The following is a 57,189-nucleotide window of genomic DNA, read 5'->3' as shown; positions in this document are numbered from 1 at the left end:
CTTCGCCGTCGGCCTGGCCTGCCGTGTCGGAACCGGCAACGTCGTTGGCGTCGCGCTCGCCCTCGTCCTGGGTGGGCCGGGCGCCGTGTTCTGGATGTGGGTCGTCGCGCTGGTCGGCATGGCGACCGCCTTCTGCGAGGCCACCCTGGGACAGGTCTTCAAGGTGCGCCGCGGTGACGGCACCTTCCGCGGCGGTCCCGCCTACTACCTCGCGCGCGGCCTGCACTGGCCGGCCGTCGGCGGCGTCTTCGCCGTCGTGTTCATGGTAGCCAACGGGCTGGCGATGCCCATGGTCCAGGCCAACGCCATGACCGCGGCCCTGGCCTCCTCCGCCGGGCTCAGCCCGTGGTGGGGCGCCGCGATCGTCGCCGCGATCGTCGCTCCGGTGCTCCTCGGCGGACTGCGCTCCATCGCGAGCGTCACCGAGTGGATGGCTCCGATCATGGCGATCGCCTACCTCGCCCTCGTCCTCCTCATCATCGTCACTCACCCGGCCCAGGCGGGCACCGCGCTCGGCCAGATCGTCGCCGGTGCCTTCGGCCTGCGGGCGGGGCTGGCGGGCGCAGCCGGGGGAGTCGCGGCCGCCGTCCTCAACGGCGTGCGTCGCGGGCTCTTCTCGAACGAGGCCGGCCTCGGCGGCGCTGCCTGCGCCTCCGGCTCGGCGACCGTCGCCCACCCGGCGCAGCAGGGCTTCATCCAGGCCTTCGGGGTCTTCGTCGACACCATGCTCGTGTGCACCGCGACGGCGCTGTCCATCCTCATCGCCGGCGCTGACGACGGCAGTGTCTACACGCCGGGCGTCACGGGCGCCGACGTCTCCGGCACCCTCACGCAGCAGGCCATCGCGCACCTGCTCGGGAGCTGGACGAGCTGGCCCATGACGATCCTCATCCTCGTGCTGGCCTACTCGACGATCCTCGGCGCCTTCTCCTACGCCGAGGTCTGCCTCGACTACCTCACGAGGTGCTCGTGGGCGCCGACGGCGCTGCGCGCGGCCGCCGTCGTCTGCGCCTTCGTCGGTGGCGGGGCCGCCCTCACGACGGTGTGGACCCTGGCCGACGTGCTCCTCGGCACCGGCGCGATCCTCAACCTCATCGCCATCGTCGCCCTGTCGCGGTGGGTGGCGGGGGCGCTGCGGGACTGGGAGGCCCAGCGTGCCGCTGGCGTCGAGGCGCCGCGCTTCGTCGCCACCGGCAACCGCTTCCTGCCCCGTGAGCTCGACGGGGACGTGTGGGCGGGGGACGCCGCCTCGCGCTGACCGCGGCGGAAGGTCATGGGGAGCCCTGCGCTCACGGGACCGGCCGGCCACCGGGTGCGACGCGCCGGTCCACGCCGCCAGCAGAGGAGGGCCGGTGCGCGCCCCCAGCGGAGGGTCGTCGGACTGTGACCAGCATCGCCACCCGTGTCACACGTCGGAAACATAGGCAGTACCTCTCCGGCATGTTCGCTCCTTACTGTGCAGCGTTACCACGGCGCGGCCCTTGCCCGAGCAGACCCCGCTCGCACCCCGGTCGACCGCGTCCCGATCCGGCGGCTCGACGACGGCGCACGCCCTCGCCACCGCCACGGCCTGGAGGTCGACATGCCCACTCCTCTCAGCGCGTCCGCGCTCGCCGCGGCCGCGGCCCCGAGCTCGGTCCTCGACTCGGCGGCGGACTCGCTCGCCAACGTCTCGGACCACCTCTACGGCCAGTTCCTCGCCTGGGTGCTCATCGCCGCCGGCCTCTACTTCACCATCCGCTCGCGCGGCGTCCAGTTCCGGCACTTCGGCGACATGGTCAAGGAGATCACCGGCTCGCGCTCCAGCGCCGACGACCACGAGGGCGGCATCTCCTCCTTCCAGGCCTTCGCCATCGGCCTCGCCTCCCGCGTCGGCACCGGCAACATCGTCGGCGTCGCCATCGCCATCACCATGGGCGGGCCCGGCGCCGTGTTCTGGATGTGGGTCGTGGCCCTGGTCGGCATGGCCACCGGCTTCATCGAGTCCACGCTCGCCCAGATCTTCAAGGTCCGCCACCACGACGGCACCTTCCGCGGAGGCCCCGCCTACTACATCACCCGCGGCCTCGGCTCGCGGACCTGGGGCTCCGTCTTCGCCCTCGTCATTACCTTCGTCTTCGGCTTCGCCTACGAGGCCACCCAGGCCAACACCATCGCCGCCACCGCCCACGACACCTTCGGCGTCGAGCCGTGGGTGACCGCGATCGTCCTCGTCGTCATCACCGCGCCCATCATCTTCAAGGGCATCAAGCGCGTCGCCGGCGTCGCCGAGTGGATGGCCCCCCTCATGGCCCTGCTCTACGCGCTCATCGCGATCGTCATCCTCGTCATGAACCTCGGCGCCATCCCGACGGCCATCAAGGAGATCATCGAGGGCGCCTTCGGTCTCAACCAGGCCTTCGCCGGCCTGTCCGGCGGCCTCTACGCCGCCGCCATCAACGGCATCAAGCGAGGTCTGTTCTCCAACGAGGCCGGTGAGGGATCCGTCCCGAACGCCGCCGCCACCGCGACCACCTCGCACCCGGTCAACCAGGGCTTCATCCAGTCCATGGGCGTCTTCGTCGACACCATCGTCGTGTGCACCGCGACCGCGCTCATCGTCCTGCTCTCGGGCGTCTACACCCCGGCCGGCGCGGACGCGGACACCGCCGGCGTCCTCACGACCGCCTCCGTCACCTCGCAGCTCGGCTCGTGGTCGCAGTACCTCATGGCCTTCATCCTCTTCGTCTTCGCCTACTCCTCGCTGCTCGGCAACTTCACGTACGCCGAGGTCAACATGGACTTCATCCGCAAGGGCCAGTCGAAGCACTACCTGCTGCGCACGATGATCCTCGTCGCCATCTTCATCGGCTCGGTCGCCTCGCTGACCTTCGTCTGGAACCTCTCCGACGTCGCGATGGGCTGCATGGCGACGATCAACATCGTCTCCATCACGCTGCTCGGCAAGTGGGCCTTCGGCGCCCTGCGCGACTGGGAGCAGCAGCGCGAGGCGCAGAAGCGCGGTGGGATCGACGTCATCCGCTTCGTCGGCACCGGCAACCCGAACCTGCCCGGCGACGTCCCCGGCGACGTCTGGGACGGTTCCGCCTCCGCCACGAACGGCGGCGTCACCGTCGAGCAGGGCTGAGCACTCAGGACAGGGCGCCCCTGCCTCCCCAGGGGGAGCACGACGGCACCACGGGCGCGGGCCGGGGCCGGAGACGGTCCCGGCCCGCGCCGTCGTCGAGCTGGAGCGTTCCCGGCGCAGACGGCGCCGCGACGCCCTGAGCGAGTGGCTAGGCTCAGGGCATGAAGATCGCACGCTTCTCCACGGGGGACGAGCCCCGTTACGGCATCGTCGAGGGTCTTCCGGAGGGCGAGGCCGCCCCGTCCGGCGAGTCCTCTGGCCACATCCTGGTCCTCAAGGGCGACCCCCTGTACTCCGTCCCCGAGGCCACCGGAGAGGTCGTCGACCTGGCCGACGCCCGCCTCCTCTCGCCGGTCATCCCGCGCTCCAAGGTCATCGGCGTCGGCAAGAACTACGGCGCCCACGCCCGCGAGATGGGCGGGGAGCCGCCGGCGGAGCCGATCATCTTCCTCAAGCCCAACACGGCCGTCATCGGCCCGGACGCCCCGATCGTCCTGCCCGAGTGGACGCAGGAGGTCCACTACGAGGGCGAGCTCGCCGTGGTCATCAAGACCCTCGCCAAGGACGTGCCGACCGAGGAGGCCAAGTCCGTCATCTTCGGCTACACGGTCGCCAACGACGTCTCCGCCCGCGACGCCCAGCGCAGCGACGTCGGCTGGGTCCGAGCCAAGGCCTTCGACACCTCCTGCCCGATCGGCCCGTGGATCGAGGTCCCCGAGCCTGGCAAGGAGGGCTCCTTCGACCACTCCGACGCGGTCGTGCGCACCCACCTGGACGGTGTCATCGTCCAGGAGGGCACGACGGCGGACATGATCCGCGGCGTCCCCGAGATCATCGCCTACGTCTCCCGGATCTTCACGCTCCTGCCCGGCGACGTCATCCTCACCGGCACCCCGGCCGGCGTCGGCGAGATCAAGGCCGGCCAACGCGTCGAGGTCGAGGTCGAGGGCATCGGCTCCTTCGGCAACCCCGTCGTGCGCCGCTGAGCGCAGCCACTCGAGCACCACAGCGGGCCCGCTGTGCGTGGTCAGTTCTCGTCACTTCTGGCACCCGCCTCGTTCCCCGGGCACGTGGATCGGCGAAATGACGCGGTTGCTCGCTCTCGCAGCGCGCAGAAGTCACGAGATGTGACCACGTGGCGCGTCGTGGGCGGCCCGACCAGGCCGACTCAGACGTCCGCGGGGACCTCGGGCACCTCACCCAGGTCACCGGCCAGCGGGATCGAGGCGATGGGACGGCTGAGCACCGTCCACACGGCGCCCAGGACCAGGATGACGGCGAAGGCGGCCATCGCGGGACGGGCACCGAGGTGCTCGAGGAGCAGCCCGGCGCCCGCGGTACCCAGCGGTATCATCGCGAGGGAGACGAAGGCGGAGGCCGAGCCGGAGCGCCCCTGCATCTCGTCGGGCGTGATCCGCATCGTGTAGGCGCCCATCCCGGCATTGACCGGAGCGACGCAGAGAACCGCCAGGCACATCATCGCGCCGATCCACCAGATCGAGATCCTCACGGCGAGCAGGCAGCCGACGAGGCCCACGGCCGCGAAGCCGGCTCGGGTGATCGTCCCGATCCGCGCCCGCTGCAGGACCGCGGGCGCGGCGAGGGCCGCCACGATGCCGGTGGCGCCGATGACGGACTCCATGAGCCCGAGCGCCGTCGGGCTCGTGCCGCCGAGCTGGAGCGCGAGGATCCCGACGGTCATGGCGCCGTTGATCCCGACGTTGAGGATCATCCCGCCGATGGCGACGTCGCGGACCCCGCGGGCGCGCCACAGCCAGCGCAGGCCGGAGACGACCTCGGAGCCGAGTGCCCTGAGGGGCCGTCTCTCGCCGGCTGGAGCGGGCAGCGGCGTGCGCACGAGCCCGGCGCAGACGGCGGCGACGACGTAGGTGAGCGCGTCGATGAGCATCGGCAGCGTGTGGTGGATCGTGAACAGGAGCCCGGCGAGGGGACTGCCGACGAGGTTCGCGGCGGATCCCCGTGCCTGGTTGATGGACAGGGCGGTCCCGGTCTGTGACGCGGGCACGACGCGCTTGAGAGCGGCGCGCTCGGCGGGCGAGTAGAAGCATCCGAGGACGCCGACCGCCGCCGCGACCGCCATGAGGTGCGGCATCGTGACGCGGCCGAGCTGCTCAGCGAGCGGGACGGTGCCCATGGCGACGGCGCCGACGGCCGTCGTGGCGACCATGGTCCGCTGGCGGTCCCAGCGGTCGACGAGGGCGCCCGCGGGCAGCATGGCGACCCACTGGCCGACGCCGTACATAGCGGTGATGATCCCTGCACGGCCGGCCGAGCCGGTGATCTGAACGGCGAGGAGGGTGATGGCCAGGGAGGTCATCGCCGAGCCGAGGAGGTCGAGGGTCGAGCCGGTGAGCAGCAACCAGTAGTCCCGGTTGGCGCGCAGGGGTGGGTTGCTCATGACCGCGAGACTACTTAGCCAATGAATCTTGGTCAAGGATTCTTGGACGAGGTGTCCTGGTCTGTGGCGCCCGCGGACGCTAGCCTCGCCGCATGCCCTCACGCGAGACGAGCAGGGTCGGCCGCCCGGTCGACGCGGAGACCGGGACGCGCAGCGTCGACGCCGCGGCCCTCAAGGCCCTCAGCCACCCGCTGCGCCTGCGCATCCTCACTCAGCTCGGTTCCGCGGGGCGGGCCAACGTCAAGAGCCTCGCCGCCGCGCTCGAGGAGCCCACCAACTCCGTCTCCTACCACCTCGCCCAGCTGGCGCAGCACGGCCTCGTCGTGCCCGCGGAGCGGCCCGAGGGTGCGGCGCGGCGCGAGAAGTGGTGGGCGCTCGCCGAGGCTGAGGGCCTCTCGTACCGCTCCGAGAGCGCCGGCGGCCCTGAGGAGCGAGCGGCCCTGTCGGGCTGGTTCTCCCAGCGCGCTGCGGACAACGTCGGCCGCGCCCTTGAGGTCGAGGACGAGTCCCTCGCGCAGGAGCGCCCCTTCGGCATCTCCGACGTCGGTGCCTGGCTCAGTCCCGCCGAGGCGGCACACGTGGCGGACCTCCTCGACGAGGCTCTCGACGTCCTGCTGGCGGCGCTGGAGGCCCACGACGTCCGTGAGCCGGCTCCGGAGGGTCACGAGTACTACCAGGTCATGACGATGCTCTTCGCCTCGAACGGTGACGTTCGCTCGAGCTCCCGCACCGGCTTCTTCTCGGCCGAGCGCCGTCGCGCGGACGACGAGGCCGCGGCCTCCAGTGAGGACGAGGGTGTTCAGCCTGCCGACTGAGAACGCTCAGCGCAGCGGCAGCGCCTCGAGCGCCGTCGCGATCCGCGCGACGGTCTCGTTCTCGACAGTCCGGCCGGTCGCCAGGTTGAGGCGCACGAAGTCCCCGTAGCCGACTCCGAAGGTCGCGCCCGCGTTGGTCGCGACGCCGGCCTCGCGCAGGAGGTGCTTCATGGGCGAGACACCCTCGGGGAAGGCGCGGCCTGAGCAGTCCAGCCACGACAGGTAGGTGCCCCTCGGCGCCGTGAAGCGCACGCCCTCGACGCCGTCGAGGCGCTCGGCGACGAGGTCGCGGTTGCCGCGCAGGTAGGCGCGCACGCCCTCGTTCCAGGCGCGCCCCTCCGGGCTGAGCGCCGCGGCGGTGGCCAGCGCGCCGATGCCGGCGGCCTCGAAGGCGAGGTGCTGGCACAGGGGCTGCGCCTCCCAGGCCTCGCGGGCCGGGCCGGACGCGATGAGCTGGGCGCAGCGCAGGCCGGGCAGGTTCCAGCCCTTCGAGGCAGCGGTCGCCGTCCAGGTGAGGGCCGGGTCCGCGCCGGGGCGCGAGGCGTAGGGGACGTGCGTGAGTCCCTCCTCGAGGACGAGGCAGGAGTGGATCTCATCGGCGAAGACCGGGACCCCGTACCGGGTGGAGAGCGCGGCGACGGCGTCGAGCTCCTCGGTGGTGAGGACGCGGCCGACCGGGTTCCACGGGTTGCACAGGACGAGCAGACCGGCCCCGTCGGCCATGGCGGCCTCGATGGCGTCGAGGTCGAGGGACCACTCGGGCTCGCCCGCCGCGACGGCGTCGGCCTCCGCGCGCACCGCGGGCACCTCGAGGAGCTCGCGCCCGTACTCGCCGGGGATCGAGAGGAAGGGCATGTAGGCGGGCGTCGGCACGATGACCGTGCTGCCGGGCTCCGTGACGTGCTGGACGACGGCGCGCAGAGATGACAGGACGTCCGGCAGGAGGGAGACGTCCTCGAGCGGGACCTCCCAGCCGAAGGAGTCGGCCTGGTAGGCGGCGGTGGCCTCCCGGGCCGCCTGCGCGAAGGCGGGCGGCATGTAGCCGAAGGCGGCGTCGTTGACGGCGCGGCGCAGCGCCTGCGTCACGGCGGGCGCGGTCCCGAGATCCATCTCCGCCACCCAGGCGCCGATCGCGTCCCCGTACCGCGACCACTTGAGGGAGCCTCGAGCGCGGAGAGCCTCGGGCGTGAGCGCGTCGTAGGCGGCCCGGAGGTCGTCGGGCAGGGGAGCGAGGGAGTACGCGCAGGTGGTCATGGGCACACTCTACGGAGGCCCTCGACGCCGCGGCGGCGCCCGAAGGACCGGGCGCTACGCTTGCCCCATCATGACTGAGAACGCCTCGACCCCCGCGTCGGCCCTGCCCGCCGTCGGCTCCTCCGACGTCCGCGTCCGCTTCTGCCCCTCGCCGACCGGCACCCCCCACGTCGGCATGGTCCGCACCTGCCTGTTCAACTACGCCTACGCGCGCCACACCGGCGGCACCTTCGTGTTCCGCATCGAGGACACCGACGCCACCCGCGACTCCGAGGAGTCCTTCAACGACATCCTCGACTCCCTGCGCTGGCTCGGCCTCGACTGGGACGAGGGCGTCGGCAAGGGCGGCCCGCACGAGCCCTACCGCCAGTCGCAGCGCACGGACCTGTACAAGCAGGTCGCCGCCGAGCTCCTCGACGCCGGCTACCTCTACGAGTCCTTCTCCACCCCGGAGGAGGTCGAGGAGCGCCACCGCGCCAAGGGCGAGGACCCCAAGCTCGGCTACGACGGCTACGACCGCGACCTCACCGACGAGCAGAAGGCCGCCTACCGGGCCGAGGGCCGTCAGCCCGTCCTCCGCCTGCGCATGCCCGACGAGGACGTCACCTTCGACGACCTCGTGCGCGGCCCCATCACCTTCAAGGCCGGCAGCGTCCCCGACTACGTCGTCGTGCGCGCCAACGGCGACCCGCTCTACCCGCTCGTCAACCCCGTTGACGACGCCGCCATGGGCATCACGCACGTCCTGCGCGGTGAGGACCTCCTGTCCTCCACCCCGCGCCAGGTCGTCCTCTACCGCGCCCTCATGGCCGTCGGTCGCGCCGAGGTCATGCCGCAGTTCGGCCACCTCCCGTACGTCATGGGCGAGGGCAACAAGAAGCTCTCCAAGCGCGACCCCGAGTCCAACCTCCTCATCCACCGCTACCGCGGCATGATCCCGGAGGGCCTCCTCAACTACCTCGCGCTGCTCGGCTGGTCCCTGTCCAAGGATCAGGACGTCTTCTCCGCCGCCCAGATGCTCGCCGCCTTCGACGTCCACGACGTCAACCCGAACCCGGCCCGCTTCGACCCCAAGAAGTGCGAGGCCATCAACGCCGAGCACGTCCGCCTCCTCGCGGCCGAGGACTTCCGCGACCGCCTCGTGCCCTACCTCGCCGACGCCTTCGCCGACCCGGCCGACCCGGAGTGGACCGCTCAGCCCCTCGTCTCGGCCGACACCTTCGCCGAGCTCACCCAGCGCGAGCAGGAGGTGCTCACCGTCGCCGCCCCGCTCATCCAGACCCGCGTCCAGCTCCTGCGGGAGTCGCGCGACATGCTCGGCTTCCTCTTCGTCTCCGACGACGAGCTCGTCCTCGACGAGAAGGCCGTCGCCAAGCTCAAGGACTCCGCCCCGCAGGTCCTCGACGCCGCCATCGAGTCCCTCGCCGCCCTCGGCGAGGGGGAGTGGCAGCACGAGCGCCTCGAGGAGCTCCTCCGTGAGGCCATCGTCGACGGGCTCGGCATCAAGCCTCGCCTCGCCTTCGGCCCGCTGCGCGTGGCCGTGACCGGCCGCCAGGTCTCCCCGCCGCTCTTCGAGTCGATGGAGATCCTCGGCGCCGAGTCCTCCCTGGTCCGCCTGCGCTCCCTGCGCGCGCGCCTGGCCTGAGCGTCGGCTCCGAGCGAGCCGGGAAGGTGCCCGGTGCCGATGCCCTCAGGGGCGTCGGCTCCGGGCGCCGTCCTGCGGTGCTGGCTGTGGCCGGAGACCTCCCGCCGAGGAGGGCGAGCCGACCGGCGACGGGGCCGACGGCGCGCTGTGGTCGCACTCACGGCCTCAGGATTTGGCAGGGCGGGTGGGGGCGTGTAAGTTACTACCCGCTGCTCCGGACGGCACTGCTGACCGGGGACGCACCATTCATTTGGGGTATGGTGTAATTGGCAACACAGGTGATTCTGGTTCATCCATTCTAGGTTCGAGTCCTGGTACCCCAGCGGAGAGCGAAGGAATTCGGTCGACATTCTCCCGAATTCGATCTGCATGATTTCTTTGCCTCACCACAAGTGAATCCACTTGGGAGCCCCGTTCGTCTAGCGGCCCAGGACACCGCCCTCTCACGGCGGCAGCGCCGGTTCAAATCCGGCACGGGGTACGAGCAGCACCGTCGTCAGGCGGATGCTGGTTCAAGGCCCCGTTCGTCTAGCGGCCCAGGACACCGCCCTCTCACGGCGGCAGCGCCGGTTCAAATCCGGCACGGGGTACGGTTCCGGCTCGTCCGGTCCAGGATCAACTGAATACCGCCTCTGATCACTCAGAGGATACGAGCCCCGTTCGTCTAGCGGCCCAGGACACCGCCCTCTCACGGCGGCAGCGCCGGTTCAAATCCGGCACGGGGTACCACCAGCAGGAGCCCGATCGCGTCAGCGGTCGGGCTCCTGCGCGTTCACGGCCTCCGGGCGGCCACGGCCCGGAGGCGTCCCGCTCGCGCCAAGCGGAGCGGCGGGGCCGCCGTCGGCCCCACTGGCTACACTGCCCGCGTGACGAACTTCCCCACGCTCAAGGCCCCCGGTCCGATCCCCGACGGCGCGATGCGCATCACCCCGCTGGGTGGTCTCGGCGAGGTCGGGCGCAACATGACCGTCTTCGAGGTCGCCGGCAAGCTCCTCGTCGTCGACTGCGGCGTCCTCTTCCCCGAGGAGGACCAGCCGGGCGTCGACCTCATCCTCCCCGACTTCAGCTCCATCGAGGACCGCATCGACGACGTCGTCGCCATCGTCCTCACCCACGGCCACGAGGACCACATCGGCGGCGTGCCGTACCTCCTGCGCCTGCGCGACGACATCCCCGTCGTCGGCTCCGAGCTCACCCTCGCCTTCGTCGAGGCCAAGCTCAAGGAGCACCGGATCCGTCCGAACCTGCGCGTCGTCCACGAGCACGAGCGCGTCGCCTACGGGCCCTTCGACCTCGAGTTCGTTGCCGTCAACCACTCCATCCCGGACGCGATGGCGTGCTTCATCCGCACCGAGGCGGGCAAGGCGCTCATCACGGGCGACTTCAAGATCGACTCCCTGCCGATCGACGGCCGCATCACCGACCTGCGCTCCTTCGCCCGCTTCGCCGACGAGGGCGTGGACCTCTTTCTCGTCGACTCAACCAACGCCGAGGTGCCCGGCATGATCGGCCACGAGGCCCAGATCGGCCCCGTGCTCGACAACGTCTTCGCCGAGTCGGACCAGCAGATCATCGTCGCGTCCTTCTCCAGCCACGTGCACCGCGTCCAGCAGGTCCTCGACGCCGCCGCCCTCCACGGCCGCAAGGTCGCCCTCGTCGGCCGCTCCATGGTGCGCAACATGGGCATCGCCGCCGAGCGCGGCTACCTCAAGGTCCCCGACGGCGTCCTCATCGACGCCCGGGACGTCAGCTCCGTCCCCGAGGACCGACGCGTCCTCATGGTGACCGGCTCCCAGGGCGAGCCCATGGCCGCCCTGTCCCGCATGGCCCACGGCGAGCACCGCTCCGTCACGGTGGAGCCCGGGGACACCGTCATCTTCGCCTCGTCCCTCATCCCGGGCAACGAGAACAGCGTCTACCGCGTCATCAACCAGCTCATGCGCCTCGGCGCCCGGGTCGTCCACCAGGGCAACGCCAAGGTTCACGTCTCCGGCCACGCCTCCTCCGAGGAGCTGCTCCACGTCTACAACATCGTGGCGCCCGAGAACGTCATGCCCATCCACGGCGAGATCCGCCACCTCGTCGCCAACGGGGCGCTCGCCGTCAAGACGGGCGTCAACCCGAAGAACGTCGTGCTCGCCGAGGACGGCGTCGTCGTCGACCTCGTCGACGGCCGTGCGCGCATCGCGGGCGCCGTGCCCTGCGGGTACGTCTACGTCGACGGCTCCTCCGTCGGCGAGATCGACGAGACCGAGCTCAAGGACCGCCGCATCCTCGCCGAGGAGGGCTTCATCTCGATCTACGCGGTCGTCGAGACCAAGACCGGCACGATCCTCGCCGGCCCCGACATCCAGGCGCGCGGCGTCGCCGAGGACGACGAGGTGCTGGGCGAGATCCTCCCCGACGTCACCAAGGCGCTCCAGGAGGCCCTGGACAAGGGCAACCAGGACGCCCACTCGCTCCAGCAGGTCATGCGCCGCACCGTCGGTCGCTTCGTCGGCCGCCGCCTCAAGCGGCGCCCGATGATCGTGCCGGTCGTCATCGAGGCCTGAGGGGCCGCGCCGTGACTCGCCGCCCGGCCTGCTTCATCTCCACGGGCTCCGTCCTCATCGACCTGCCGCTGCGCGTGGACCGCGTGCCCCAGCCCGGTGGCGCGGCCACGGCCGTCTCCTCCGGTCCGACCGTCGGCGGCGGCTACACGGTGGTCTCGGCGGTGGCCCGTCAGGGGCAGGCCGCGGCCCTCGCGGCAACCCTCGGCACCGGCCCGAACTCGCGGCAGGTCCGCGACCAGATGGCGCTCGACGGCGTCCAGGTCCTCGTGGAGGAGCTCGTCGGCGACATCGGCACCTGCACGACCCTCATCGAGCCCTCGGGCCGGCGCACCTTCATCACCACCCAGGGCGTCGAGGCCGAGCCCCAGCTCGAGGACCTCGAGCGACTCGACCTCCAGACGGGGGACTGGGTCTACGCCACCGGCTACGACCTCGTCCACCCGGCGAGCCGCGCCATCATCCCGGACTGGCTCCTGGCCCTCCCGGACGGTGTGGGCCTCGTCATCGACCTCGGCCCTGTGCAGACTGAGGTGGAGGACGAGGTTCTCGCGGCGGTCCTGCGCCGCACGACCCTGCTCACGGGGAACCACCTCGAGATCACCCAGCTCCACGCGCGGCTCGGGAGCCCCGGTGCCCTGCGCGACGCCTGCCCGGACGCGCTCATCGTGCGGCGCACCGGTGTCCACGGCTGCGTGCTCTGGCTCGCGACCGGGGAGCGGATCGAGGTGCCCGGGTACGCCCGAGGCGTCGTCGACACGACCGGGGCGGGGGACACCCACACGGGAGTCCTCGTCGCCGGCCTCATGGAGGGGCTCGACCCCGTGACGGCGGCCCGCCGCGCCAACGCCGCGGCCGCCGAGGCCGTCTCCCGGCTCGGACCGGCGCGCGCTCCGCGCCGCGACGAGATCGACGCCCTCCTCGCACAGGACTCGCGCTCCCGCGACTGAGCGCGCAGCGCCTCGTGGGCGGCAACTGACGCGCACGAGGCGTTGCGGGAGCGGTGGAGGCGGGCGCCACCTCCCCGCCCCGAGGGCCAGTCGGGGCGAGGGGGAGCTCCTCCCCGGCTCCCGGACCACCGCCCGCACCCCTCGGCGTGGTCCACGCCGCCCCGCCTTTGCGGCGTGGCGCCGCGGGTTCGGGCCGGTGGGGCCGGTAGCGTCGAAGGCATCATGGCCAACCGTCGCACCTCCACCACCCCTCGCACCCCGGGCTCCTCCCGGTCACGATCCGGCGGGTCCCAGGGCGGCCGCGCCCCGCGCGGCGCCGACGTCGTCGAGACGCCCCGCGGCGGTCGCTACCGGCGCACCGGCTGGGCCTTCGTCCTCCTCGCCCTCGCCGTCGTCACGGGCCTGCGCGAGTGGTTCGGCGTCTCCGGCGCCGCCGGCGCCCTCCTCCACCACCTCGCCGCCGGCCCGGTCGGCGTCCTCGGCGTCCTCGTGCCCCTGCTCCTCGCTGCGGCGGGTGTCCTCATGCTGCGCGTCCACGAGGCGGACGGCGTCCACGCCCGCATCACGGTGGGCAGCCTCGGCGTCCTCGCCGGGGTCACGGGCATCATCCAGGTCGCCAAGGGCAATCCCGCCTTCGGCGACGGCATCGACGCGCTCGAGCGCGCCGGCGGGCTGCTCGGCTGGATCATCGGCTACCCGCTTGCCGCGCTGTTCAGCCCGGTCGGCGCCGTCATCCTCTTCGTCCTCCTCATCATCTTCTCTGTCATCGTCGTCTCCGGCCGCACCGTCGCGGACATGCGCGACTCGCTCGCCGAGCGGCGCGAGCGCGCGGACGCCGAGGCCGGACGCGAGCCCGGCGAACCGGGCGACACCCTCGCCACGCGTCTGCTTGGCCGTGCCCGCCAGATCGGCAGCGGACGGGACGACTGGGACGACGAGCCCGGCATCGACTCGTACGACGGGGACGAGGCCTTCCGCTCCGCCATCGAGACGGACGAGCGTCCGCGCGGCAACGGCCGTCGCCGTCGCTCGACCACTCCCTCCTACGAGACCTCGGACATGGCGGCCGTCGACGCCGAGCTCGCCGTCGAGGGCGACGACTCCGCCACCACCGTCCTCGAGCCCGCCGCCTCTCGGCGTCGGAAGGGACGCGGCTCGCACCGCCTGAGTCCCGACGAGGTCGACATCCCGATCGGCCCCGACGGCAACGAGCTCGCCACCGAGCAGCTGGCCCTCGACGACCCGATGGCCGTCGACGAGCCGCTGTCCTCCTCCGCGCCCGAGGAGGAGCTCGAGCCGCCCGCCGTGCGACCGCGCAAGACCTCCAAGCAGGGCAGGCGAGGCGCCACGACCTCGCTCGCCGAGGACGAGCGCCCGGTCCCGCCCGCCGAGCCCGACGCCGTCACCGAGGAGACCCCGTCCCTCGACGCCGAGACCGACCTCGCCGACGAGATCGCCATGAGCGCCATGGAGCTGCCCGACGGCTCCAGCTACTCCCTGCCGCCCGAGGCGCTCCTCGAGCCCGGCCCGGGGCACGCGACGCGCACCGAGGCCAACGACGCCATCGTCGAGAAGCTGCAGGACGTCTTCACCGAGTTCAACGTCGACGCCACCGTCACCGGCTACACGCGCGGCCCCCAGGTCACGCGCTACGAGGTCCACCTCGGGCGCGGCGTCAATGTCTCGCGCGTGACGAGCCAGGAGAAGAACATCGCCTACGCGGTGGGCTCCGACGAGATCCGCCTGCTCACCCCGATCCCCGGGAAGAGCGCCATCGGTGTCGAGATCCCCAACTCCGACCGCGAGATGGTCAAGCTCGGCGACGTCCTGCGCTCCGGCGCGGCCAAGAAGCAGACCCACCCGCTCGTCGTGGGCCTCGGCAAGAACGTCGAGGGCGACTACGTCGTCACCAACCTCGCCAAGACGCCCCACATGCTCGTCGCCGGTCAGACCGGTTCCGGTAAGTCCTCCTTCGTGAACTCCATGATCACGTCGATCATGATGCGGGCGACGCCGGAGGAGGTCCGGATGGTCCTCGTGGACCCCAAGCGAGTCGAGCTCACCATCTACGAGGGCATCCCGCACCTCATCACGCCGATCATCACGAGCCCCAAGAAGGCCGCCGAGGCGCTCGAGTGGGTCGTGCGCGAGATGGACGCCCGCTACGACGACCTCGCCTCCTTCGGCTTCAAGCACATCGACGACTTCAACAAGGCCGTGCGAGCCGGCGAGGTCCAGCCCCTCGAGGGCTCCCAGCGGGTCCTCGCCCCCTACCCCTACCTGCTCGTCGTCGTCGACGAGCTCGCCGACCTCATGATGACGGCCCCCAAGGACGTCGAGGCCTCCATCCAGCGCATCACGCAGCTCGCGCGCGCCGCCGGCATCCACCTGGTCCTGGCGACCCAGCGACCCGTCGCGCAGGTCGTCACGGGACTCATCAAGTCCAACGTGCCCTCGCGCCTCGCCTTCGCCACCGCCTCCCAGCTCGACTCGCGCGTCATCCTCGACCAGAACGGCGCCGAGACGCTGACCGGTCAGGGTGACGCCCTCTACCTGGGCCCCGGCGCCTCCGCGCCGGTCCGCGTCCAGGGCTCCTGGGTGACGGAGTCGGAGATCCGCGCCGTGGTCTCCCACGTCAAGGGGCAGCTCGAGCCGGAGTACCGCGAGGACGTCATCGTCCCCGAGGTCAAGAAGCAGATCGACGAGGAGATCGGCGACGACATGGACCTGCTCCTGCAGGCCGCCGAGCTCATCATCTCCAGCCAGTTCGGCTCGACCTCGATGCTCCAGCGCAAGCTGCGAGTCGGCTTCGCCAAGGCCGGGCGCCTCATGGACCTGCTCGAGACCCGCGAGGTCGTCGGCCCCTCCGAGGGCTCCAAGGCCCGCGAGGTCCTGGTCCAGCCGGAGCAGCTGGAGGAGACCCTCGCCTGGATCAAGGGCGACGGCGCCGCACCCGGCTCCGCCGCCTCGGCCGGCACGCCGGAGGACGTTGCCGCGCCCGCTGCGGCCACGGACCGCTACGCGACCGACCCGCTCGAGGCCGACCGCGGGATCCCGGAGTCGGAGTCCTGGGAGGACCTCGACGCCGAGGAGGACTCCGAGGACGCCTGGAGCCTCACGGGCCGCGGCGCCTCGTGGTGAGCGCCGGCCGCTGAGCCCCGGTGCTCAGTGGCTGGACGGGCTCGTCGTCGACGTGGTCGCCATGGCGGACGCCGTACTGCCCGACGTCGCTGAGGTCTCCGCCTCGGGTCGAGCGGACTGCGTCGCGTAGGCGCCGTTCTCAGGGTCCTCGTAGGCGACCGCCTTGGGAGCGTCACCGGTGGCCTTGGGGGCGTCGGCGTCGTAGGTGCTCTGGTCCATGACGCTCATGAGCTTGTCCCAGCGGCGCTTGATCGTTGCGTCGGTGAGCGTGAGGCCGTCGGGCTCGTCGCCGTCGTGGAGCGCCGTGAGGTCGCGCACGACGCTCCCGGCCTTGGTGTCCATCGTGAAGGGGTGCCAGTGCAGGCCCGTCACGGAGACGGCGCCCTGGGCGTCGACGGCGACGTCGGCCCACACGAAGGTGCCGACGGTCGCGAGCGTCCCCTGGGTGCCCTCGGACTGGGCGGAGACGTAGTTGCCGGCGCAGTGGGAGACCCACATGCCCTTCCCGCTGGGGCCCCCGTCGAGGTGCTGGTCCTTCTGGGGGACGTGGGGGTGGCCGTCGAGGAGGAGGTCGACCTGGCCGCCGTCGGCGATCTCCTGGGCGAAGGCCTCCTGCGCGCTCGTGGGCTCGTCGGTGTACTCGGTGCCCAGGTGGGCCTGGACGACGACGACGTCGGCGCCCGCCTTCCGGGCGGCCCTCGCCTGCTCGGTGATGCGCACGGCGTCGTTGATCTCGACGTTGTCGCCTGTGTAGGGCTGCGAGTCGGTGAAGCCGTTGAGGTTGTATGTCGAGGCGATCTGGGCGACGGTGATGGTGCGTCCGGAGCGCTCGAGGTCGTAGAGCTGGTAGCCCTGCTCGGCGCCCTCCTTGGAGCGGTAGGTGCCCGCGTGGCCGAGGCCGACGGCGTCGAAGGCGTCCAGCGTCGTGTCGAGCCCCGCCAGGCCACGGTCGAGAGAGTGGTTCGAGGCCGTCGAGCAGCCGTCCCAGCCCACCTTCTTGAGGGCGGGGACGACGCCGGCGGGGGAGCCGAAGACCGGGTAGGAGGAGTAGACGCCGTCGGGCGAGACGGGCACCTCCATCCCGCACAGGGCCAGGTCCACTCCCTGCACCCAGGGATCCTCGGCCGCGACCATCGAGGAGATGTCCCCGTCGCCACCGGGTGTCTTCCTGTAGACGGTGTCGTGCATGAGGACGTCGCCGGCGTACCCGATCGTGAGGGTGACGGGGTCGCCCGGGTCCACGCTGGTCTCCGCGGGGCCGGCGGCGGTGGCGCTCGGGGAGGGCGTGGCCGTGGCAGCCTCGGAGCGCGCCGCGGTGGCGGCGGGCGTCCCGGAGCCGGTGGCGACGGCGGCCGTCTCGCCCCCGTCGTCGCGCAGCATCGCGGCCACCCCTGTTCCCACGCCCACGGTGAGCACGAAGGCCGTGCCGAGGGCGATGAAGCGGGTGCAGCGCCGTCGTGCCGCGCGTCGGCGGAGCTCGACGCGGCTCGCGGCCTGGCGGTGGGAGGCGGGGCGCCGCGCTGACGGATGGCCCGTCCCGGCCACGCCGGTGTCCTCCGGGCGCGGTGCCGCGGACGACCGCCCCGTGCCCCGGGCTCTGGTCGTGCCGGTACGGGTCGAGCCGACCGATCCGGTGGCGCTGTGGCGTCCGGTTCCCTCCGGCGTCCCGGTCCGGCCCAGGGAGCCTTCGCCCGCCGGTCGACGGTGCCTCGAGTCGTGCGGGGGACGGGGGGAACCGGCGTTCATGATGGGCAATCTAGCGCGGAGGCGGTTCCGTGGAGTCCGAGGCGCCGCTCGCGCGCGTCACCGTGACGGCACCGTTAGGCTTGCTGGGATGAACGCAGCGCCCGACTCCCGCCCCGACCCGGCCCCCGACGGCGGGAGCGCCCCCGGGGCCCCCGAGCCCTCGGCGCCGCTGCTCAACATCGCGAACGCCCTCACGGTCCTGCGACTGGTCCTCGTACCGGTCTTCATCTGGCTCATGCTGCGCGACGGCGACCCGGCGCGTCTGGCCGCCGCGATCGTCTTCATCGTCGCCGCAGTCACGGACCGGCTCGACGGCCAGCTCGCCCGCTCGCGGAACCTCATCACGAGCTTCGGCAAGATCGCCGACCCGATCGCGGACAAGGCGCTCACGCTGTCGGCCTTCATCCTGCTGTCGGTCGCCGGACGGCTGTGGTGGTGGGTCACGGTCGTCATCCTCGTGCGCGAGCTCGGCATCACGCTCCTGCGCCTCGTCATGCTGCGGCGCGCGGTCATGGCCGCCTCGCGCGGCGGCAAGCTCAAGACCGTGCTCCAGATCGCCGGCCTCACCCTCATGCTCATCCCGTGGACGATGTTCCTGCCCGGTGCCGTCGGTACCGCGCTGACCTGGCTCGGTTCGGCCGTCATCGGCGCCGCCCTCGTCGTCACGGTCGTCACCGGCGTCGACTACTGCCTGCAGGCGCGGCGCATCACGCGCGAGAACCGCTGAGGAGCCACCATGAGCGAGCAGGTCCCGCAGTCCGAGCCCCAGGAGGCTCCTGCCGCCTCGACGCAGGTCGACGCCGCCCGCTTCCTGCTGTCCGCCGCCGAGGAGCGCCGCCTCACCCTGGCTGTCGCCGAGTCGCTCACCGGGGGAGAGGTCTGCTCCACGCTCGTGAGCGTGCCCGGCGCCTCGGCCGTCGTGGTCGGGGGAGTCGTCGCCTACGCGACCCGTGTCAAGGCCCAGGTCCTCGGCGTCGACGCGGCTCGCCTCGCCCGCACCGGGCCCGTCGACGGCGAGGTCGCGCGCGAGATGGCCCAGGGCGTCGCCCAGCTGCTCGGGGCCGACCTCGGGCTCGCGACCACCGGGGTGGCCGGGCCGGGTACCGCGGACGGACAACCCGCGGGGACCGTCCACGTCGCCGTCTCCTCGCCGTGGGGCACCGTCGAGCGCGAGCTGCACCTCGAGGGTGACCGACAGGCGGTCCGGGAGGCCACGACGACGGCGGTCGTCGCGCTCGCCGTCGCGGTCCTCGACGCCGCCCCGGCGCGCTGACCCGGCTCCGCGTCCCGAGGCTCGACCGTCCGAACCGGAGGACGTCGCGGCGCCCACCTCACGATCCGGCCACGAGCGACGGACTCAGCGCCGCTGATAAGGTGGCTTCAAGGTTTCTCTCAGGATGCCGGGTAAGGATCACGTCACGTGATCGGACGGCGACGATCGATCACGGGAATGAATCCTCGTAGTGAATGGTTGTGGCGAACGATGAACAACGCGACTCACCCCCGCACCACCCGCCCCGCACGTCCGGCGAACCGGACCCCGATGCGCCAGGCATCCGCGGCGGGGTACCGTGCGACCGTGGACACCACGACCAAGCCCGAGAACGTCCTCCTCCGCCGCGAGATCGGCGAGGTGCTCCGTTCCGTCCGTCAGCACCAGGGCCGGACCCTGCGCGAGGTCTCCTCGCAGGCCCGCGTCTCCCTCGGCTACCTCTCCGAGGTCGAGCGGGGTCAGAAGGAGGCCTCCTCCGAGCTCCTCGCCTCGATCTGCCAGGCCCTCGACGCCCCGCTGTCGGCCGTCCTGCGCGAGGTCTCCGACCGCATCGCCCTCACCGAGGGCGTCGCCGTCCCGGACACCGTCCCGGACGAGCTGGTCCGTCAGCAGCGAATGCCGCAGCGCTGACCCTCGCCAGTCACCAGGCTTCGGCCCCGGCACCGCCTCGCGCGGGCCGGGGCCTTTGCTCTCCCTCGCGCATCGAGGCACGCTCGCCCTGAGGGCGCCGTCCGCGCCCGAGCGGTCGGGAGCCCGGCCGCGCGAGCGTGAGCAGGAGGAGCGGCGTCATGAAGCACTCGGAGTTCTGGAGCGCCGTCGACACCGTCTTCGGCTCCGGTTACGGCCGCTCCCTCGCGCAGGACCTCGTCCTGCCGGGCGTCGGGATGACGAGCGTCGAGGCGCTCGACGCCGGCGTCGCGCCCCGCGAGGTCTGGGCCGCCCTGTGCGACGAGACCGACCGCTCGGACGGGGACCGCTGGGTCTTCCGGGACGACACCCGCCGTCGCCGCTGAGCCGCGCGGCGGTCGTCGGGGACACGCCGAGCCCCGCTTGGGCGTCGAACAGGTGTTCGGATACAGTGCTCCACGGACGACGCTCCTGCGCCCCTTCTCCACAGCGGTGCAAGGGACTCGAGTTCGTGTCGGTGGTCCGGCATAGCGTCGTCCGCGAGCCCCGGAGAGGGGACCTCGCCGACAGGACCAGCCCATCCGTCGCGGCCGAGAGCCGCCCGAGCACCGAGGTAGACACATGCCCGCAGCCAGCCAGACCCAGGACCGCTCCAAGGCCCTGGCCACCGCCCTCGCCCAGATCGACAAGTCCTTCGGCAAGGGCTCCGTCATGCGCCTCGGGGACGACACCCGTCCGCCGGTGGCCGTCATCCCGACCGGCTCGACGGCGCTCGACGTCGCCCTCGGCATCGGTGGACTTCCCCGCGGCCGCGTCGTGGAGGTCTACGGGCCCGAGTCCTCCGGTAAGACCACCGTCGCCCTGCACGCCGTCGCCAACGCGCAGAAGGCGGGCGGCAACGCGGCCTTCATCGACGCCGAGCACGCCCTGGACCCGGTCTACGCCAAGGCCCTCGGCGTGGACACGGACAACCTTCTCGTCTCCCAGCCGGACACCGGTGAGCAGGCCCTCGAGATCGCGGACATGCTCATCCGCTCGGGCGGCCTCGACATCATCGTCATCGACTCCGTGGCCGCCCTCGTGCCCAAGGCGGAGATCGAGGGCGAGATGGGCGACTCCCACGTCGGCCTCCAGGCGCGCCTCATGAGCCAGGCGCTGCGCAAGATCACCGGCGCCCTGTCCGCGACCGGCACCACCGCCATCTTCATCAACCAGCTGCGCGAGAAGATCGGCGTCTTCTTCGGCAGCCCGGAGACCACCACCGGCGGCAAGGCCCTCAAGTTCTACGCCTCGGTGCGCATCGACGTCCGCCGTATCCAGACCCTCAAGGACGGGGACCAGCCCGTCGGCAACCGCACCCGCGCCAAGGTCGTGAAGAACAAGATGGCCCCGCCCTTCAAACAGGCCGAGTTCGACATCCTCTACGGCCAGGGCATCTCACGTGAGGGCGGCCTGCTCGACCTCGGCGTCGAGAACGGCATCGTCCGCAAGTCCGGCGCCTGGTTCACCTACGGCACGGACCAGCTCGGTCAGGGCAAGGAGAACTCCCGCCAGTTCCTCAAGGACAACCCCGAGCTCGCCGACGAGATCGAGGACAAGATCCTCGCCGCCCTGGGCATCGGCGAGCCCGGTCGCAAGGCGCGCGAGGAGGCAGAGGCCGCGGAGGCCGAGGCCGCCGCGAAGGCGAGCAAGGCCGCCTCCGACGACGCTGCGACGAGTGCGGTCAAGGCCGCCAAGGGCCGGAAGAAGACCAGTGACGAGGAGATCGACGCCGCCTTCGGCGAGGAGGCCGGCGGCTTCTGATGCCCTGGCTCACGCCCGACGAGCACCAGGCCGAGGTCGAGGCGGCGAGGGACGTCGTCCTGCGCCGCCTCGACCGGTCCGCGGCGCCGCGAGCTGCTCTCGCCGAGCTGCTCGCCCGCAAGGAGGTCGATCCGCGCGTCGCCGAGGAGGTCCTCGACCGCCTCGAGGCCGCGGGCCTCGTCGACGACGCCGCCTACGCGGCTGTCCTCGCCCGGACGCGCTTCGCCGAGAAGGGGGCCGCTCGCCGTGCCATCGCCGACGAGCTTCGACGCAAGGGACTGGGGGAGGCGGCCATCGCTGCCGCCCTCGCCCAGATCGACCCCGAGGACGAGGACGCCGCGGCCCTCGCCCTCGCACGGAAGAAGCTCGCCGCGACGCGAGGGCTCGAGCCTGTGGTGCGCAAGCGGCGAACGGCTGCGATGCTCGGTCGGAAGGGCTACTCCAGCGGCGTCGCCATGCGAGCCATCGAGCGGGCGCTCGCCGACGAGCATGACGAGGGCTGACGGCCTTCAGCGCCTCACGGCGGCTGTTCGCCAGGAGTCACCGGCTCGTGTGAGCCGCACCGCGCTGGCAACCTCGGACTCAGTATGACCTGGGACTGAGGTCCCAATACGATGCGGCCATGACTCGCAAGAACGCCATCGCCCTCACGACCGCCGGCCTGGGCGCCGTCGGTGCCGCGCTCGCACTGGCTGCGCGCCCCGTCCACCGTCACGTGCCCGCCGTCCCCTCCGAGCTCGGCGGCACCCGGCCCCCGCGCGTCGTCATCGTCGGCGGCGGGTACGTCGGCTTCTGCACGGCTCGCGCCCTGCGCGCCCGGCTCGACATCGACGAGGTTGAGATCGCCGTCATCGATCCCCGGCCCTACATGACCTACCAGCCCTTCCTGCCCGAGGTCGCCGCCGGCTCCATCGACCCGCGTCACGTCATCGCCTCGCACCGCCGCAACCTCGAGGGCATCACCGTCCTCACCGGCTCCGTCACCGGCATCGACCACGCCGGCCGGTCCGTCACCATCACGCCTCCCGTGCCCGAGTCCGCCCACGTGGCGCCCGAGGCCTACGAGCTCAGCTACGACCACCTCGTCCTCGCGCTCGGCGCCGAGGCGCGCACCCTGCCCATTCCCGGCCTGGCGGAGCAGGCGATGGGCTTCAAGAACGTCGAGGAGGCCCTCGCCCTGCGCAACCGCGTCCTCACCCGTATCGAGGACGCCGCCTCCACCTGGGACGTCGAGCGACGCCGTCGTCTGCTCACCTTCGTCTTCGTCGGCGGCGGCTTCGCCGGTGTCGAGGCGATCGCTGAGCTCGAGGACATGGCACGCGCCGAGGTCGCCAGGATTCCCTCGGTCGACCAGCAGGACGTCCGCTTCGTCCTCGTCGAGGGCTCGCGCCGCATCCTCCCCGAGCTCACCGAGGAGCTCTCCGGCTACGGCCTCGAGCAGCTGCGCGAGCGCGGCATCGACGTCCGCCTCAACACGTTCCTCAACAGCTGCGTCGACGGGCACGTCGTCCTCTCCGACGGCGCCGAGCTCGACGCCGACACCATCGTCTGGACCGCCGGCGTCAAGGCCGCCCCCGTCCTCGCCGACTCCGACCTCCCCATCGAGGGGCGCGGCCGCGTGACGACGCTCGCGACGCTCCAGGTCGCCCGCGACGGCCAGGTCGTCGAGAACGCCTGGGCCGCCGGCGACAACGCCGCCGTCCCGGACCTCACCAGCGAGGACGCCGGCGCCACCTGCGCGCCGACCGCCCAGCACGCCGTGCGCCAGGCCAAGGTCCTCGCCGACAACCTCGCAGCCGTGCTCACGGCGGCCGACGGCGCCGCCCCCGAGCTGGCGCGCTACGAGCACGAGAACATGGGGACGGTCGCCTCCCTCGGGATCTCCAAGGGCGTCGCCCGGATCATGGGCGTGAACCTGCGAGGGTTCGCCGCCTGGACCGCCCACCGCGGCTACCACGTGTACGCGATGCCGACCCTCGAGCGGAAGACCCGCATCATGATGGACTGGTTCGCCGCCGTCGTCTTCGGGCGCGACCTCGCCTCCTTCGGCTCGGTCGCCGAGCCGGGCGCCGCCTTCGCCAAGGCCGCGAGCAACGACGCCCGTCTGGCCGAGCGCCGTCGCGCTGCCCGGCAGGGCTGAGCGCACCGGACCCGGCACGGGCGGGGCTCCCACGGCGTTGCCGCGGGGCCCCGCCTCGTCGCTCCGGCGGCCGCCGGTGGGGCGGTCGTGCGTGACGCCGAGATATCCGTGAGGCTGCCGCGACGGAATCCCGGTCCTCGCGAGCCCGGCACGGGCACGAGGTACGACGGAGCAGCGGTGCACGAGTGCGCTTCGAGGCTCTTCGTCGCTGGTCCTGCGCCGGTCTCGTGCCGTCCTCGGGCCGCCCGCACCTCGTCGCTGGTGCCTCCTCGACTTGCCGGGACCATGGTCCTTCGCCTTCGGGTCGAGGACCCGGAGGATGGGCACCAGAACTTTCACGGACCAGACCGTGACAAGACGTCGCAGCAGCGGAGGAACGATGCCACTCACGATGCCCGTCCGAACCCGGGAGGACCTGGCAGGGCAGCACGTCGTCGTCGTCGGCGGAGGCATGACGGGACACCGGTTCGCCTCCCGGCTCATCGAGCAGGACCCCGAGGGCACCTGGTCGATGACCGTCATCGGGGACGAGCCCGAGCGCCCCTACGACCGTGTCCACCTCTCCGAGTGGTTCGAGCACCGGGACCCGGTCGCCCTCGAGATGGACCCCACCGTCTGGGACGACCGTCGTCTGACCCTCATCACCGGCGACGCCGCCGAGACCCTCGACCGCGAGAACCGGCAGGTCACCCTCGCCTCGGGCCGCCAGGTCCACTACGACCGCCTCATCCTGGCGACCGGTTCCTGGGCCTGGGCCCCGCGCGCCGAGGGCAAGGACCTGCCGGGCTCGTTCTCCTACCGCACCCTCGCCGACGTCGAGGCCATCGCTGAGTGGGTCGAGCTGCGAGGTAAGGCCCTCGGCCGACCCGTCCGCGGCATGGTCGTCGGCGGCGGCGTCCTCGGCCTCGAGGCCGCGGCGGCCCTGAGGAACCTCGGCGCCGAGACCACGGTCGTCGAGTTCGCCGACCGGCTCATGAGCGTCCAGCTCGACCAGGGGGGCGGTGAGGTGCTGCGCCGTCTCATCGAGGGCATGGGCATCGAGGTGCGCACCGGCGTCGGCGCCACACGCTTCACGCCCGCGGGCGACGGCGCCATCGGCCGCGCCTACCTCTCCGACGACTCCGAGCTGCCGATCGACGTCGTCATCTTCTCCACCGGCATCCGCCCCCGCGACCGCCTCGCGCGTGAGGCCGGCCTCGCCATCGCCGAGCGCGGCGGCGTCGTCGTCGGCGACACCTGCCACACCTCCGACCCGCTCGTCTGGGCCATCGGCGAGTGCGCGTCCTACGAGGGCCGCTGCGCCGGCCTCATCGCCCCCGGCAACGACATGGCGGACACCGTCGTCGCCCGCTGGCTCGGCTCCTCCCGCGTCCACAAGCCCTCCGACGCCTCCACCAAGCTCAAGGGCGTGGGCGTGGACGCCGCGGCCTTCGGCGACGTCAACGCCGTCGCGCCCGGCGCCCTCGAGGTCACCTTCATCGACCCGGTCCACAACCTCTACCGCAAGCTCGTCGTGTCGGACGACGCCAAGACCCTCCTGGGCGGAGTCTTCGTCGGCGACATCGAGCTCTACCCCCAGCTGCGCCCCCTCCTGGGCCGCCCGCTCGGCGCCGACCCCTCCGCCCTCATCGCCCCCGAGGGCGCCGGCGCCGTGGACCTCGAGGCCCCCGACGACGCCGTCATCTGCTCGTGCAACAACGTCACCGCCGGCACCATCCGCGAGGCCATCGCCGGCGGCGCCCACACGGTCGGCGACATCAAGGCGACGACGAAGGCCGGCACCGTCTGCGGCTCCTGCGTCACCAGCGTCACGAAGATCCTCAACACCGAGCTCGCCAAGGCCGGCATCGAGGTCTCCTCCGCCCTGTGCGAGCACTTCGAGATGAGCCGCTCGGAGCTCTACAAGACGATCCGCGACGAGGGCCTCACCACCTTCTCCGAGATCATCGCGAAGCACGGCAAGGGCCGCGGCTGCGCCATCTGCCGCCCGACCATCGCCTCCGTGCTCGCCACCCTCGGCCGCGGTCACGTCCTCGACGGCGAGACCGGCTCCCTGCAGGACACCAACGACCACGTCATGGCGAACCTGCAGAAGAACGGCACCTACTCCGTCATCCCGCGCATGCCCGGCGGCGAGGTCCTGCCCGAGCAGCTCATCGAGATCGGCCGGGTCGCCCAGGAGTACGGCCTGTACCTGCGCGTCACCGGCGGGCAGCGCCTCGCGCTCTTCGGAGCCCGCCTCGACCAGCTCCCCGAGATCTGGAAGCGGCTCATCGCCGTCGGCCTCGAGTCCGGCCAGGGCTACGGCAAGTCCCTGCGCACGGTCAAGACCTGCGTCGGGCGCACCTGGTGCCGCTACGGCGTCCAGGACTCCACCTCGATGGCCGTGCGCCTCGAGATGCGCTACCGCGGCCTGCGCAGCCCCCACAAGTTCAAGGTCGGCGTCTCCGGCTGCGCCCGCGAGTGCGCCGAGGCCCAGGGCAAGGACATCGGCGTCATCGCGACGAACAACGGCTGGAACCTCTACGTCGGCGGCAACGGCGGCATGACCCCGGCCCACGCCCAGCTCCTCGCCTCCGACCTCGACGACGAGACCCTCGTGCGCTACGTCGACCGCTTCGTCATGTACTACATCCAGGAGGCCGACCGCCTGCAGCGCACGGCCCGCTGGGTCGAGGAGTACCCCGGCGGCATGGATGCCCTGCGCGAGGTCATCGTCAACGACTCCCTGGGCCTGGCCGAGGGCTTCGAGAAGCAGATGGACGAGCACGTCGCCAACTACTCCGACGAGTGGGCCGACACCCTCGCCGACCCGGAGAAGCTCTCCCGCTTCGTCGCCTACGTCAACGCCCCCGGCCTGGCCGACCCCGACCTCGCCTTCGCCCCCGAGCGCGGCCAGGTCCGCCCCGCCCAGGACGGCGACGCCGCGGTCGAGCACGACCTGCGCCGCGCCCGCGCCCTCGGCATGACCGACGGCTCCTACCCCGCCCCCGGACGCCCCGACGTGCGCGTCCCCGCCCCCGCGCTCGCCGGCGCGAAGGAGGACTGAGACATGACCGCCCCCACGACGACCTACACCTACGCCACCCCGAAGGCCGACGGCCTCGTCGACGTCTGCGCCCTGACCGACCTCGGCGTCGAGCGCGGCGCCGGGGCCCTCGTCGGCCCCCACCAGGTGGCCGTCTTCCGCCTCTCGGACGACTCCGTCCGCGTCATCCAGCTCCACGACCCCTACGCGGGCGCCAACGTGCTCTCGCGTGGCATCGTCGGCAGCCACTGGCTGCCCGGCGAGACCGAGGGCGAGGGCACCGAGGTCCTCATCCTCACCTCGCCGATCTACAAGCAGGTCTGGAACCTCGACACGGGCGACGTCATCGACGCCGCCGGCAGGGGCGAGCACCCCATCGCCGTCTTCACGGCGCAGGTGCGCGACGGACGGGTCCTCGTCGACCCCGGGCCCTCCATCGAGCCGGACCTCGGCTCGGACCACTGAGCGCCGTCCGGGGCGCCCGGGACGGTACGACGACGCGGCGGGCCCGCACGGAGCGATCCGTGCGGGCCCGCCGCGTCGTGCGCGGGAGCCCGGCCGGCGCAGGCGCCGACCGGGCTCCCGACGAGGGGGTCAGCCCTCGACGACCTCCGCGTCGAAGGTCGCGGCGTAGTCCTGGGGGGAGAGGAGCTCGCCCTCGGACGCGACCTCGACGGTGAAGAGCCAGCCGGCGCCGTAGGGGTCGGCGTTGATGGTGCCGGGCTCGTCGACGACGGCCTCGTTGACCGCGACGACCGTGCCCGTCACCGGTGAGACGAGGTCGGAGACGGACTTCGTGGACTCGAGCTCGCCGCAGGGCTCGCCGGCCTCGACCTCGGCGCCGACCTCGGGCAGGTCGACGAAGACGATCTCGCCGAGCGCGTCGGAGGCGACGGCGGTGATGCCGACGCGCGGCGGCTCCTCGGCGGAGATCCACTCGTGGTCGGAGGAGTAGCGCAGGTCGGGGCGGATGGGCTGTGCCATGGGAGGTGTCCTTCTTCTCTGGTCGGTCCGGTGAGGTGGGAGCGGGACGGCGCGCTCAGCGCGCCCGCTTGTAGAACGGGGTGGCGACGACGGTCATGAGCAGCCGTTTGCCGCGCACGTCCGCGGCGAGGACCGTACCGACCGGCCAGGCCGGCTCGTCGGCCGAGAACGGCGCGAGGAGAGCCAGGGCGACCGGGTGTCCAAGCGTCGGCGACAGGAGGCCGGAGGTGACGGTGCCGAGCTCGTGGGGCTCGCCGTCGCCGTCGTCGAGGAGGATCGTCGATCCGGCTCGCGCGGCCCTGCGACCGTCGCCGGCCAGGGCGACGAGCACGTGCGTGCCCTCCTGCCCCTCGCGCGCGGCGCGCGCCGCCAGGGCCTCGCGGCCGACGAACTCGGGCTTGTCGAGCTTGACGACGGCCCCCAGTGACGCGTCGAAGGGGGTGATGTCCTCGGTGAGCTCGTGACCGTAGAGCGGCATCCCCGCCTCGAGGCGCAGGGAGTCGCGGGATGCGAGACCGCACGGCGTGAGCGCGGGCAGCTCGGCGGCGTCCGGTCCGGCGCCCTCCTCGCCCGGCGTCGGGAGGAGCGTCCCGGCGTGCCCGGTGATGACGCGCCACAGGTCCTCGGCGTCCTCGGAGCCGCAGAAGAGCTCGAAGCCGTCCTCACCCGTGTAGCCGGTGCGGGCGAGGAGGATCGCGTGACCGGCGGCGGTGGCGCGCACGGCGGCGTAGTAGCGCAGACGGGCGAGGATGCCGGCCCCGCACAGGACGTCGGGGCCGCAGCCCTCGTCCGCGCTCTCGTCCTCGACGGGACGCAGGGCGGCCGGGATGGCGGCGCCGGACTCGACGACGCCGCGCAGGATCTCCTCGGCTCGCGGTCCCTGGACGGCGATGAGACTCGTGCGCAGGGAGATCTCCTCGACGACGCAGTCGAAGTCGGCGCAGCGCTCGGCGAGGGCCGCCGCGACGCGCTCGCGGTTCCCGGCGTTGGGGACGACGAGGTACTCCTCGTCGCCGACGTGGTAGGCGATGAGGTCGTCGAGGATGCTGCCGTCCTCGGCGACGATCATCGTGTAGCGGGCGCGGCCGAGGGCCACCGTCGAGATCGTGCCGATGAGGGCGTGGTCGAGCGCCGCGGCGGCGCCCGGGCCGGTCACCTTGACCTCGCCCATGTGGGAGAGGTCGAAGATGCCGGCGGAGCGGCGCACGGCGCGGTGCTCGGCGAGGTCGGAGGCGTAGCGCAGTGGCATGTCCCAGCCACTGAAGTCCGTGAAGGAGGCTCCGAGGGCCTCGTGGACGCCGTGGAGGGCCGTACGGCGAGGCGCCTGCGGCTCGGTGTACGTGGCGGTCGTGTCTGCGGGGGCCATCTCAGCTCTCCTTCGCGCTGGTGGTGATCGTTGCCTCGGCGTCCTTGAAGGCGCTCGGGTCGGGGCAGGTGCACATGAGGTTGCGGTCGCCCCAGGCGTTGTCGATGCGGCCGACCGGGGCGAAGTACTTGTCGCGATCCATCCCCGGCAACGGGAAGGTCGCCTTGGAGCGCGGGTAGACGCGGTCCCACTCGTCGCCTGCGACCTGCGCGAGCGTGTGCGGGGCGCGGCGCAGCACGGACTGCTCGAGGTCGAGGCCGTCCGCGACCTCGTCGATCTCGGCGCGGATGGCGCGCATGGCGGCGATGAAGCGGTCGAGCTCCTCGAGGGGCTCGGACTCGGTGGGCTCCACCATGAGGGTGCCGGGCACCGGGAATGAGAGCGTCGGGGCGTGGAAGCCGTAGTCGATGAGCCTCTTGGCGACGTCCTCGGCGGTCACCCCGGTGGCGGCGGTGAGCTCGCGCAGGTCGAGGATGCACTCGTGGGCGACGAAGCCGCCCGGACCCGTGTAGAGGGTCGGGAAGGCCTCCGCCAGCTCGCGCGAGACGTAGTTCGCGTTGGCGATCGCGGACAGGGAGACCTCGCGCAGGTCGGCGTCGTCGAGCAGGGCCAGGTAGGTCCAGGACAGGGGCATGACGCCGGCCGACCCGAAGCGGGTGCCCATGACGGGGGCGCCGCCGAAGCCGGCGTCGGGGTCGTCCTCGTCGGGGAGGGCCGAGCCCTCGGGGCCGGCGGGCAGGTAGGGGGCCAGGTGCTCCTTGACTGCGACCGGGCCGACGCCGGGGCCACCTCCGCCGTGCGGGACGGCGAAGGTCTTGTGCAGGTTGAGGTGGGAGCAGTCGCCGCCGAGGTCGCCCGGGCGCAGCAGCCCGGTCAGCGCGTTGAGGTTGGCGCCGTCGATGTAGACCTGGCCGCCGGCCTCGTGGACGAGGCGCGTGACCTCGGTGACCTGAGGCTCGAAGACGCCGTGGGTCGAGGGGTAGGTGAGCATGATGGCGGCGACGCGGTCCCCGAGCTCGGCCAGCTTGGCGTTGAGGTCCTCGACGTCGATGGAGCCGTCCTCGGCGGTGGCGACGACCTTGACGGCGAGGCCCGCGCCGGCGGCGGAGGCGGCGTTGGTGCCGTGCGCGCTCGCGGGCACGAGGCAGACGTCGCGCTGGTCCTGCCCGTTCTCGTGCAGGTAGTGCGTGATGGCGAGCAGGCCCGTGAGCTCGCCCTGGGCGCCCGAGGCCGGCTGCAGGGTGACTCGGTCGTAGCCGGCGAGCTGCGCGAGGCGCTCGGAGAGCTGGGTGAGGATGATCCGCCAGCCGACCGTCTGCTTCGCGGGGGCGTAGGGGTGGATCCCGGCGAGCGCCGGCTCGAGCCAGACGGCGGACTGGGCTGCCGCGTTGAGCTTGAGGGTGCACGAGCCCAGCGGGATCATCGTGCGGTCCAGGGCGAGGTCGCGGTCCCCGAGGCGCCGGATGTAGCGCACGAGCGCGGGCTCAGAGCGGTAGGTGTGGAAGGACGGATGGGTGAGGAACTCGGTCCGGCGGGCGAGCTCCGCCGGAACCGGGAGGTTGCCGGCCTGCTCGTCGGTCGGCAGCCACTCCAGCTGACCGGGGCGCACGTCCGCGAGCGCCTCGATGACGGCGCAGACGTGCTCGTCCGTCGTCGTCTCGTTCGTGGACAGGCCGACGTGGTCGGCGTCGAGGAGGCGCAGGTTGACGCCGCGCTCGGCGGCCCGGGCGACGGCGGCCTCGGCGCCGCCCGGGATGGTAACGCTGAGGGTGTCGAAGAAGAACCGGTGCTCGAGGTCGAGTCCGGCGTCCTGCACGCCGACGGCGATCCGCGCGGCCTGGCGGTGCACGTGCTCGGCGATGGCGGTGAGTCCCTCGGGGCCGTGGTGAACGGCGTAGAACGCGGCGACGACGGCGAGGAGCGCCTGCGCGGTGCAGATGTTGGAGGTGGCCTTCTCTCGGCGGATGTGCTGCTCGCGGGTCTGGAGGGCGAGGCGGTAGGCCTCGTGGCCCTCGGCGTCGTGGGAGACGCCGACGATTCGCCCGGGGACCTGCCGCTGGAGCTTTTCCGTCACCGCCATGAAGCCGGGGTGGGGGCCGCCGAAGAACAGGGGGACGCCGAGGCGCTGGGCGGAGCCGATGGCGATGTCGGCGCCGATGGCGCCCGGTTCGGTGAGGAGCGTGAGGGCGAGCGGGTCGGCGTCGACGGCGACGAGCCCGCCGGCCTCGTGGACGGCGTCGACGGCGGCGGCGAGGTCCTGGACCGCGCCGCGGGTGGTGGTGTGGGCGAGGACGGCGCCCAGGATCGGGGCGGAGCCCTCGGGCAGGGCGGTGCCGGCGGCGACGGCGTCGACGCTCGCGCGCACCGTCGGCAGGCCGAGGCTCTGGCAACGGGCCTCCGCGACCTGGAGGCACTGGGGATGGAGGCCCTCGTCGAGGACGATGGTGCGGCCCTCGGACTTGCGCACGCCGCGGTGGATGAGCAGGACGGCCTCGGCGACGGCGGTGGCCTCGTCGAGCAGGGACGTGCAGGCGACCGGCAGGCCGGTGAGGTCGGAGACGACGGTCTGGAAGAGGAGCTGGGCCTCGAGGCGCCCCTGGCTGATCTCGGGCTGGTAGGGCGTATAGGCGGTGGTCCAGGCGGGGTTGGACAGGACGTCGCGGACGATGACGGCCGGGGTGACGGTCGCGTGGTAGCCGCGGCCGATCATCTCGGTGTGGGGGTCGTTGAGGGCGGCGAGGCGGCGCAGCGTCTCGATGGCATCCGCCTCGGAGAGCCCGCCGGTGGAGGCGCGGCGCTCCCCGGGCGCCTCGTGCTCGGCGGTCTCCACACGGGGCAGTCCGGCCGGGACGACGGCGTCGGCGAGCTCGTCGAGGGAGTCGACGCCGAGGACGCCGAGGATCGGCGAGGCTGAACCGGTGGCGGTGCCGGTACCGGACGCGCCGTGGAGGGCCTGGTGGGCTCCGACGTGCCGGCTGGAGAACGGGGCGTGCGGGGTGGCGGGGTGTGCCATCGTGACCTCCGGTCGGGGATGAACCGGGTCACATCCTAAGGTCGGACATGTCGTCCGTGTGACACGTGGCGCACCTGGGAAACGCTGCGACGGCGCGCATAACGATACGTACCCTGGTGGCGCCCCCGGTTGGTCGCGTTCTGCGCCGCTCCGGCTGTGGCCGGTGTCCCGGGTGGGGTCCTGCCCCGCACGGTGGACTCAGACCGCGGTCGCTCGGACGAGCACGAGGTGGTCCGGGTGCAGCCCGGGCAGGCCGATCCCGACCGTGGAGAGGTAGGCGCCTGGCAGCGTCACGCCGCCGGCCATCCAGCCCGCGGGACGGTTCAGCTCCGGGTAGGCCGGGGTCGCGAGCTCGATACGGTAGCTGCGCGAGGGGTCGAGGCCCGGAAGCGGCTGCGGTGCGGCCGGCCAGGCCACGGTCTGGCCGATGGCGGCGAGCTCGTAGAGCGCCTCCGAACCGTCGGCGGCGACGACGCCCTCGATCCTCAGCGCGTCGTCGACGGCGGTGTCCGCGTGGACGGTCCGTCCGGAGTGCAGCAGGTCCCGGTGCTCCTTGTGGAGGGCGATGATCGAGGCGAGAAGGTCCAGGGTCGCGTCGTCGGCGCTCGTGAGGTCCCACTCGACGCCCATGTGGCCCCAGATCGCGGTGCCGGCGCGGAAGCTGACGTCGAGGTCGCGCAGCGTCGTGTGGGCGCGGGCCGTGCCGACGTGCGTGCCCATGACCTCCGGCGGAATGAGGAGGACGGTGCCCCGCTGGATGTCCTGACGGTCGTGGGCGTCGATGGAGTCCGAGGTCCACACGCGCTGCGTGTGCTCGAGGACACCCATGTCGATGCGTCCGCCGCCGCCCGCGCAGGACTCGATCTCGAGGCCGGGGTGGCGCTCGCGCAGGGCGTCCATGAGCTCGTAGAGCGCGAGGGTCTGCTCGTGGACGGCCGAGGCGCCGCGGCGGCCGCGCCGTCGCGGGTCCGGCTCGACCATGTGGGAGACGCCGACGGCGGGGGAGTTGTGGTCCCACTTGATGTAGTCGATGCCGACGCGCTCGACGAGGCCGGAGATCTCCTCGAGCAGGTAGTCGAGGGCGCCAGGGGCGTTGAGGTCGAGGACGCGCTGCTGGCGGTGCTCGGGGGTGCCCGTGCCGCCGTCGGAGAGGACCCACTCGGGGTGGTGGCGGGCGAGCTCGGAGTCGAGGTTGAGCATCTCGGGCTCGAACCAGAGACCGAACTCCATGCCGAGTCCGCGGACGTAGGAGGCGATCGGCTCCAGGCCGTCGGGCCACATCTCCTTCGAGACCTGCCAGTCGCCCAGGCCCGAGGTGTCGTCGCGGCGCGAGCCGAACCAGCCGTCGTCGAGCACGAAGCGCTCGATGCCCACCCGGGCGGCGGCGTCGGCGAGGGCCTTGAGCTTGTCGAGGTCGTGGTTGAAGTAGACGGCCTCCCAGGTGTTGAGGATGACGGGCCGCGGGGTGCTCGGGTGCGCCGGGAGGCTGCGGAGGTAGTCGTGCGAGCGGTGCGAGACGGCGTCGAGGCCCTCGCCCCAGGAGAAGGCGATCCATGGGGTCTCGTAGCTCTCGCCCGGGCCGAGGACGACCTCGCCGGGCAGGAGGGCCTCCCCGGCGCCCAGGAGCCGGCGGCCCTGCATGGGGTTGAGGGCGGCGTGCCGGGTGTTGCCGCTCCAGGCGGGGTGGACGGCGTGGACGGTGCCCGTGCGGAAGCCGAAGCCGGTGCGGCCCGCGGCGAGCCAGGTTGCGGCGTCGTGCCCGGGACGCCCCTCCCAGGACTCGCGCAGGTGGGTGCCCGCGGTGAAGGCGGAGCGCACGAGCTGGCGCTCGTAGACGTGGTGCCCGGCCATGTCGAGGAGCTCGTCGGCGGCGTCCGGGACGGGCAGGTAGGGGGTGAGCTCGGTGACGAGGAGGTTGCCGTGGCCGCCGAATGGCGTTGCGGCGTCGGAGCTGGGGCGCTCGTCGGTCACGGTGGCGCGCACCCGGACGAGGCCGCCCGGCTCGAGGCGGATCTCGGTGGCGAGGGTGATCGCGTCGGCCTCGTCCGTCCCGGAGGAGCGGACCACCTGGACGGAGCCGGCGGGGCCCTCCTCGGCGGTGACCTCGTGCGTGACACGGCTGAGGTGAGGGGACGTTCCAGAGCCGTCCTCGCGGACGACGGCGACGGCGGGTCGCGCGGACCAGCCGAGCGAGGTGAGGGGGAGGATCGGCAGGTCGTTGGCCATCCACTGCGCGTTCCCGTCCAGGGCGGTGCGCGAGGCGGTGGTGACGTCCGTGAGCGCCTCGCCGCTGAGGTCCCCGAGGTCGGCGCCCCAGTGGCGCACGACGGGGAGCCGGTCCTCGAGGAGGTCGAGGACGAGGGAGGTGCCTGCGGCGCGCAGGTGGGTGAGGGGCATCGGGGTTCCTCCGTGAGGTGTCGGCGGCCGTCGCCGAGTTCTTTCCGGAGCAAAACTAATGCGTGGTGCGACTCCGTGCAAGACGCGCCGCCGGGCTCGGTGCCGACGTCGTCGCCGGCGCCGCAGCGTCAGGACCGGCGCGCCGCGAGGTCCGCGTTCAGCCCCGCCGTGAGCGCGTCGTCGACGGCGAGCTCACGTCCGTCGAGGTGGCGCACGGGCACGGCGTAGATCCCCGAGCCCGTCATCCACGCCGAGGTCGCGCGCTCGAGCTCCTCGACGCGCACGTCCCGCACCTCGGTGCGCACGCCGCGCGCCTCGAGGCCCCGGAACACGTCGTGCTGCGTCGTGCCGGGAAGGAGGCCCCCGTCGGGCCTGGGCGTGACGGCGACGCCGTCGATGAAAAGGACGACGTTCCAGGTCGGCCCCTCGAGGACGTAGCCGTCGGAGGTGGTGAGGAGGGCGTCGTCGGCGCCCCGGCGGCGGGCCTCGCGCGTGACCGCCTGGTTGACGGCGTAGGAGAGCGTCTTCGCGCCGACGAGCAGCCACGGGGCGGACTCGCCGACGCCGAGCGGGAGGCCCCGGTTGAGCGTCACGAGGTCGCGTCCGCTCACACGTGGTCCCTCGAGCCCCTCGGGGACCCACGCGAGCACCCAGCCGACGGGCTCCGGGGACGGAGCCCCGGGTTCGAGGGCCTCCCGCCCGCGGGTCATGACGACCTTGGCGAGGATCTGCGTGCTCGAGCTGACCTGCTCCAGGTCCTCCGCGGCGGTGAGGATCGCGCCCCGGAACGCCTCGACGTCAGGCTCGGGGAGGTCGAGCATGCGGGCGGAGCGCAGGAAGCGCGCCTGATGGGCGTCGGCGGCCTGGATGGCCCCGTCGACGACGCTCACGGTCTCGAAGATGCCGTCGCCGCGGACGAGGCCTAGGTTGAGGACGGTGAGGGCGGGCTCGGTGTAGGGCATGGGGCGAAGGCGGCGGCCCTCCGGGCCGCGCGCGCCCTCGCCGTCGACGTGCCGCACCGGGTCGTCGATGAGGATGAGGGAAGCGTCTTTGCTCATGTTCCGATCTTATGGCGGAGCGCCCGTGCTTGCTCGACGCTTGTCGGACGATCACGGGCGCTCCGCGGAGCGGGCGATGACCTCAGCGCCGGCGGCGCGCCCCGCGCGCCTGGTCGAGGCGGATCGCCTGGTGGGAGTGGAGCGGCAGGGTCGGGCCGGCCGGGGCGTCGGGGGCGTCCGACGCGGTGGCGATGCCGGTCACCGTCGTCATCGGCTCAGCGGTCCGACGGCGCAGCCGGTCCGCGGCCCACTGCGCCAGCCAGGACATCCCGAAGTTGAGCGCCACGAAGATGACCGCCGTGACGAGGAGGGCCGGGATGAGGTTGGCCTTGGCCGAGCCGAGCAGGGAGCCTGCGGCGAGCAGCTCGGAGTAGGTGATGATGTAGCCCAGCGCCGTGTCCTTGAGAGCGACGATGAGCTGACTGACCATCGCCGGCATCATGGCGACGAGCGCCTGCGGCAGCTCGATGAGGCGGCGGGAGCGAGCCGGCGTCAGGCCGATGGCGAGGGACGCCTCGCGCTGTCCCTTGGGCAGGGAGTGGATACCGGAGCGCACGAGCTCGGCGACGACCGAGCCGTTGTAGAGCGTGAGCGCGACGACGACGCCCCAGAAGGCCGCCGAGCTCGCCGGCACGAAGGAGAGCCGGGAGAGCATGAAGTAGAAGAAGAGCATGAGCACCAGGACCGGGACCGCGCGGAAGAGCTCCACGACGGCGGTGCAGAACCAGCGCACGGGCCGGACCTCGTTGAGACGGCCGAGCCCGAAGACGACGCCGAAGGTGAAGGCGGCCACGACCGCGACGAGGGCGGCGCGCACCGTGGCCCACAGGCCGGGCAGGAGGTAGTCGGTCCAGGCTGAGGCGGTGAGGAAGGGTGACCAGCGCACCGCGGTGAGCTGCCCCTTGGCGGCGAGGGCGGCGATGATCCACACGGTGATCGCCGCCAGGACGACGATGCCGACGACGTTGCCGATCCTCTCGCGACGCAGGGCGCGCGGGCCGGGCAGGTCGAACAGGAGGGACTGGTCGTTCATCGTGCCACCGCCAGCTTTCGGGAGAGGGAGGTCGTGATCAGCCCGATCGGCAGGACGATGATCGTCCAGCCGATCGCGAAGATGGCGAAGATCGCCAGGAGGTGCTGCGGGTCGAACTCGAACATGTCGGACATGACCGAGGCGGCCTGGGCGACGCCGGCCGCGGAGGCGACCGTCGTGTTCTTCGCCAGGGCGATGAGGGTGTTGCCCAGCGGCGCGACGGCGCCGCGCAGGGTCTGGGGGAGGATGACGGAGCGCATCGTCTGGCCGAAGGAGAGACCGATGGCGCGGGCGGCCTCCGCCTGGCCCGGGGGAACGGTGTTGAGGCCGGAGCGCAGGGCCTCGCACACGAAGGTCGAGGTGTAGACGCTCAGGCCGATGACGGTGAGCCAGAAGGAGTTGCGCGCCAGCCACTGGTCGCCCGAGCGGCCCGAGACGACGACGCCGAGCTCGCCGTACACGCCCAGTGAGCACGCCAGGATGATGAGCGTGAGCGGGACGTTCATGACGATGTTGACGAAGGCGGCGGCGAAGGAGCGCAGCGAGCTGATCGGGCTCACCCTCATGACCATGAGGACGACGCCGAGGACGGCGGAGCCGATCGCCGCCCAGAGGGTCAGCTCGATGTTGACGAGGAACGCGCCGAGGACGTCGTACTGCGAGAGGAGCTCGCCCATGGACTCTTCCTTTCGGGATCGGGGTCGGGGCCGGTCACTCGCACAGCGAGTCGTCGACCTTCGGCGGGTTGAGCTTCTCGTCCGGGGTGAACGAGGAGCCGACGTTCTTGGCGAGGAGCCTGCGCCAGGTGCCGTCCGCGATGAGATCCGTGATCGCGGCGTTGACGGCCCTGCACCGGCCTCGGTCCCCCTTGGGCAGGCCGACGCCGTAGTCCTCCTCGGAGAAGGTGCTGCCGACGACCTTGACCTTGCCCCGGTAGGCGTCCTGGGCGGCGAAGCCCGCGAGGATGATGTTGTCCGTGGTGACGGCGTCGACGGTGCCGGCGGCGAGGAACTCGACGCACTGGGAGTAGGCGCGCACCGGGAAGAGCTGGAGCGAGCCGGACGAGTAGTCGTCGCGGATCTTCTGGGCCGAGGTCGATCCCTCGACGGAGCACAGGATCTTGCCGTCCACGTCGTCGGGGCCGGAGATCGTCGAGCCGGTGCGGACGAGCAGGTCCTGGCCGGCGATGAAGTACGGGCCGGCGAAGGTGATCTTCTCGCGGCGCGCGTCCGTGATGGAGTAGGTGCCGATGACCATGTCGACCTGGCCGTTCTGGAGCATGGTCTCGCGCTGGGCGGAGACCGCCTCGATGAAGGTGATCCGGTCCTCGGAGTAGCCGAGGCGCTTGGCGATCTCGCGGCCCATGTCGACGTCGAAGCCCGTGAAGCTCGAGCCGTCCTTGAGACCGAGGCCGGGCTGGTCGAACTTGATGCCGATGCGGATCGTGTCGCCGGAGGCCGAGGAGTCCGAGGAGCCGCAGGCGGCCAGGCCGGTGGTGGCGAGGCTGAGGCCTACGACGAGCGCGAGGAGGGTGCGGGCCCGACGACTGAGGACGTGCAGGGCGTGCCGTGCGTGTCGCAGGGTGCGGGGGAGGGGGGTCATGCCGGTCTCCTTCAGTGGGTGAGGAGCTTGGACAGGAAGTCCTTGGCGCGGTCGGAGCGCGGGCTCGTGAAGAACTCCTCGGGGAGGCCTCCTCGACGATGGCGCCGTCGGCCATGAAGATGACGCGGTCGGCCACCGAGCGGGCGAAGCCCATCTCGTGGGTCACGCAGATCATCGTCATGCCCTCCTGCGCGAGCTCGGTCATGACGTCGAGGACCTCCTTGACCATCTCGGGGTCGAGGGCGGAGGTCGGCTCGTCGAAGAGGAGCACCTTGGGTCTCATGGCCAGGGCGCGGGCGATGGCGACGCGCTGCTGCTGGCCGCCGGAGAGCTGAGCCGGGTACTTCGAGGCCTGGGAGTCGACGCCCACGCGCTCGAGGAGACGGTGGGCCTCGGCCTCGGCGTCGACCTTGGAGGTGCCACGGACCTTGATCGGGCCGAGCGTGACGTTCTCGAGGATCGTCTTGTTGGCGAAGAGGTTGAAGGACTGGAAGACCATGCCGACGTCGGCGCGCAGGCGGGCGAGCTCCTTGCCCTCCTCGGGCAGCTTGCGACCGTCGATCATGATGGTGCCGTCGTCGATGGCCTCAAGGCGGTTGATGGCGCGGCACAGGGTCGACTTTCCGGAGCCCGACGGCCCGAGGATGACGACGACCTCCTGCCGCCTGACCGTGAGGTTGACGTCCTTGAGGACGTGGAGGTCGCCGAAGTGCTTGTTGACGTGGATGAGGTCGACGAGCGCCTCCCGCTGGTCGGGAGCACCGTCGGCGGTGGGGGACTCGGTGGGGACGGAAGTGCTCATGGCACGTATGGAACCCCTGCGTGATGTCGGCGGCGCATCGGTTAGGTTTCGGTCTCGTGGCGCAGGCTGGTGAGCCGCGTGGGCCAGGTCTCGCGCTCGGGGCTTCGGGGCGCGGGGCCGCGAACCCTAGACTGCCCAGCGATGACGACGACTGACACGCTGCCTGCCACGAGCCCCGTGACCGCCGACGGGACGGCCCCCGGGGCCGCCGGCGCCCTGCCCCGCACGTACCACGTGCGCACGCTGGGCTGCCAGATGAACGTCCACGACTCCGAGCACATGGCCGGTCTCCTCGAGGGTGCCGGCTACAGCCGCGTCGAGGACGTGCCGGCCGCGGCCGCCCGAGCCACCGAGGCCGGTGACGGCGGCGCCGACGTCGTCATCATCAACACCTGCTCCGTGCGTGAGAACGCCGCCACCCGCCTCTTCGGCAACCTCGGTCAGCTCGCCTCGGTCAAGCGCGAGCGCCCCGGCATGCAGATCGCCGTCGCCGGCTGCCTCGCCCAGCAGATGGGCGAGGGGATCGTCGAGAAGGCCCCGTGGGTCGACGTTGTCTTCGGCACCCACAACCTCGACGTCCTGCCCGCCCTCCTCGAGCGCGCCCGCCACAACGCGGAGGCCGCCGTGGAGCTCGAGGAGTCCCTCAAGGTCTTCCCCTCGACCCTGCCGACCCGCCGCGAGTCCGCCTACGCCGCCTGGGTCTCCATCGCCGTGGGCTGCAACAACACGTGCACCTTCTGCATCGTGCCGTCGCTGCGCGGCAACCAGCGCGACCGCAGGCCCGGCGACGTCCTCGCCGAGATCGAGGCCGTCGCGGACCAGGGCGCCATCGAGGTCACCCTGCTCGGTCAGAACGTCAACTCCTACGGCGTCGGCTTCGGCGACCGCGGCGCCTTCGCCAAGCTGCTGCGCGCGGCCGGCGGCGTCGAGGGCATCGAGCGGGTCCGCTTCACCAGCCCGCACCCGGCCGCCTTCACCCAGGACGTCATCGACGCCATGGCGGAGACGCCCGAGGTCATGCCGAGCCTCCACATGCCTCTTCAGTCCGGCTCCGACCGGATCCTGCGCGCCATGCGCCGCTCGTACCGCTCGGCCAAGTTCCTGCGGATCCTCGACGACGTGCGCGCCGCGATGCCCGACGCCGCCATCACGACCGACATCATCGTCGGTTTCCCCGGGGAGACGGAGGAGGACTTCCAGGCGACCCTCGACGTCGTCGAGAAGGCCCGCTTCGCCTCCGCCTTCACCTTCGAGTACTCCCCGCGCCCCGGCACGCCCGCCGCGGACCTGCCGCCCGTGCCGACCGAGGTCGTCAAGGACCGCTACCGCCGCCTCGACGAGCTCGTCCGCCGCATCACGCACGAGGAGAACGTCGAGCAGGAGGGCAAGGTCGTCGAGGTGCTCGTCGCCGAGGGCGAGGGGCGTCGCGACGCCGTCACCGCCCGCGTCTCGGGCCGCGCCGCCGACAACCGGCTCGTCCACGTCGCCCTTCCGGCCGGACTCGACGCCGAGGACTACGCAGGCGGCGCCCCGCGCCCCGGCGACATGGTGACCGTGCGCGTCACGCACGGCGCCCCGCACAATCTCATCGCCGACTCCGCCCTGTGCGGCACCGCGCTGAGCGAGGAGGAGCGCGCAGCGAACGAGGCCCTCAAGGCCGGCGACCGCGTCTGGTACGACGACGGCCCGGCCCTGTTCGAGGTGCGCCGCACCCGCGCCGGCGACGCCTGGGAGCGCCGCCAGGCCGAGGCCTGCGCGACCCCGGAGCCCGACTCCGCCCCGGTGAGCCTGGGCCTGCCGACCCTGCGCGTCGGCGCCCCGGACATGGGCGGACGCACCGCCCTGTCCGAGCCGCGCACCATCTGAGCCACCCGCTCGCCGAGGTCGGTCGCTATCCGCGCCGAGGTCGGTCGTGATCCGCGCCCAGATCGGTTGATCTGGATGCCGGTGGGGCGGTACCGAGCGTCGTCCTCACGGCGGTCAGGATCTCGGACTCGGTGAAGCCCAGTGTCCTCGCCTGGGAGACGGCCCCCTGGACGATTGAGCTCAGGATCGCCTGCCGTCCCGACGAGGATGGGGCGCGCCTCGGCGCGACCCGCGTCCCTGCCGCGCGGCGCGTCACGACGAGCCCGGCGGACTCGAGCTCGCGGTAGGCGCGCGCAACGGTGCCGTTGGCGACCCTGAGGTCACCCGCGAGCTGGCGCACCGTGGGGAGCCGCTCGCCGCCCGCGAGCGCCCCGGACTCGATGAGGCCCGCGAGCTGCTGACGGATCTGCTCGAACGGGGGGACCGCCGAGTCGGCGTCGACGGAGATGAGCGGCGTCATGACGCGACCGCCTGGATCCCGACGATGTCGGCGGCGGGCGCCCCGACCGTGGCCACCTCCAGGTGGTCCCGCTTCAGGAGCAGGTGGCTGCCGAGTGCCATCGCGACGAGCGCGACGACCATCCCGGCGCCTCCGACCGTGCCCCGTGCGTAGTCCCACTGAGCCGCCTCCCACGTCGCGGCGTCGATCATCGGCACGGCGACGACGGGCAGGATGAGGGAGGAGCCGAGGAGCAGGATCCCGAGGACCGCGTCGGCTGACCGGTGCCGCAGGACGTCGTCGATGTTGCCCAGCTGGACGGTGCTCACCTGGGCACGGGCCGCGACCCAGTGCAGGGCCCACGCGGCGACCGCGACCTGGACGGCCAGCCCGACGAGGACGGGGACCATGGTGCCGGGGCCCGGCCAGGGTCCGTAGGCCTGCGTGAGGAGCCCGCCCGACGGCATCCGCGAGGTGCCCAGGAGGTAGGTGCCCGCAGCGAGGGTGTGCGTGGTGTCGCCGAGGTCGGCGCTGTACGGCGCCGTCGCGGCGACGGGGAAGCCGACGACGCAGTCCGCCACGATCGCCGCGAGGACGAGGGTGAGCATGGCGAGTGCGGCGGGGCGCAGGTAGTCGCGCGTGCGGCGCGGTGCTAGTGCGGCGCTCCGGGTGCGCGTGGTGATGGCCGGGCTGCGCCGCTCTCCGAGCACCAGGATCGCGAGGCTGATGAGTCCGCACGCGCCGAGGGCCATGGCCAGCTGGACGCCGACGAGCACCAGCGCGAGGACGAGGCCGACGACGATGGCGAGGGACCGCGTTCGGCGCTCGTGGGCGTCGACGGCGCGGAGCTCGTCGCCCACGGGGCCGGGAAGGTCGGCGATCTCCTCAGGGCGGCGACGGTGCACGCGTCGGGCCCCGACCGCCAGGGTGGCGATGAGGGCGATGAGGTACGCAGCGAGCGCGAGTGCTGGGAGCGGTGACATGGCGGTCTCCTTTGTGTCGCCTAGACGATACAAAGGTAGGGAGGTGATTCTCTTGTGTCAACGGGGAGGGACAAGTGGTCGCGTTCGGCTCCGGGTTGACCCGGTCCGCGGGCGCGCCGACGATGGGCGCGATGACTGACAAGATCCGCGTCGAGCGCTCCATCGCCCACCTGCCCGACTACGAGCCGCTCCCGCAGGGCTGGCGCACGACGAGCCTCGCCGAGCTGGGGGAGGAGCGCTTCGCCGCCGCCATGCTGCGTGCCTCGGAGGGAGATTCCTTCGACCAGAGCACGCCCGAGTCCGCGCTCGACGACCTGCGCGAGCTCATCGAGGCCGCGGGTCCCGCCTTCGTCCCGGAGCGCTGGGTCGTCGTCTCCGACGACGACGGCGAGATCGGCGTCGTCCTGCCCCAGACCTTCCCCGACCACCCCGAGGTCGGCACGATCTTCTACGTCGGCATCGTCCCCGAGCGTCGCGGGCAGGGTGCCGGGCTCCGCCTCCACCGCTACGGCATGGGGCGGCTCCGCGCCGTCAAGGCCGAGCGCTACGTGGACTCCACCGACCCTCGCAACGAGGCCATGCGCGCGGTCTTCCGCGCCAACGGCTGCCACGAGGTCGACGCCATCGGCTGAGTACGGGTCCTTCGACGGCGGCGCCGCCACCCGCGCCGGGTGACGACGCCGCCGTCGCGTCAGGCGGATCGCTCGGGAATATACCCGTAGGGGGTAGGGGTTATAGTGGTTGTCCAACGACCGAAGGAGTACCGCATGAGCACCCACTCGCACGCCCACCACGAACCGACGCCGGAGGTGTGGACCTGCCCGATGCACCCGGAGGTGCGGCAGGACGGCCCCGGGCAGTGCCCCGAGTGCGGCATGAACCTGGCTCCCGCTGACGAGGCCGCCGCCCCCGGCTCGCACTCGCACGGTGAGGACGCCCACCACGACCACCCCGGTGACGACCACGCTCACCACCATGCCCACCAGCACGACACCGGCACGGGGGAGCCCACAGTCGCCACGCCGGCCGTCAAGGGTGCCGTCTACACCTGCCCCATGCACCCCGAGATCCGGGAGGACCACCCGGGCTCCTGCCCGAAGTGCGGCATGGCCCTCGAGCCCGTCGCCCCCACCTCCGAGGACGGCCCCAACCCCGAGCTCGCCGACATGCGCCGACGGATGTGGATCTCGGTCGCGCTCGCGGTCCCGACCCTCGTCCTCACCATGGTGGTGCCCTTCGTGCCCGCCTGGGACGCCGCCATCCCCATGGCTGTCTCGCAGTGGATCCAGTTCGCCCTCGCGACCCCCGTGGTCCTGTGGGCCGCGCTGCCCTTCTTCCAGCGCGGCGTCGCCAGCGTGCGTCACCGCTCGCTCAACATGTTCACCCTCGTCTCGCTCGGTGTCGCGGCCGCCTACCTCTACAGCCTCGTCGGCCTCCTCGCACCGGGTCTCTTCCCCGCATCCATGCGCGAGGACGGTCGCGTCGAGGTCTACTTCGAGGCCGCCGCCGTCATCGTCGCCCTCGTCGCCCTCGGCCAGGTCCTCGAGCTGCGCGCCCGCGAGACCACCTCCGGCGCCATCCGCGCCCTCATGGACCTCGCCCCGGCCACCGCGATCCGCGTCGGTGAGGACGGCACCGAGTCCGAGGTGCCCGTCGAGCAGCTCGTCCCCGGCGACGTCGTCCGCGTCCGCCCCGGGGACAAGATCCCCGTGGACGGCACCGTCACCGAGGGCCGCTCCAGCGTCGACGAGTCCATGGTGACCGGCGAGTCCCTGCCCGTGAGCAAGGAGGAGGGCGACGCGGTCGTCGGCGGCACCGTCAACGCCTCCGGCTCCCTCGTCGTGCGAGCCGAGAAGCTCGGCAGCGACTCGATGCTCTCCCAGATCGTCGACCTCGTCGCCTCCGCGCAGCGCTCTCGCGCCCCCATCCAGGGCCTCGTCGACAAGGTCTCGGCCGTCTTCGTCCCCGTCGTCATCGGCATCGCGCTCCTCGCCCTCGCGATCTGGCTCGCCGTCGGCCCCGAGCCGCGCCTCGCCCACGCCCTCGTCGTCGCCGTCTCCGTCCTCATCATCGCCTGCCCCTGCGCCCTGGGCCTCGCCACCCCCATGTCGATCATGGTGGGCGTGGGCCGCGGCGCGAAGGAGGGCGTCCTCGTCCGCGACGCCGAGGCCCTCGAGACCCTCGAGAAGGTCGACACCCTCGTCGTCGACAAGACCGGCACCCTCACCGAGGGGCGCCCCACCGTCACCGAGGTCGTCACCCTCGGTGACACGACTCGCGATGATGCCCTGCGGCTGGCCGCCGCCGTCGAGCGCGGCTCCGAGCACCCGCTCGCCCGCGCCGTCGTCGAGGCGGCCGCCGACGCCGGCCTCGACGTCCCCGCCTCGACCGACTTCGCCTCCACCTCCGGCGGCGGCGTCACCGCCACCGTCGAGGGTCGCGCCGTCACCGTCGGCAACGCCGGACTCGCTCTGGCCGCCTCCGACGACGCCCAGCGGGCCGAGCTTCAGGAGCGGGCGGACGGGCTGCGTGCCTCCGGCGCCACCGCGGTCTTCCTCACCGTCGACGGCGCCCCCGCCGCGATCCTCGCCATCTCCGACCCCGTCAAGGAGTCCACCCCGCAGGCCCTCTCGGACCTCGCTGACGAGGGCGTCCACGTCGTCATGCTCACCGGCGACAACGCCGCCACGGCCCGCGCCGTCGCTGAGCGCCTCGGCATCGACGAGGTCCGCGCTGACGTCCGTCCCCAGGACAAGGCCGACGTCGTCACCGAGCTCACCCGTGCCGGGCACGTCGTCGCCATGGCGGGTGACGGCGTCAACGACGCCCCCGCGCTCGCCGCCGCCGCGGTCGGCCTCGCCATGGGCACCGGCACCGACGTCGCCATGGAGTCGGCCGGCGTGACCCTCCTGTCCGGCGAGCTCACCGGCATCGCGCGCGCCCGCCGCCTGTCGCGGGCGACGATGGGCAACATCCGCCAGAACCTCGTCTTCGCCTTCATCTACAACGCGATCGGGATCCCGGTGGCCGCGGGCGTCCTCTACCCGTGGCTCGGGGTCCTGCTCTCCCCGATGCTGGCCGCGCTCGCCATGGCGCTGTCCAGCGTGAGCGTCATCAGCAACGCAGCGCGGCTGCGCACGGTGAGGCTCTGAGCGTCTGAGGGACAGCGGACGGAGGGGGCTGGGGGCGATGCTCCCGGCCCCCGCCGCGCCGTCCTCAGCGCGGCAGGAGAGCGGCACCGATGACGACGAAGAGTCCTCCGGCGACGGCGTCGATGGCTTGGCTGGCCCGGTCGTAGACGCGCATGACCGACGGGGTTCCCGCGAGGGCCGCCACGGACGAGAACCACGCGGCGGCGATGAGGAGCATGCCGACGACGATGCCGATCTTCTCCCACGCGGTGGCGCCCTGCGGCACGAGGCTGGCGAACAGGGCACCGAAGTAGACGAGGGCCTTGGGGTTGTCGAGGTTGGTCGCGAGCCCGAGGCGGTAGGAGCTTCCCGCCGAGGGGCACGGCCGGCGGGGCGGTCCGCGTCGCCGTCGTCGGCGCTGTCCGCGTCCCCGTCGAGGCTTCCGGCCCTGCGTGATCGCCAGGTCGTCCAGAGGATCCGCCCGTCGGAGATCATGAGGAACACGGCTCCGGCCGCCCTCACGCCGGTGTCGAGCGCCGGGTGCCGGGCCAGGACCAGTGACAGGCCCGTGAGGGCGAGGGGCGCCCAGCACCCGATCGCCGTCGTGACGCCCAGGCCGACGATGACGCCCGGGCGCCGCCCGTGAGCCGCTGCGGTGCGCAGGACGGCGAGGAAATCCGGGCCCGGCGCGATGACGGCGACGAGCCAGGCGGCGAGCAGGGGGAGCAGCTCCATCGTGTGTCCCCGTGTTCTCAGGTGGCGTCCCGCGGTGCCAGGGGCTCATGGCGAGGACGAGGATATCGACGGTGCTGGATCCGTTGCGTGCGGTGACGCTTCCGTGGGCCGGTCGCTCGTGGTCGGTCGGGCCTGGCTTCCCGGGGGTGCGGACGGTGCGTCAGCCCTTCGCGTCGTAGTGCTCGCGGGCCGACTCGACCTCGCCCATGTGCGTGATCGCCCACGCCTGGACGCCGCCCAACGCCGCGGCGAGCGACCTCCCGGTCCCGGTGAGTCGGTACGTGACGCGGGGCGGGATGTCGGGGAACTGCTCGCGCTCGACGAGCCCGTCTCGCTCGAGGCCGCGCAGCGTCTGGGTGAGCATCTTCGCCAAGACGCCGTCGACGGCGGTGACGCGCTCGAGGCGGCGCTCCGGGACGGTGAAGTGCCGGCGGAGGCCGCGGACCTCGATCGCCGGTGGGCGGGAGGGACCGGTGGCCGCGCCCGTCACGGAGGGTGCGGGGTGCGTCAGGGGAAAAAGGGGCGAGCGGTCTGGTGCGGTGCGGACAGTGGGTGTCTTGGAGGAAGTGCAGCCGAGTCGCCCGCTCTCGGTCACTGGCCATCTCGGGATGAACGTCCTCACGACCCCGCCCGCTGGAAACGTGCCTGCGCTCTGGGAACGCGGTCGGCAACCACGTTCCCAGAGCGCAGGCACGTTCCCAGCGAGAGACCGAGGACGAAGGGGCGCGCCCGCGAGCGTGGCGCTGCCCTGGACCGTTCCGCTCACCGTGAGCGCGTGAGGTCGCGCACGAGAGGCCGGGCGGCGCCGCGGCTAGGGTGGGCCCGTGCCCCAGACCGATCCGACGAGCCTCGACGCGCCCGTCCCCGCCGCCCCGACCCCGGTCGACATCGACCGGGTCATGGACTGCGTGCGCTCGCTCGGTCTGCGATTCTTCCTCGACGACGAGGGCGACCTCGGCATCCCGTGGCGCTACGTCACCGTCCACGCGATCTTCCAGGACACTCGCGCCCTCCAGATGCGCGGAGTCTGGCACCGCATCGCGGACACCGAGCACCTCGCGGCGCTGCGCCGCCTCGTCGAGGAGTGGAACGCCACCCGTATCGGTCCCAAGGCCTACCTCACCATCGCCGACGGCGGCGTCGTCCGTCTCCACGGCGAGGTCACCTATCCTCTCGAGGCAGGGATGACCGACGCCCAGCTCGGGGACTTCGTCTTCACCGGCTGCCGCCTCATCGTCGCCCTCATGCGCGAGGCCGAGGAGCTCTTCCCCGACCCCCTGCGCGGAGCCCTGGAGCCGTGATGAGCCAGCGAAGCAACGAGGGTCGCGACCACCGCCGGAGGCCTGGCCTGAGCGAGCTCATCGCGCGTCTCCTCGGCAAGCAGTGGGACCAGCGCGTGCCCGCCTCCGAGGGGCGCCCGGAGCCGAGCGCGGCACGCGACGAGCGGGCGGACCGCGAGGACGCCGACCGCCCCGAGTCCGGCGCCGACGTCGAGGCCAACGACGAGGAGCTCCTCGGGGACGACGACGTCGTCACCGTCCGCGGGAGCGTCCACGACCTCCTGGCCACGGTCAGCCGCGACGCGCGCCCCAACCGCGCCGAGCGCCCCGACCTGACGGCCCCGCTGACCCTCGACCGCGTCGAGGCCATGCTCACCGGGCCACTCGGCTACGGCGTCCAGCGCCACGTCGAGGACGACCACCCCTGCCTGCTCGGCACCTGGGACGGGTTCCCCTTCGTCATCGAGGTCCCGGACGGGCACGAGGGCTGGCTCCTCGTCTCCGGCGACTGGCAGGAGCCCGCCCGTGAGGGCGAGCGCGACGAGATCGCGGCCAGCGTCAACGACTGGAACCGCGACAAGTTCTTCCCGACCGTCGCCATCCTCGACACCGACGCGGGCGCCCTCGTGCGCGCCACCTACCTCACCGACCTCACCGCCGGCGTCAGCGACAAGCAGCTCCGACTCCACCTCGACACGGCGCTGTCCGCCTGCACGCAGGCCCTGTCCCACATCGGCCCGCTCCTTCCCGAGCTGTGAGCACCGGAACCTCACGACGTCCCCCGGTGCGGATCGCCGTCGTCGGCCCCACCGCCACGGGCAAGTCCGAGCTCGCCCTCGACCTCGCGGACGCCCTCGCCGCCGCCGGCGGGCTCGAGCCTGGCGCGGGAGCCGAGGTCCGCTGCGAGATCGTGAACGCCGACGCCTCCCAGCTCTACCGCGGCATGGACGTCGGCACCGCCAAGCTGCCCCTCGCGGAGCGCCGCGGCTACCCGCACCACCAGGTCGACGTTCTCGACGTCGCCGACGAGGCCAACGTCGCCGCCTACCAGACCCACGCCCGCGCCGACCTCGACGCCGTCGGCGCCCGGGGGAACCGCGCGCTCGTCGTCGGCGGCTCGGGGCTCTACACCCGCGCCGTCACCGACGCTCTCGAGTTCCCCGGTGCGGACCCCGCCGTCCGCGCCGCCCTCGAGGAGCGCGCCGAGGCGGAGGGGACCCGGCGCCTGTGGGAGGAGCTGCGCGAGGCCGACCCCGACGCCGCCGCCCGGATTGACCGCGCCAACACCCGCAAGGTCGTCCGCGCCCTCGAGGTCATCGCCGTGACCGGCCGGCCCTTCTCCGCCACCATGCCCCGCTACGAGGACCTCGTCCCCACCGCCCACCTCGCCCTGCGGCCCGTCGGCCCCGACGGCGACCCCGACGCCGGCAGGGCGGCGCTCAACGCCCGCATCGACGCCCGCGCCGCCGCCATGTTCGACGCCGGCGTCGTCGAGGAGACCCGTGCCCTCCTCGAGCTCGGCCTGCGCGAGGGCGCCACCGCCCGCCGCGCCATCGGCTACGCCCAGGCGATCGCCGTCATCGACGGCGCTCTCACCGTCGAGCAGGCCGTCGCCGACACCGCCCAGGCCACCCGGAAGCTCGCCAGTCGCCAGATCAAGTGGTTCCGCCGCGACCCCCGCATCCGTTGGCTCCGCCCCCGCGTCACCGCCGACGGCGCCTGGCTGCCAGGCGAGCGCGAGCGGATCACCGACGAGGCCCTCGCCCTCGTCACCGCCGCCGACGCGGGCGAGCCCCTCCCGCCGGCTCCGTGGGACCGCGACGGCCCGGGGCACCGGGCGCCACGAGGCGGACGCCGCACGACCCGGGGCCGGGGCCGCCGGGCTGAGCGCTTAGGCTGAGCGCCATGACCACCGCCCCCGGCCTCGCGGGCCACGAGCTCATCAAGGGCAACGGCACGCGCAACGACTTCCTCCTGCTCGTCGACCCCGAGCGGGAGGTCGCCGTGTCCCCGGACGACGTCGCCGCCGTCTGCGACCGCCACGGCGGCTTCGGCGCCGACGGCTTCGTGCGCGTCGTGCGCACCGCCGCCCTGCCCGGGGCCGAGGCCTTCGCCGCCGCCGTGCCCGAGGCCGAGTGGTTCATGGACTACTACAACGCCGACGGCTCGGTCGCCGAGATGTGCGGCAACGCCTCCCGCCTCTTCGCCGCCGTCCTCGACGCCGAGGGCCTGCGCCCCACGGCCGACGGAGACTCCCTCACCATCGGTACCCGCGGCGGCGCCCGTACCATCACCCGGATCGGCGACCTCTGGACCGTCGACATGGGGCCGGCGCGGCTCGCGCGTCCCGAGGGCGCCGAGGCTGACGTCGACACCGAGGGCTGGGACACGATGGTCGACGTGCCAGGGCTCGACGGCCCGCGCGCCGCCCTCAGCATCGAGATGCCGAACCCCCACACCGTCGTCGCCCTGGCCGACGAGGACGAGCTCGACGCCGCGCTCTTCGCCGGCCTCACCGACTCCGACGCCCCCGGCTACGAGCCCCGCCCGCCCGAGGGCACCAACCTCGAGCTCGTCGTCCCGCTCGGCGAGGAGGTCGACGAGGGGACCGGCGAGCGCATCGGCGTCGCCCGGATGCGCGTCCTCGAGCGCGGCGTGGGGGAGACCCTGTCCTGCGGGACCGGCTGCTGCGCCGTCGCCGTCGCTCTCCACGAGTGGGTCGGCCCCCAGGCACCCACCAGCTACCGCCTCCTCGTCCCCGGCGGGGAGATCGGCGTCCACGTCGGAGCGGACCCCTGGGCCGACGGCACCACCGTCCTGCTGACCGGCCCCGCCGAGGTCACCGGCCGCGTCACCGTCTCCTGACCGCCTCGCCGACGTCCCGCCTCCTGCCTCACCGAGGAGCCACCGCCATGACCTCCCACGACGCCGCCGTCGACGACCGCGCCACCCGAGGGGGGACCCTGACCACCGGCCTCATGCTCTTCGCCCTGTTCTTCGGCGCCGGCAACCTCATCTTCCCGCCCGTCCTCGGTGCCTCCTCCGGCGAGCACCTGCCCGCCGTCCTGGCCGGATTCCTCGCCACCGGGGTCCTCCTGCCCCTGCTCGCCGTCATTGCCGTGTGCACCTCCGGCGAGGGGATCATCGGTCTCGCCCGGCGCGTCGGCCCCCGCTTCGGCGTCGTCATGCCGCTCGCCGTCTACCTCGCCCTGGGGCCCCTCTACGCAGTGCCCCGCGTCGTCACGGTCTCCTACGAGCTCGCCACCCGTCCCGTCCTCGGGCTCCTCGGCGTCGACCCCGGCGGCTGGGCCCTCCCCGTCCACAGCCTCGTCTTCCTCGGCCTCACCATCGGTATCGCGCTCAGCCCGACGGGCCTCGCGGACCGGATCGGACGCTGGCTGACCCCGGCGCTGCTCGTCCTGCTCGCCATCCTGTGCGTCGTCACCATCCACGGGCGCGCCGTCGTCGACCGCGCCCCGGCCCCCGGGTACGCGGCGGCCCCGCTCGCCACGGGGCTCACGCAGGGGTACCTCACGATGGACGTCCTCGCGGCGAGCGTCTTCGGCATCGTCGTCATCTCGGCCCTGCGGGAGCAGGGGCGCTCGACCCAGCGCGAGGTCGCCCGCTCCGCGAGCGTGGCGGGCCTGCTGGCGGCGGTCCTCCTCGCCACGGTCTACGTCGGACTCGCCCTCATCGGCGCGCGCACGCCGGGCGGCGACCCGTCCGACGGCACGGCGCTGCTGCGCACCGCCTCCCAGGCCTCGCTCGGCAGCGCCGGCGTCGTCGTGTTCGCCGCGATCGTCGTGCTCGCCTGCCTCACGACCTCCGTCGGGCTCCTGTCGTCCTGGGCCGGCTACGCCGCGACCGCCTGGCCCCGCACCGGCTACCGCCCCCAGCTCCTCGGTGCCACCGCGGTCTCCTTCGCCCTGGCCCTGCTCGGTCTCCGCGCGATCCTCGCCATCGTCTCCCCGGTGACGCTCCTGCTCTACCCGATCGCCATCACGCTCGTGGCGGTCACCCTGCTCGACGCCGTCGCTCCCGGGCACCTGCGGACCGCCTACCTCTGGCCGGTTGCGTGCGCCGGCCTCCTCGGCGCCGTCTCCGCCGTGAGCGACCTCGGGTGGACGGCGCCCAGCGACCTCCTCGCTGCCACCTGCGTGTGGAACGACGAGACCGGCTGGATCGTCCCGACCCTCGTCGTCGGTGCCGTCGCGCTGGCCGTGGACGTGCGCGCCGGGCGCTGGCGCACGCCCGCCTCGGACCTGTCCGGCGCGGACGAGGACGTCGCCCGCGCCGTCGCCGGCATGTGAGGTGGGCCTCACAGCGCCCGTGCCGCACGACCGCGGCCGAAGGACACGGCGCCGGGGTCGCCGATCTCACCACCGGCGGCCCGTGGCGGCGGGGACGCCGGGGCATAGCCTGCGATCCGTGCCTCAGACCCCGTACCCCCAGTCGGATCCCGGCTCCGCCGCGATGACCGACGAGCAGAAGCGGACCCTCGCCGTCCTCCTCGTCCCGACCTTCGTCTCGCTGCTCGCGGTCTCGAGCATCAACGTCGTGCTCCCGACCCTGCGCACCGACCTGCACGCCTCGACCGCCGGCATCCAGTGGATCATCTCCGGCTACACGCTGGTCTTCGGGATCCTGCTCGTGCCCGCCGGCCGCGCCGGCGACGTCCTCGGGCGGGCGAGGCTCTTCGCGATCGGGCTCGCCCTGTTCGGCCTCGGGTCCCTCGGCGCGGGCCTCGCTCCCTCGATCCTTCTGCTCAACGCAGCGCGCGTCGTCATGGGGATCGGGTCCGGGCTGCTGAACCCGCAGGTCACCGGCATGATCCAGCGCTACTACCACGGCGCACAGCGCGGCAAGGCCTTCGGGATGCTCGGCGGCACGGTCGGGGTGTCCGTCGCCTTCGGTCCCGTGCTCGCGGGGCTGCTCGTCGAGTGGCTCGGCGCGGACTGGGGATGGCGGACGAGCTTCCTCATCAACGTGCCTATCGCCCTTGGCGGCGCCTGGGCCGCCACGCGCGTCCTGCCGGCCTCCGCCTGGACCGGCTCCGAGCCCGCGCCCGTCGCGACCCCTGCGGACGGTGCTGCCCGCCGTCGTCGGCGCCTCGACCTCGACCCGGTCGGCATGGTCCTGCTCGGCGCGACCATCCTCCTCGTCCTCGTGCCCTTCATCGGTACCTCCGACAGCGTCCTGCGCTGGCTCGCCCTGCCGGCCGCCGGCCTGCTCCTGCTCGGGTGGGTCCTCTGGGAGCGGGCCTACGAGCGTCGCGGCCGCCAGCCCATGGTGGCGCTCGCCCTCTTCACCGAGCGCTCCTTCTCCAACGGCACCCTGCTCATCAGCCTCTACTTCCTGGGCTCCACCTCCGTGTGGCTCGTCATCGCGCAGTACCTGCAGGCGGGTCTCGGCGACACCGCCCTCCAGAGCGGCTTGATGGGCATCCCCGCCGCGATCGCCGGCGCCGTCATCTCGCCGCTGCTCGGCCGCCACGTCCTCCGCCTGGGCCGCCCCATGGTCATGTGGGGGATGGTCGTCGTCGCCGCGGGAGTGCTCGCCACCGCCTGGGTGGTCCACATGGTCGACACGGCAGGGTGGAGCCAGTGGTGGATGCTGGTCTCGACCTTCGTCATCGGCGCGGCCGGAGCCTTCGTCGTCTCCCCGAACCAGACGCTCACCCTCGTCGACGTGCCGCTCGAGTACGCGGGCGCCGCCGGGGGCGTCATGCAGACCGGTCAGCGCATCGGCACCGCGGTCGGGGTCGCGGCGATCACCAACCTCCTGTACTCGGTCCTTCCGGAGCATGGCTGGGCCAAGGCCTTCATCGACTCCTTCGAGCTCATCGCCGTCATCATGCTGCTCGCCGCGGTCATCGCCCTCGTCGACATCGTCGGCTCGCGGCGCGACCGCCGTCGTCCCCGCATCCCCGCTCCGGGCGAGTGAGCCGGGCGCCGAGGGGGCGGACCGCCGGCTGGTCGGGCGGAGCGTTCAGCGTGTGACGCGCAGGACGCGGAACCCCTTCGAGGAGGCGGCCTTCTCCACCCGGTAGCCCTGGGTGCCGAGCCACGTGGCGAGCGAGTCAGCCCCGAGGTTCTTGCCGACGACGAGCCACGCCTCACCGTCCGCGGCGAGCAGCGGCAGCCAGTCGAGCATGAGCTGGTGGAGCACCTCCTTGCCCACGCGCACCGGCGGGTTGGACCAGATGAGGTCGAGGCGCGTGCCCGCGTCGCGCAGCTCGGTCAGCAGGGTGCCCGCCTCGACGACGCGCACGTTGCCGAGCCCTGCGTCCGCCGCGTTCCGCGCGGCGAGAGCGAGGGAGCGCTCGTTGACGTCGGCCGCGAGCACCGTGGCCCCCGGGGCGGCGTCGGCCAGGGCGAGTGCGATCGGGCCCCAGCCGCAACCGAGGTCGAGGTAGGTGCCGGACTCGGGCGGGTCGGGGACGTGGTCGAGCAGCACCTGGGTGCCCTTGTCGAGGCGGTCCGCCGAGAACACGCCTGACGCCGTCGTCACGCGGTGCTCGAGGCCGCGGATCTCGAAGACGTGGCTGCGCTCCTCGGCGGGCGTCGCGGGGGAGGCAGTGAAGTAGTGCTCGCTCACGGCGCCAGGGTAGTCGGGCGCCGTCCTCAGGCGGCGCGGCCGGTTGACCGAGCCCACCAGCGCCGAGTCTGACGGTTTCCGGTCGAAACACGCACCCTGGGTGCCTGCGCCGACCGGAAACCGTCAGACTCGAGTGAGCATCGACCTGCGGGCGGGTCAGGGTGTCAGGCGGCGCGGCGGGCGAGGAGCGGCGTCACCGCCAGCATCACGGCGAGCACGGCGACGACGGGCACGACCAGCCTGGTCTCGACCCCGGCGGCCGTGGGGGAGACGAAGGAGGTCGCCAGGGTTCCCAGGGCCGCGCCCCCGGCGTTGGTCGCCACCGTCACCGAGATCGCCGCGGCCGCCTGCGAGATGCCGTCAGCGGGCCGACCCAGCTCGATCGGGTCCGTGACGCAGCGGATGACCGTGTCCTGGTGGGTGAGCCCCATCCCCAGACCCGCGAGCCCCCAGCCGACGTGCAGGCACCACCACGGGGCCAGGCCGCCCAGCGCCGCCGAGACGAGCCCGCCGCCCGTGACCATGAGGACGCCACCGGTACCGGTGCGCGCGAGGTAGGTGCCGCGCTCGCGGGCCGGGTGAGCGCCGCAGTACAGGGCCACGGCGCTCCAGAGCACCCCGGCCGCCGTGAGCGCCCAGCCCACCGAGCCGGCCGACAGACCGAGGACGTCGTGGCCGGCGGGCGAGATGAGGAAGTCCAGCGTGAAGTAGGCGCCGCAGACCCAGGTCAGCGTCGCGATCGCCGTTGGCCGCCCTGGCACGAGCCCAGCGACGCCGTGCGGGAGCACCCGCAGGCAGGCCCACGCGACGGCCACGAGCCCCACCGGACCGGCGACCGCGAAGCCGACCGTTCCAGCGGGCACGAGCCCGATGAGCGCGACACCGGCGGCCATGACGAGGGCCGGCACGAAGGGAGGCCGCGCTTCGCCGTCGTCGGACACCCGCAGGCCACGGACCTCGCGAGCCATGACCACCCGCGCCGCCACGAGCACCGGGACGTAGACGACGAGCGCCCAGCGCCAGCCCCAGGCGGCCGAGACGCCCGCGGCGTAGACGGGGCCGACGAGCGAGGCGATGATCCACATGGCCGAGCTGGCCGCGAGGAAGAGCCTGCGCCACGCCTCGGGCAGTCCCGCGACGAGGACCCCGGTCGTGACCGTGGCGAGGGCTCCGGAGGCCAGGCCGCGCACCACCTCGCCAGCGACGTACACGGCGATGACCGGTGACGTCGCCCCGAGGACGGCGCCGACGACGAGGACCGCGGTCAGGACTGTCATGAGTCGGTCCGCGCGCCAGCGGGCGAGCATCGCGCCGCCGAGCGGCATCGTGAGGAAGGTCGGCACCATGGCGGCGCCCGTGACGAGTCCATAGTGCGCTCGCGCGCCGAGGTCGGTGGCGACGAGGGGCAGGACCGTCTGGTTGAGGTAGGTCTGCATCCCGGCGAGCAGCTCGACGACGAGCATGGCGAGGGCGAGGTGACCGAGCGGCGTCGTGAGGACGGTGCGAGCCGTGACGGCGGGTGCGCCGTCGTCCCCGGGACGCTTCGGCGCGTGCTCGTCCATCCTGCCCACCACTCGAGCGTACCGGCGCGGGCGTGAGTCGACGGACGGAGGAGCCGCTGCGGCGGTCACGGTGGGCGCGGCGATGAGCGACCTCTCCTCGTACGCTCTCCGTGTGTTCCTAGGTCAGACTGAGCAGCAGCGGCACGAACCTCGGCTTATGACCGTTCAACACGAGTCGGCCGTCGCGCGCTGGCTCGGGCCGCTCCGCGAGCTGTTCGACTCCGAGTACGTCGAGTGGGAGGGCACCTGGGACCCGGATCTGCCCTACGGCTACGCGCCCCACGACCTGCACGTCCTCGCGGTCGATGGCGACCGGGTCGTCGGGCACGTCGGCTGGGCGGGGCGGCGAGTTGACGTCGGAAGGACCTCGGTCGTCGTCGGTGGCGTCGGCGGGATGCTGGTCGCGCCCGAGTGGCGCGGCACGGGGCTCGGGAGCCGGCTGCTCGGGGCGGCGCGTCGGTCGATGCTCGACGCCGGGGGTATCGCGTTCGGGTACCTCGGGTGCCGCGAGGAGGTCGTCGGCTTCTACACGACGTGCGGGTGGCACAGGATGAGCGTGTCGGAGACGTGGGTGGACCGCACGGGAACCCAGCGGTCAGCGCCGCCAGGCGACCCGGTTCTCATCATGCCCGTCGGCGCCAGACTCGCGGACTGGCCGGAAGGGGCTGTCGACCTCAGGGGGCGTGCCTGGTGACGGACGTTCCGTAGGCTTCGAACATGGAGAACGGGATGGCACGCGGCCCGCGGGTCGATCTGAGGCCGATGACGGTGGCTGACGCCGTCGTCGTCGCGTCCTGGGGACTCGATGCCTCGTTCCGCGCGGCTGCGGAGTGGTCGCCGGACATGGACCTCGAGGCTCTCGAGCGATTCCACCGGGGCACTGTCCTCTCTCCGCCCGAGGGACTGCTCCGGCTCGCCGCGTGGGCTGGCGGAGACCTCGTCGGCTACGTCGATCTCCACGGCACCGGCCCCGATGAACGCGAGCTCGGCTACGTCGTCGGGCCGTCGACTCGGTGGGGGCAGGGCCTCGGGACGGCGCTCGCCCGTGCCGGGCTCGATTACGGCTTCGGCCCGCTCGGTCTGAGGCGCGTCACGGCTGAGGCGTGGGACGCGAACCCGGCCTCGATCCGGATCCTCCAGCGGCTCGGCATGCGCGAGACAGGTCGCGGTGACGCCGGTGAGTACCTCGGCCGTGCTACCTACTACCGGACGTTCCAAGCCGATGCGCCGCTGGCTCGTGCTGAACGCGGCTGAGTCGCATGAAGCGAGCGAAGACAACGGCAGTGGCGTCCATGCTTGAGGTCGAACTGACCGACGACAACGCGCTCGCGTGCCTCGCCAGGGTCGAGCGCGCCCTGGTCGAGGAGCCCGAGGGCGCCGACGGGCACGTACCGCCGTTCGACCTCGCGGCTGCCGTCCAGGGCTGGCGATCGATCCCCGACGGCGTTCCGGAGGTGTTCCAGGCCGGGCTCGGGCGGCTGCTCGGCATGGTCGACGCCGAGGCGCCGACTGGTGACCGGGTCGTCGAGGCCGTAGCGGTCTCACCGGAGATCTACCGTGCCGGCGTCGAGTCGTGGACGTCAGAAGGTGGGCACGTCGTCGACGCGGTCGCCCTCCTCGACGACGGAGCGGGTCCGGAGGTCGTCGCGTTCAACCGGGTCGTCGTCCCGGGCACTCCTGCGGAGCCCGCTGCACCGGACCTTTCCACCGGCGAGACCCGCGGTTTCCCACCGAGTCTGACGGCTGGACCGTCGGTGTCGGCAGGAAGCCGCATGGCCGGGGAGTTGGAACCTGCAACCGCTGGCGCCCGACGGCCCCCGCGCC

General features: G+C 72.6%; 46 protein-coding genes, 4 tRNA genes and 2 pseudogenes (2 of these 52 running past the window's edge). 33 read left to right on the top strand and 19 right to left on the bottom strand.

Translation table 11 applies throughout. From position 1 onward, the window contains the following. The 3 genes from IXW69_RS02925 to IXW69_RS02915 form a co-directional block, all read left to right on the top strand. Positions 1-1,258, top strand: the 3' portion of a protein-coding gene (locus IXW69_RS02925; protein ID WP_194784887.1) for an alanine/glycine:cation symporter family protein. 197 nt of this gene lie to the left of the window's left edge; 1,258 of the gene's 1,455 nt are visible here — the last part of the coding sequence; its start codon lies beyond the left edge, outside the window; its stop codon occupies positions 1,256-1,258. 324 nt (positions 1,259-1,582) lie between these two features. Beyond that, the gene (locus tag IXW69_RS02920) at positions 1,583-3,127 is read left to right on the top strand and encodes an alanine/glycine:cation symporter family protein (protein ID WP_194784886.1); all 1,545 of its coding nucleotides are present in this window, start codon (positions 1,583-1,585) and stop codon (positions 3,125-3,127) included. A 161-nt stretch (positions 3,128-3,288) separates the two neighbouring features. Next, on the top strand, positions 3,289-4,113 hold the full coding sequence (locus IXW69_RS02915; protein ID WP_194784885.1) for a fumarylacetoacetate hydrolase family protein: 825 nt from the start codon (positions 3,289-3,291) through the stop codon (positions 4,111-4,113). Between the two features lie 182 nt (positions 4,114-4,295). Here the strand turns inward: IXW69_RS02915 and IXW69_RS02910 are convergent, their stop codons facing one another. Continuing rightward, the gene (locus IXW69_RS02910) at positions 4,296-5,546 is read right to left on the bottom strand and encodes an MFS transporter (protein ID WP_194784884.1); all 1,251 of its coding nucleotides are present in this window, start codon (positions 5,544-5,546) and stop codon (positions 4,296-4,298) included. Between the two features lie 92 nt (positions 5,547-5,638). Between IXW69_RS02910 and IXW69_RS02905 the strand changes: the two genes are divergently transcribed. Continuing rightward, entirely contained in the window at positions 5,639-6,361 is a 723-nt protein-coding gene (locus IXW69_RS02905) for an ArsR/SmtB family transcription factor (RefSeq protein WP_194784883.1), read from the top strand. A 6-nt stretch (positions 6,362-6,367) separates the two neighbouring features. Here IXW69_RS02905 and IXW69_RS02900 read toward each other — a convergent pair whose 3' ends face one another. Then, complete coding sequence (locus IXW69_RS02900; RefSeq protein WP_194784882.1) at positions 6,368-7,615, bottom strand: MalY/PatB family protein; 1,248 nt, start codon at positions 7,613-7,615, stop codon at positions 6,368-6,370. Between the two features lie 70 nt (positions 7,616-7,685). On the opposite strand from IXW69_RS02900, the gene gltX reads away from it, so the two are divergent. The 8 genes from gltX (at position 7,686) to IXW69_RS02860 (ending at position 15,900) form a co-directional block, all read left to right on the top strand. Next, on the top strand, positions 7,686-9,260 hold the full coding sequence (gene gltX, locus IXW69_RS02895) for a glutamate--tRNA ligase (protein ID WP_194784881.1): 1,575 nt from the start codon (positions 7,686-7,688) through the stop codon (positions 9,258-9,260). 251 nt (positions 9,261-9,511) lie between these two features. After that, positions 9,512-9,583: transfer RNA gene (locus tag IXW69_RS02890), tRNA-Gln, on the top strand. A gap of 85 nt (positions 9,584-9,668) precedes the next feature. Next, positions 9,669-9,741: transfer RNA gene (locus IXW69_RS02885), tRNA-Glu, on the top strand. Between the two features lie 36 nt (positions 9,742-9,777). After that, a tRNA-Glu gene (locus IXW69_RS02880) sits at positions 9,778-9,850 on the top strand. A 63-nt stretch (positions 9,851-9,913) separates the two neighbouring features. Further along, positions 9,914-9,989, top strand: a tRNA-Glu gene (locus IXW69_RS02875). Between the two features lie 188 nt (positions 9,990-10,177). Further along, positions 10,178-11,812 (top strand): ribonuclease J, encoded by a 1,635-nt coding sequence (locus IXW69_RS02870; RefSeq protein ID WP_194784955.1) that lies wholly within the window; start codon positions 10,178-10,180, stop codon positions 11,810-11,812. Between the two features lie 11 nt (positions 11,813-11,823). Next, positions 11,824-12,759, top strand: a complete 936-nt coding sequence (locus tag IXW69_RS02865; RefSeq protein WP_323745140.1) for a PfkB family carbohydrate kinase — start codon at positions 11,824-11,826, stop codon at positions 12,757-12,759. Between the two features lie 222 nt (positions 12,760-12,981). After that, complete coding sequence (locus IXW69_RS02860; RefSeq protein ID WP_194784880.1) at positions 12,982-15,900, top strand: FtsK/SpoIIIE family DNA translocase; 2,919 nt, start codon at positions 12,982-12,984, stop codon at positions 15,898-15,900. A 24-nt stretch (positions 15,901-15,924) separates the two neighbouring features. Here IXW69_RS02860 and IXW69_RS02855 read toward each other — a convergent pair whose 3' ends face one another. Beyond that, positions 15,925-17,445 carry a CapA family protein gene (locus IXW69_RS02855; protein WP_194784879.1) on the bottom strand — a complete coding sequence of 507 codons (1,521 nt, stop codon included), beginning with the start codon at positions 17,443-17,445 and terminating at the stop codon, positions 15,925-15,927. 289 nt (positions 17,446-17,734) lie between these two features. Here IXW69_RS02855 and pgsA point away from each other — a divergent pair, with 289 nt between their 5' ends. The 9 genes from pgsA (at position 17,735) to IXW69_RS02810 (ending at position 26,982) form a co-directional block, all read left to right on the top strand. Continuing rightward, positions 17,735-18,373 (top strand): CDP-diacylglycerol--glycerol-3-phosphate 3-phosphatidyltransferase, encoded by a 639-nt coding sequence (pgsA, locus tag IXW69_RS02850; RefSeq protein WP_194784878.1) that lies wholly within the window; start codon positions 17,735-17,737, stop codon positions 18,371-18,373. Positions 18,374-18,382: 9 nt separating this feature from the next. Beyond that, on the top strand, positions 18,383-18,919 hold the full coding sequence (locus IXW69_RS02845; RefSeq protein WP_194784877.1) for a CinA family protein: 537 nt from the start codon (positions 18,383-18,385) through the stop codon (positions 18,917-18,919). Between the two features lie 210 nt (positions 18,920-19,129). Then, complete coding sequence (locus tag IXW69_RS02840; RefSeq protein ID WP_194784876.1) at positions 19,130-19,549, top strand: helix-turn-helix domain-containing protein; 420 nt, start codon at positions 19,130-19,132, stop codon at positions 19,547-19,549. A 158-nt stretch (positions 19,550-19,707) separates the two neighbouring features. Next, positions 19,708-19,932 (top strand): DUF3046 domain-containing protein, encoded by a 225-nt coding sequence (locus tag IXW69_RS02835; RefSeq protein WP_194784875.1) that lies wholly within the window; start codon positions 19,708-19,710, stop codon positions 19,930-19,932. 235 nt (positions 19,933-20,167) lie between these two features. After that, entirely contained in the window at positions 20,168-21,349 is a 1,182-nt protein-coding gene (gene recA, locus IXW69_RS02830; protein ID WP_194784874.1) for a recombinase RecA, read from the top strand. Beyond that, positions 21,349-21,852, top strand: a complete 504-nt coding sequence (locus IXW69_RS02825) for a regulatory protein RecX (protein WP_194784873.1) — start codon at positions 21,349-21,351, stop codon at positions 21,850-21,852. Before recA ends, IXW69_RS02825 begins: the two co-directional genes overlap by 1 nt. A gap of 119 nt (positions 21,853-21,971) precedes the next feature. Then, on the top strand, positions 21,972-23,489 hold the full coding sequence (locus IXW69_RS02820; protein WP_194784872.1) for an NAD(P)/FAD-dependent oxidoreductase: 1,518 nt from the start codon (positions 21,972-21,974) through the stop codon (positions 23,487-23,489). Positions 23,490-23,880: 391 nt separating this feature from the next. Next, on the top strand, positions 23,881-26,538 hold the full coding sequence (gene nirB / locus IXW69_RS02815; RefSeq protein ID WP_228524603.1) for a nitrite reductase large subunit NirB: 2,658 nt from the start codon (positions 23,881-23,883) through the stop codon (positions 26,536-26,538). Between the two features lie 3 nt (positions 26,539-26,541). Next, the gene (locus IXW69_RS02810; RefSeq protein WP_194784871.1) at positions 26,542-26,982 is read left to right on the top strand and encodes a nitrite reductase (NAD(P)H) small subunit; all 441 of its coding nucleotides are present in this window, start codon (positions 26,542-26,544) and stop codon (positions 26,980-26,982) included. A gap of 129 nt (positions 26,983-27,111) precedes the next feature. Here the strand turns inward: IXW69_RS02810 and gcvH are convergent, their stop codons facing one another. The 9 genes and pseudogenes from gcvH to IXW69_RS02765 all read right to left on the bottom strand — a co-directional run bounded on the left by gcvH (position 27,112) and on the right by IXW69_RS02765 (position 38,772). Next, positions 27,112-27,501 carry a glycine cleavage system protein GcvH gene (gene gcvH, locus IXW69_RS02805; RefSeq protein WP_194784870.1) on the bottom strand — a complete coding sequence of 130 codons (390 nt, stop codon included), beginning with the start codon at positions 27,499-27,501 and terminating at the stop codon, positions 27,112-27,114. A 55-nt stretch (positions 27,502-27,556) separates the two neighbouring features. Further along, positions 27,557-28,867, bottom strand: coding sequence for a glycine cleavage system aminomethyltransferase GcvT (locus tag IXW69_RS02800; RefSeq protein ID WP_194784869.1), 1,311 nt, complete (start codon positions 28,865-28,867; stop codon positions 27,557-27,559). 1 nt (position 28,868) lies between these two features. Beyond that, positions 28,869-31,880 (bottom strand): aminomethyl-transferring glycine dehydrogenase, encoded by a 3,012-nt coding sequence (gene gcvP / locus IXW69_RS02795; RefSeq protein WP_194784868.1) that lies wholly within the window; start codon positions 31,878-31,880, stop codon positions 28,869-28,871. Positions 31,881-32,078: 198 nt separating this feature from the next. Next, the gene (locus tag IXW69_RS02790; protein ID WP_194784867.1) at positions 32,079-34,277 is read right to left on the bottom strand and encodes an alpha-galactosidase; all 2,199 of its coding nucleotides are present in this window, start codon (positions 34,275-34,277) and stop codon (positions 32,079-32,081) included. 128 nt (positions 34,278-34,405) lie between these two features. After that, on the bottom strand, positions 34,406-35,335 hold the full coding sequence (locus tag IXW69_RS02785) for an aminotransferase class IV (RefSeq protein ID WP_194784866.1): 930 nt from the start codon (positions 35,333-35,335) through the stop codon (positions 34,406-34,408). A gap of 82 nt (positions 35,336-35,417) precedes the next feature. Further along, positions 35,418-36,368 (bottom strand): amino acid ABC transporter permease, encoded by a 951-nt coding sequence (locus IXW69_RS02780; RefSeq protein WP_194784865.1) that lies wholly within the window; start codon positions 36,366-36,368, stop codon positions 35,418-35,420. Then, a complete protein-coding gene (locus tag IXW69_RS02775; RefSeq protein WP_194784864.1) occupies positions 36,365-37,045 on the bottom strand; it encodes an amino acid ABC transporter permease in 681 nt (226 codons plus the stop codon). The genes IXW69_RS02780 and IXW69_RS02775 overlap by 4 nt, the downstream gene beginning before the upstream one ends. Before the next feature lie 34 nt (positions 37,046-37,079). Next, positions 37,080-37,970, bottom strand: coding sequence for a glutamate ABC transporter substrate-binding protein (locus IXW69_RS02770; protein WP_194784863.1), 891 nt, complete (start codon positions 37,968-37,970; stop codon positions 37,080-37,082). Between the two features lie 11 nt (positions 37,971-37,981). After that, positions 37,982-38,772: pseudogene (locus tag IXW69_RS02765) on the bottom strand (amino acid ABC transporter ATP-binding protein). A 141-nt stretch (positions 38,773-38,913) separates the two neighbouring features. Here IXW69_RS02765 and miaB point away from each other — a divergent pair. Next, the gene (gene miaB, locus IXW69_RS02760) at positions 38,914-40,638 is read left to right on the top strand and encodes a tRNA (N6-isopentenyl adenosine(37)-C2)-methylthiotransferase MiaB (protein ID WP_228524601.1); all 1,725 of its coding nucleotides are present in this window, start codon (positions 38,914-38,916) and stop codon (positions 40,636-40,638) included. 25 nt (positions 40,639-40,663) lie between these two features. On the opposite strand, the gene IXW69_RS02755 is transcribed toward miaB, so the two are convergent. Both IXW69_RS02755 and IXW69_RS02750 read right to left on the bottom strand, forming a co-directional pair. Beyond that, positions 40,664-41,098 carry a GntR family transcriptional regulator gene (locus IXW69_RS02755; protein WP_194784862.1) on the bottom strand — a complete coding sequence of 145 codons (435 nt, stop codon included), beginning with the start codon at positions 41,096-41,098 and terminating at the stop codon, positions 40,664-40,666. After that, entirely contained in the window at positions 41,095-42,060 is a 966-nt protein-coding gene (locus tag IXW69_RS02750; RefSeq protein ID WP_194784861.1) for a hypothetical protein, read from the bottom strand. Before IXW69_RS02750 ends, IXW69_RS02755 begins: the two co-directional genes overlap by 4 nt. A gap of 131 nt (positions 42,061-42,191) precedes the next feature. Here IXW69_RS02750 and IXW69_RS02745 point away from each other — a divergent pair, with 131 nt between their 5' ends. After that, complete coding sequence (locus IXW69_RS02745) at positions 42,192-42,692, top strand: GNAT family N-acetyltransferase (protein ID WP_194784860.1); 501 nt, start codon at positions 42,192-42,194, stop codon at positions 42,690-42,692. Between the two features lie 135 nt (positions 42,693-42,827). Continuing rightward, positions 42,828-45,212 carry a copper-transporting P-type ATPase gene (locus IXW69_RS02740; RefSeq protein WP_194784859.1) on the top strand — a complete coding sequence of 795 codons (2,385 nt, stop codon included), beginning with the start codon at positions 42,828-42,830 and terminating at the stop codon, positions 45,210-45,212. A gap of 64 nt (positions 45,213-45,276) precedes the next feature. On the opposite strand, the gene IXW69_RS02735 is transcribed toward IXW69_RS02740, so the two are convergent. The 3 genes and pseudogenes from IXW69_RS02735 to IXW69_RS11490 form a co-directional block, all read right to left on the bottom strand. Beyond that, positions 45,277-45,783: a LysE family transporter gene (locus tag IXW69_RS02735; RefSeq protein WP_194784858.1), complete on the bottom strand. Its 507-nt coding sequence runs from the start codon at positions 45,781-45,783 to the stop codon at positions 45,277-45,279. After that, positions 45,696-45,926: pseudogene (locus IXW69_RS12160) on the bottom strand (LysE family translocator); the annotation flags it as partial. The gene IXW69_RS02735 and the pseudogene IXW69_RS12160, both read right to left, overlap by 88 nt. A gap of 160 nt (positions 45,927-46,086) precedes the next feature. Beyond that, entirely contained in the window at positions 46,087-46,416 is a 330-nt protein-coding gene (locus IXW69_RS11490) for a winged helix-turn-helix transcriptional regulator (RefSeq protein WP_323745139.1), read from the bottom strand. Between the two features lie 409 nt (positions 46,417-46,825). Between IXW69_RS11490 and IXW69_RS02720 the strand changes: the two genes are divergently transcribed. From IXW69_RS02720 to IXW69_RS02695, 6 genes are all read left to right on the top strand, one after another. Beyond that, positions 46,826-47,227: a YbjN domain-containing protein gene (locus IXW69_RS02720; protein WP_194784950.1), complete on the top strand. Its 402-nt coding sequence runs from the start codon at positions 46,826-46,828 to the stop codon at positions 47,225-47,227. Next, the gene (locus tag IXW69_RS02715; RefSeq protein ID WP_194784857.1) at positions 47,227-47,964 is read left to right on the top strand and encodes a type III secretion system chaperone family protein; all 738 of its coding nucleotides are present in this window, start codon (positions 47,227-47,229) and stop codon (positions 47,962-47,964) included. The genes IXW69_RS02720 and IXW69_RS02715 overlap by 1 nt, the downstream gene beginning before the upstream one ends. Further along, complete coding sequence (gene miaA / locus IXW69_RS02710; RefSeq protein ID WP_323745138.1) at positions 47,961-49,106, top strand: tRNA (adenosine(37)-N6)-dimethylallyltransferase MiaA; 1,146 nt, start codon at positions 47,961-47,963, stop codon at positions 49,104-49,106. The genes IXW69_RS02715 and miaA overlap by 4 nt, the downstream gene beginning before the upstream one ends. A 5-nt stretch (positions 49,107-49,111) precedes the next feature. Then, on the top strand, positions 49,112-50,071 hold the full coding sequence (dapF, locus tag IXW69_RS02705; RefSeq protein WP_194784856.1) for a diaminopimelate epimerase: 960 nt from the start codon (positions 49,112-49,114) through the stop codon (positions 50,069-50,071). A 47-nt stretch (positions 50,072-50,118) separates the two neighbouring features. Beyond that, on the top strand, positions 50,119-51,516 hold the full coding sequence (brnQ, locus tag IXW69_RS02700) for a branched-chain amino acid transport system II carrier protein (RefSeq protein WP_194784855.1): 1,398 nt from the start codon (positions 50,119-50,121) through the stop codon (positions 51,514-51,516). A gap of 118 nt (positions 51,517-51,634) precedes the next feature. Continuing rightward, entirely contained in the window at positions 51,635-53,149 is a 1,515-nt protein-coding gene (locus IXW69_RS02695) for an MFS transporter (RefSeq protein WP_323745137.1), read from the top strand. A gap of 45 nt (positions 53,150-53,194) precedes the next feature. Here the strand turns inward: IXW69_RS02695 and IXW69_RS02690 are convergent, their stop codons facing one another. Together IXW69_RS02690 and IXW69_RS02685 are read right to left on the bottom strand one after the other, a co-directional pair. Continuing rightward, on the bottom strand, positions 53,195-53,803 hold the full coding sequence (locus tag IXW69_RS02690; protein WP_194784854.1) for a class I SAM-dependent methyltransferase: 609 nt from the start codon (positions 53,801-53,803) through the stop codon (positions 53,195-53,197). Positions 53,804-53,967: 164 nt separating this feature from the next. Further along, positions 53,968-55,365 carry an MFS transporter gene (locus IXW69_RS02685; RefSeq protein ID WP_194784947.1) on the bottom strand — a complete coding sequence of 466 codons (1,398 nt, stop codon included), beginning with the start codon at positions 55,363-55,365 and terminating at the stop codon, positions 53,968-53,970. A gap of 82 nt (positions 55,366-55,447) precedes the next feature. Here IXW69_RS02685 and IXW69_RS02680 point away from each other — a divergent pair, with 82 nt between their 5' ends. The 3 genes in view from IXW69_RS02680 to IXW69_RS02670 are tightly spaced (at most 38 nt apart) and all read left to right on the top strand, a layout consistent with a single transcriptional unit that may run on beyond the window. Then, entirely contained in the window at positions 55,448-56,059 is a 612-nt protein-coding gene (locus IXW69_RS02680; RefSeq protein WP_194784853.1) for a GNAT family N-acetyltransferase, read from the top strand. Between the two features lie 23 nt (positions 56,060-56,082). Next, positions 56,083-56,619, top strand: a complete 537-nt coding sequence (locus tag IXW69_RS02675; protein WP_323745136.1) for a GNAT family N-acetyltransferase — start codon at positions 56,083-56,085, stop codon at positions 56,617-56,619. 38 nt (positions 56,620-56,657) lie between these two features. Beyond that, positions 56,658-57,189, top strand: the 5' portion of a protein-coding gene (locus tag IXW69_RS02670) for a hypothetical protein (RefSeq protein ID WP_194784851.1). It continues 50 nt past the right edge of the window; the window shows 532 of its 582 coding nt (coding positions 1-532); it begins with the start codon at positions 56,658-56,660; the stop codon falls past the right edge of the window.

This window comes from Actinomyces haliotis, from assembly GCF_015355765.1.
GTDB lineage: Bacteria > Actinomycetota > Actinomycetes > Actinomycetales > Actinomycetaceae > Actinomyces > Actinomyces haliotis.
Note: the sequence above shows the minus strand (reverse complement) of the source record. Positions and strands in the feature narration are given on the sequence as shown.

Coding starts and splice junctions, on each gene's coding strand:
- nirB (WP_228524603.1), top strand. CDS start 23,881: ATGCCCGTCCGAACCCGGGAGGACCTGGCAGGGCAGCACGTCGTCGTC.
- IXW69_RS02810 (WP_194784871.1), top strand. CDS start 26,542: ATGACCGCCCCCACGACGACCTACACCTACGCCACCCCGAAGGCCGAC.
- IXW69_RS02900 (WP_194784882.1), bottom strand. CDS start 7,615: ATGACCACCTGCGCGTACTCCCTCGCTCCCCTGCCCGACGACCTCCGG.
- brnQ (WP_194784855.1), top strand. CDS start 50,119: ATGACCTCCCACGACGCCGCCGTCGACGACCGCGCCACCCGAGGGGGG.
- IXW69_RS02785 (WP_194784866.1), bottom strand. CDS start 35,335: ATGAGCAAAGACGCTTCCCTCATCCTCATCGACGACCCGGTGCGGCAC.
- IXW69_RS02910 (WP_194784884.1), bottom strand. CDS start 5,546: ATGAGCAACCCACCCCTGCGCGCCAACCGGGACTACTGGTTGCTGCTC.
- IXW69_RS02770 (WP_194784863.1), bottom strand. CDS start 37,970: ATGACCCCCCTCCCCCGCACCCTGCGACACGCACGGCACGCCCTGCAC.
- IXW69_RS02740 (WP_194784859.1), top strand. CDS start 42,828: ATGAGCACCCACTCGCACGCCCACCACGAACCGACGCCGGAGGTGTGG.
- dapF (WP_194784856.1), top strand. CDS start 49,112: ATGACCACCGCCCCCGGCCTCGCGGGCCACGAGCTCATCAAGGGCAAC.
- gltX (WP_194784881.1), top strand. CDS start 7,686: ATGACTGAGAACGCCTCGACCCCCGCGTCGGCCCTGCCCGCCGTCGGC.
- IXW69_RS02905 (WP_194784883.1), top strand. CDS start 5,639: ATGCCCTCACGCGAGACGAGCAGGGTCGGCCGCCCGGTCGACGCGGAG.
- recA (WP_194784874.1), top strand. CDS start 20,168: ATGCCCGCAGCCAGCCAGACCCAGGACCGCTCCAAGGCCCTGGCCACC.
- miaB (WP_228524601.1), top strand. CDS start 38,914: ATGACGACGACTGACACGCTGCCTGCCACGAGCCCCGTGACCGCCGAC.
- gcvP (WP_194784868.1), bottom strand. CDS start 31,880: ATGGCACACCCCGCCACCCCGCACGCCCCGTTCTCCAGCCGGCACGTC.
- IXW69_RS02720 (WP_194784950.1), top strand. CDS start 46,826: ATGGACTGCGTGCGCTCGCTCGGTCTGCGATTCTTCCTCGACGACGAG.
- gcvH (WP_194784870.1), bottom strand. CDS start 27,501: ATGGCACAGCCCATCCGCCCCGACCTGCGCTACTCCTCCGACCACGAG.
- IXW69_RS02775 (WP_194784864.1), bottom strand. CDS start 37,045: ATGGGCGAGCTCCTCTCGCAGTACGACGTCCTCGGCGCGTTCCTCGTC.
- IXW69_RS02915 (WP_194784885.1), top strand. CDS start 3,289: ATGAAGATCGCACGCTTCTCCACGGGGGACGAGCCCCGTTACGGCATC.
- IXW69_RS02780 (WP_194784865.1), bottom strand. CDS start 36,368: ATGAACGACCAGTCCCTCCTGTTCGACCTGCCCGGCCCGCGCGCCCTG.
- IXW69_RS02680 (WP_194784853.1), top strand. CDS start 55,448: ATGAGCGACCTCTCCTCGTACGCTCTCCGTGTGTTCCTAGGTCAGACT.
- pgsA (WP_194784878.1), top strand. CDS start 17,735: ATGAACGCAGCGCCCGACTCCCGCCCCGACCCGGCCCCCGACGGCGGG.
- IXW69_RS02755 (WP_194784862.1), bottom strand. CDS start 41,098: ATGACGCCGCTCATCTCCGTCGACGCCGACTCGGCGGTCCCCCCGTTC.
- IXW69_RS02685 (WP_194784947.1), bottom strand. CDS start 55,365: ATGGACGAGCACGCGCCGAAGCGTCCCGGGGACGACGGCGCACCCGCC.
- IXW69_RS02920 (WP_194784886.1), top strand. CDS start 1,583: ATGCCCACTCCTCTCAGCGCGTCCGCGCTCGCCGCGGCCGCGGCCCCG.
- IXW69_RS02825 (WP_194784873.1), top strand. CDS start 21,349: ATGCCCTGGCTCACGCCCGACGAGCACCAGGCCGAGGTCGAGGCGGCG.
- IXW69_RS02835 (WP_194784875.1), top strand. CDS start 19,708: ATGAAGCACTCGGAGTTCTGGAGCGCCGTCGACACCGTCTTCGGCTCC.
- IXW69_RS02800 (WP_194784869.1), bottom strand. CDS start 28,867: ATGGCCCCCGCAGACACGACCGCCACGTACACCGAGCCGCAGGCGCCT.
- IXW69_RS02860 (WP_194784880.1), top strand. CDS start 12,982: ATGGCCAACCGTCGCACCTCCACCACCCCTCGCACCCCGGGCTCCTCC.
- IXW69_RS02845 (WP_194784877.1), top strand. CDS start 18,383: ATGAGCGAGCAGGTCCCGCAGTCCGAGCCCCAGGAGGCTCCTGCCGCC.
- IXW69_RS02870 (WP_194784955.1), top strand. CDS start 10,178: ATGCGCATCACCCCGCTGGGTGGTCTCGGCGAGGTCGGGCGCAACATG.
- IXW69_RS02745 (WP_194784860.1), top strand. CDS start 42,192: ATGACTGACAAGATCCGCGTCGAGCGCTCCATCGCCCACCTGCCCGAC.
- IXW69_RS02790 (WP_194784867.1), bottom strand. CDS start 34,277: ATGCCCCTCACCCACCTGCGCGCCGCAGGCACCTCCCTCGTCCTCGAC.
- IXW69_RS02840 (WP_194784876.1), top strand. CDS start 19,130: ATGAACAACGCGACTCACCCCCGCACCACCCGCCCCGCACGTCCGGCG.
- IXW69_RS02715 (WP_194784857.1), top strand. CDS start 47,227: ATGAGCCAGCGAAGCAACGAGGGTCGCGACCACCGCCGGAGGCCTGGC.
- IXW69_RS02750 (WP_194784861.1), bottom strand. CDS start 42,060: ATGTCACCGCTCCCAGCACTCGCGCTCGCTGCGTACCTCATCGCCCTC.
- IXW69_RS02820 (WP_194784872.1), top strand. CDS start 21,972: ATGACTCGCAAGAACGCCATCGCCCTCACGACCGCCGGCCTGGGCGCC.
- IXW69_RS02675 (WP_323745136.1), top strand. CDS start 56,083: ATGGAGAACGGGATGGCACGCGGCCCGCGGGTCGATCTGAGGCCGATG.